Here is a 57,671-nt window from a genome sequence, read left to right on the forward strand (position 1 = left end):
TCGACGTGGTGCAGCCCGCCCTGTTCGCGGTCATGGTGTCACTGGCCGCGATGTGGCGCAGCCACGGCGTCGAGCCCGCGGCCGTCGTCGGCACGAGCCAGGGCGAGGCCGCGGCCGCGTACGTGGCCGGCGCGCTGTCGCTGGACGACGCGGCACGGGTGATCGCCTGCCGCAGCCGGGTCGTGGCCGACCGGCTGGCGCACCAGGGCGGCATCGTCTCGCTCGCGCTGCCGGTCGCGCAGGCCGAGCAGCTGCTCGCGGAATGGGACGGCAGGCTGACGCTCGCCGGGTTCAACGCGCCGTCGTTGCTCAACGTCGCGGGTGACGAACAGGCTCTGGCCGAGCTGATGCGGCGTTGCGAGTCCGATGACGTCCGCGCGCGGCGGGTCGCCGACATTCCCACTCACAGCGCCCGGGTCGACGGCCTGCGGGACGAGTTGCTCGACGTGCTCGAGCCGGTGCGCCCGGCCTCCGGGAACGTACCGATCTATTCCACGGCCCGGGGCGAGCTCGTCGACGGCGCCGAACTCGACGCGAATTACTGGTTCGACAACCTCCGGGAGCCGGTCCACTACGAGCAGGTCACGCGGACGCTGCTGGGCGAGGGACACCGGCTCTTCGTCGAGGTCAGCCCCCATCCGGTGCTGACCATGCCCACCGAGCAGACGATCGGGCACGCGGGCGCCGAGGCCGTCGTGACCGGAACGCTGCGCCGTGACGAGGGTGGCCTGCGGCGCTTCCTCACGTCGTTGGCGACCGGCCACGCGCACGGCGCGGCCGTCGACTGGCGCGCGACGCTGGCCGGGCGCGGCGCGCGCGAGGTGGAGCTGCCGACGTATGCCTTCCAGAACCGGCGGTACTGGTTGCCCGTCCCGGCCACGTCCGTCGGCGACATGGCCTCGATCGGGCTCGGCGCCACCGACCACCCCATGCTGGTCGCCGGGGTGCCGCTGGCCGACACGGACGGTTTCCTGTTCACCGGCAGGCTCTCCTCCCGGACGCAGCCGTGGCTCGCGCAGCACGGTGTCAAGGGCACGATCGTGGTCCCGGGAACGGGATTCGTCGAGATGGCGCTGCGCGCGGGCAGGCAGCTCGGTTGCGACGTGCTCGACGAACTGACCCTGGAGGCGCCGCTGACGCTGTCCGAGGGCTCGGGCGCGCAGCTGCAGCTCGTGGTCGACGCGCCGGACGAGGCCGGGCGGCGCCCGTTCACGGTGTATTCCCGGCCGGCCGACGTGGAGTACGACCAGATCTGGCTGCGGCACGCCGCCGGTGTGCTGCGGACCGCTCAGCCCACCGACCCGGCGGGCTCCGACCTCACCGTGTGGCCTCCGGCCGGAGCGGTTCCGATCGAGCTCGACGGCGCCTACGACGACGCCGCCAAGCTCGGCTTCGACTACGGGCCGCTGTTCCGGGGAATGCGGGCGGCCTGGCAGCGCGGCGAGGACGTGTTCGCGGAGGTCGCGCTGCCCGAGGACGGGCGCTCCGACGCCGGGGAGTTCGGCCTGCACCCCGCGCTGTTCGACGGCGCGTTGCAGGCGAGCGGGCTCGACGAGTTCCGCGCGGGCAAGGCGAGCGAGGACGACGACAACAAGCCCCGCATGCCGTTCGCGTGGCGCGGGGTGCGGATGCACGCGCTCGGCGCCACCGAACTGCGCGTGCGGCTCTCGCCGTCCGGTCCGGGCGGCATCGGGTTCACGATCGCCGACGCGACCGGTGCGCCCGTGGCGGACGTGGAGTCGCTCGTGCTCCGGCCCGTGGAGCCCGAGCAGCTCAGGGCGGCGGGCAACGGGCAACGCGACTCGCTGTTCCAGGTGGAGTGGACGGGGGTCGCGGTCTCGGCCGAGTCCGTGCCGGGGCAGCGCTGGGCGGTGCTCGGCGCGGACCCGGCTTCGTTCGACCAGGGCGGTACGACGATCGGCGGAGTGCGGGTCGAGGGGCACCGGAGCCTGGCGGCACTCGCGGCCGAGGTCGACGAGGGCGCCTCGCCCCCGGACGTCGTCATCGCGGCGTTCGGCGGTTCCGGCACCGAGGTCGCCGAGACCGCGCACCGGCTCACCGGCGAAGCCCTCGACCTGATGCAGGACTGGCTCGCCGACGAGCGGTTCTCCGCCACGCGCCTGGTGTTCCTCACCAGTGGTGCGCTCGCGACCAGGCTGGGTGAGGACGTCCCCGACCTCGCCGCCGCGCCGCTGTGGGGTCTCGTCCGGTCCGCGCAGTCGGAGGAACCGGGCCGGTTCCTGCTGGTCGACGTGGACGATGCCGAGTCGTCGTGGGCGGTGGTCCCCGCCGCCGTCATGTCGGCGGAGCCGCAGCTCGCCGTGCGCGGCGGCCTGGTCCTCGCGCCCCGGCTCACCGGCACCGCACCACGGGCGGACGCGCCGGCCAAGGAAGGGCTCGACCCCGAGGGAACGGTACTGATCACCGGCGGCACCGGCCTGCTCGGCGGGCTGTTCGCCAAGCACCTCGCCGCCCAGCACGGCGTCCGGAACCTGATGTTGCTGAGCAGGCAGGGTCCCGCCGCGGCCGGAGCCGAGGACCTCGTGGCCGACCTGGCCGAAGTCGGTGCCACCGCGCAGGTCCTCGCCTGCGACGCCGCCGACTACGACGCACTGGCCGCCGCGTTCGACGCGATCCCGCCCGAGCATCCGCTGACCGCCGTCGTCCACGCGGCCGGGGTGCTCGACGACGGCGTGCTGACCTCCCTGACCCGCGAGCGGGTCGACGCCCTGCTCCGGCCCAAGATCGACGCGGCGATGAACCTGCACGAGTTGACCAGGAGCCGTCCGCTGGCCGCGCTCGTCCTGTTCTCCTCGGCCACGGCCACGTTCGGCGGGTCCGCGCAGGCGGGCTACTCGGCGGCCAACGCCTTCCTCGACTCACTCGCGCAGCACCGGAAGGTCCACATGCACGCGGCCACGTCGCTCGCGTGGGGCTACTGGGAGCAGGGCAGCGCCATGACCGGGCACCTGAGCGACACCGACGTCCGGCGGATGAGCGGTGGCGGCATGCTGGGGCTCACCGAGGAGCAGGGTGTCGCGTTGTTCGACTTCGCCGCCGCGCTCGACGAGCCGGTGCTCCTGCCGATCCGGCTGGACTTCGGGGCGCTGCGGGCGCAGGCGGTGGACAGTGGCGTCGCGCCGCTGCTGCGCAAGCTCGTGCGGGTGCCCGCTCCGAGGGCCGCCGCGGCGGCGGGTGCGGCGTCGCCGAACGCGCTCGCGCAGCGCCTGGCCGGTCTGTCGGAGTCCGAACGCGACCGCGTCGTGCTCGATCTCGTGCGTTCGCTGGCCGCGTCGGTGCTCGGGCACGCCTCGACCGACGCGGTCGGCCCCCACGAGTCGTTCAAGACACTCGGGTTCGACTCGCTCATCGCCGTCGACCTGCGCAACCGGCTCAACGGTGCGACGGGGCTCCGGCTGCCGCCGACCGCGGTCTTCGACTACCCGACCCCCACGGAGCTGGCCGGGTACCTGCGCTCGGAGATCGTGCCCGAGGAGGCCGCCGAGATCACGACCCCGATCTTCACCGAGATCGACCGGCTGGAGGCGCTGCTCGCCGACGTCGGCGCCGACCACGCCGAACGCACGAAGATCACGCTGCGCCTGCACGACGTGCTCGCCAAGTGGGGCGACGGCACCGAGACGGCCACCGACACCGGGCGGGACGGCGAACTCGACGAGGCCACCGACGACGAGCTCTTCGACCTGCTGGGCAAGGAGTTCGGCATCTCATGAACGAGCGGACCAGCACGACCGGGAATAGGGGCGGCACCATGGCCGACGACGAGAAGCTGCGTTACTACCTCAAGCGGGCGACCGCGGAACTGCAAGAGACGCGGGACCGGCAGCGGGCGGCCGAGGAGCGCGCGCGGGAGCCGATCGCGATCACCGCGATGAGCTGCCGTTTCCCCGGCGGGGTCACCACGCCCGAACAGCTGTGGGACGTGGTGCTGTCCGGGGTGGACGCTCTGTCACCGTTTCCCGAGGATCGCGGGTGGCACTTCGGCAACGTGTTCTCGCGCAGCGCGAGCGACCCGGCACGGGGGTACGCGCTGGAGGGTGGGTTCGTCTACGACATCCCGCAGTTCGACCCGGAGTTCTTCGGGATCTCGCCGCGCGAGGCACTCGCGATGGACCCGCAGCAGCGGTTGCTGCTGGAAGCGTCGTGGGAGGCCGTCGAGCGGGCCGGGATCGACATGACGTCGCTGAAGGGCAGCCGTACCGGCGTGTTCGTCGGGATGTCGCCGCAGGGGTACGCCTCGGCACCGAACCCGCCGGAGGGCACCGAGATCTACGTCGGCGTCGGCACCACCCCGAGTGTCGCGTCGGGGCGCATCGCGTACACGTTCGGCCTGAACGGGCCCGCGATCACCCTCGACACCGCGTGCTCGTCGTCGCTGGTCGCGCTGCACATGGCCTGCCGGTCGCTCCGGGAGAACGAGTGCTCCATGGCGCTCGTCGGCGCCGCGACGCTGATGGCGATCCCCGGCGCGTTCACCGAGTTCAGCAGGCAGGGCGGTCTGTCCAGCAGCGGGCGCTGCAAGGCGTTCTCGGCCGACGCCGACGGCACCGGCTGGGGCGAGGGACTCGGGGTCGTGCTCGTCGAGCGGCTCAGCGACGCGCGACGCAACGGGCACCCCATCCTCGCGGTCGTGCGCGGATCGGCGGTGAACCAGGACGGTGCGTCCAACGGGCTGACCGCGCCGAGCGGGCGCGCCCAGCAACGGGTGATCTCGGACGCGCTGGCCAACGCGCGGCTCTCGCCGTCGCAGGTCGATCTCATCGAGGCGCACGGCACCGGCACGGTGCTCGGCGATCCGATCGAGGCGCAGGCGCTGGAGGCGACGTACGGGCAGAATCGGGAACGGCCCCTGTGGCTGGGTTCGGTGAAGTCGAACATCGGCCACACGCAGGCGGCGGCGGGAATGGCCGGGCTGATCAAGCTGGTGCTGGCACTGCGGCACGCGACCCTGCCGCCCACGCTGCATGTCGAGAACCCCTCCGAGTACGTCGACTGGAACGCGGGCGCGATGTCGCTGGTCACCGAGCCCGCGCCGTGGCCGGAGACGGGCGCGCCGCGTCGTGGCGGGGTGTCGTCGTTCGGGGTGAGCGGGACGAACGCGCACGTGCTGCTGGAACAGGCGCCCGACGAGGCCGAGCTGGGCGGAAGTGGCGAGGTCGGCGAGGACGGTGAGAACAGCGAGGCCGGGGACCGGGTTCCGGCGTTGTCGGCCCCCGTGGTGCCGGTGCCGGTCTCCGGAGCGTCCGCGCCGGCGTTGCGCGCGCAGGCGGGCCGGTTGCGCGCGTGGGTGGCACAGGACGCGGCACAGAATTCCGACGTCGACCTCCGGGACCTGGCGTGTTCGCTGGCGACGACGCGGGCCGCGTTCCGGCACCGCGCCGTCGCGCTGGCGGAGAACGCGGCCCAGCTCGACGAGCTCCTGGCCGCCGTCGCGAACGACCACGAGATCGCGGGTGTGGTGTCGGGTCTGTTCGAAAGTGGCGGTGCCGCTCCGGTGTTCGTGTTCCCGGGGCAGGGTGCGCAGTGGGTGGGGATGGGTCGTGGGTTGGTGGCGGAGTCTGAGGTGTTCGCGGAGTGGATGGGCCGGTGTGGTGCGGCGTTGGCGCCGTTTGTGGAGTGGGATCTGCTCGAGGTGCTGGGTGACGAGGAGTCGCTGTCCCGGGTTGATGTGGTGCAGCCGGCGTTGTGGGCGGTGATGGTGTCGTTGGCCGAGCTGTGGCGTGCGGTGGGTGTGGAGCCTGCGGGTGTGATCGGTCACTCGCAGGGTGAGATCGCCGCCGCTGTGGTGGCGGGTGGTTTGTCGTTGGAGGACGGCGCGCGGGTGGTGGCGTTGCGCAGTCGGGCGTTGCGGCGGTTGGCCGGTGCCGGGGGCATGGTGTCGGTGGCGGCGTCGGAGGCCGAGGTGGCCGCCCGGCTGCGGGATGGGTTGTCGATCGCCGCGGTCAACGGGCCCGGATCGGTGGTGGTCTCGGGTACGCCGGAGGCGCTGGACGCGCTGCTCGCGGAGTGCGAGAGCGACGGTGTCCGCGCCCGGAAAGTCGCGGTGGACTACGCCTCCCACTCCGCACAGGTCGATGGCCTTGAGGCCGAGCTCGTCGAGGCCCTGGCGCCGATCAAGTCGGTGTCGGCCGAGGTCGCGGTGTACTCGACGGTGTCGGGTGGATTGCTGGACACGGCGGAGATGGACGCCGGGTACTGGTTCCGGAACGTGCGGGAGCGGGTGCGGTTCGACGAGGCGGTGGGTGCGGTGCTGGGGGACGGGTACCGGGTGTTCGTGGAGGTGAGTCCCCATGCGGTGCTGACGATGGGGTTGCAGGAGTTTCCCGATGTGGTGGCGCTGGATACGTTGCGGCGTGACGAACAGGAGTCGCGCCGGTTCCTGACGGCGGTGGCGGCGGCTCACGTGCATGGGGTGGCGATCGATTGGCGGGCCCTGTATCCGGGGGCGCGCCGGGTGGAGCTGCCGACCTACGCCTTCCAGCACCAGCGGTACTGGATCGGCGACGAAACCCCGGAACTGCCACTGGGCCCCGTGCCCGCGGAGTCCGGGGCCGAGGCCCAGTTCTGGGCCGCCGTGGAAAGCGGTGACGCCGACGCCCTCGCCGGTGTGCTCGGCGCCGACGGCGACGCCACGGCCTCGCTCACGGCCCTGCTCCCGGTGCTGTCCGAATGGCGCAGCCGCGAGCACCGGCAGTCCCTTGTGGATGAATGGCGGTACGAGGTCGACTGGCGTGTCGTCGACGCCGCTCGCGCGACGCTGGTGGGAACCTGGCTGCTGGTCATCCCCGAGTCGTGGTCGGGCCACGACCTGACCGGGGGCTGCGCCGACGCGCTCTCCACGGCGGGAGCGCGCGTCGTGTCGCTCGTCCTCGACCGCGACGACCTCCGGCAGGGCCACGCCGCCAGGCTGATCGCCGAAGCGAAGGCCGACGGCGACGGCGGGGACGACGTCGCCGGGGTCCTGTCGCTGCTGGCCCTCGACAGCACTCCGAATCCGGACGAACCGGCCGTACCCCAGGGCTTCGCCGACACCGTCGCCCTGGTGCAGGCCCTTGGAACCTCGGGCGTGACCGCGCCGCTGTGGTGCGCGACCCGTGGCGCCGTCAGCGTCGGTGCCACCGATCCGCTCACCGCCCCGGCGCAGGCCACGGTCTGGGGCCTCGGTCGCGTGGCGGCACTGGAACACCCGGACCGCTGGGGCGGGCTCGTCGACCTGCCCGACGCGCTCGACCGGCGCGGTGCCGCACTGCTCGCCGAGGCGCTGAGCGGTGCGGGCGACGAGGACCAGCTCGCCGTCCGCGCGGGCGGTGTGTTCGCCCGCAGGCTCGAACGGCGCCCGCTCGGCGCGGCACCGGCACCGCAGAGCTGGCGCCCGCGCGGAACGGTCCTCGTGAGCGGCGGTACCGGTGCGCTCGGTGGGCAGGTCGCCCGCTGGCTCGCCCGGATGGACACCCCGCCGCACCTGCTGCTCGTCAGCAGGCGTGGCGAGGACGCGCCGGGAGCCGGCGACCTCCGTCGCGAACTCACCGACTGCGGTGCCACGGTGACGATCGCGTCCTGCGACGCGGGGGACAGGACCGCGCTCGCCGCGCTGCTCGCCGACATTCCCGAGGACCGGCCGTTGACGGCGGTCGTGCACACGGCGGCCGCGCTCGACGACGGCCTGATCGACTCCCTCGAACCGGCGCAGCTCGGCCGCGCGCTGCACGCCAAGGCCACCGCCGCCTGGAACCTGCACGAGCTCACCGAGGACCTCGATCTCGACGCGTTCGTGTTGTTCTCGTCGTTCGGCGGCATCGTCGGCACGCCAGGACAGGGAAACTACGCCCCGGCCAACGCCTACCTCGACGCGCTCGCGCTCTACCGGCGCGCACGCGGGCAGGTCGCCACCGCCGTCGCGTGGGGCGCCTGGGGCGGCGGCGGACTCGCCGAAGGGCAGTTCGGCCAGACCCTGAACCGGCACGGCCTTCGCCTGATGGAACCGGAGCTGGCCACCGCCGCGCTCGGAAGGGCGATCGAGGGAGACGACGCCTCCGTGCTGATCGCCGACATCGACTGGGAACGGTTCTACGTCGCGTTCACGGCGACCCGCAGCAGTCCGCTGCTCGCCGACCTGCCGGACGCCAAGCGGATCGCGGCCGACGGGCTCGGAGCCGCCGCGAGTTCGGGGGAGTCCGCCGAGCTCGTGCAGCAGCTCGCCGGCCTTTCCGAGTCCGAACAGCACACGCTGTTGCTTGACATGGTGCGCGAGCAGGCGGCCGCGGTGCTCGGGCTCACCGGCGCCGACGCGGTGGTGGTCAAGCGTGCGTTCCAGGAGATGGGGCTCGACTCGGTCACCGCCGTGGAACTGCGCAACCGCGTCAGCGCACGGACCGGCCTCCGGCTGCCGGTGACTCTGGCCTTCGACTACCCCCAGCCGGAACGACTCGCCGACTTCCTGCGTGAGCAGCTCACCAGCGACAGCGAGGCGGGCGCGGACACCGCACTGCGCGAACTGGACCGGCTGGAGGCCGCGCTCGCGTCGGCGGCCACGGACGATGCCAGCAGGACGCGAGTGGTGAACCGCATGCGGGCACTGCTCGCGGCGCTCACCGGCGGCCAGGAGGACGCCGAGACGGTCGACGACCGGCTCGAAACAGCCTCCGACGACGAGATGTTCGAGCTGCTGGGCAAGAAGTTCGGTATCGCCTGAGCGCGACACCCGACCCGCGACGAGATAGGGCCTACGACATGTCGAACGAGGACAAGCTCCGCTACTTCCTGAAGAAGGTCAGCGCCGAGCTCGACGCGGCGCAGGGGCGGGTGCGTGAGCTGGAGGCCATGGACGCCGAGCCGATCGCGCTGGTCGGCATCGGGTGCCGGTTCCCAGGAGGGGTGCGCTCCGCCGAGGAGCTGTGGGAACTGGTGGAGACCGGCACCGACGCGATCTCGGCGTTTCCCACCGATCGCGGCTGGGACCTCGACCAGATCTTCGGCTCGAAGCTCGGCGACGGCACCTACCGGGCCGAGGGCGGGTTCCTGTACGACGCGGGCGACTTCGACGCGGGCTTCTTCGGTATCTCACCGCGCGAGGCGCTGGCCACCGATCCGCAGCAGCGCGTGCTGCTCGAAACGGCATGGGAGGCGTTCGAGGACGCCGGGATCGTCCCGGACACCCTGCGGGGCAGCAAGACCGGCGTGTACGTCGGAACCAACGGGCAGGACTACCCCGCCGTGCTGCTCGGATCCAAGGCCGGGGGCGAGGGCCACTCCGCTACCGGCAGCGCCGCGGCCGTGGTCTCCGGCCGGATCTCCTACACCTTCGGCCTCGAAGGTCCGGCGCTGACCGTCGACACGGCGTGCTCGTCGTCGCTGGTCGCCCTGCATCTCGCGGCCGAGGCGCTCCGGCGGCGCGAGGTCTCGCTGGCGCTCGCGGGCGGCGTGACCGTGATGGCGACACCCGGCATGTTCGCCGGGTTCAGCCAGCAGCAGGGACTGCTGGCCGCGGACGGCCGGTGCAAGTCGTTCGCCGACACCGCCGACGGAACCGGTTTCGCCGAAGGCGTCGGGCTGCTCCTGGTCGAGCGGCTCTCCGACGCCCGGCGCAACGGGCACGACGTGCTCGCCGTCCTGCGCGGCTCGGCGGTGAACCAGGACGGTGCGTCCAACGGGCTGACCGCCCCGAACGGGCCGTCCCAGCAACGGGTCATCTGGCAGGCGCTCGCCGATGCCGGACTGTCTCCCGAACAGGTTCACGCGGTGGAGGCACACGGAACGGGCACCGTGCTCGGCGACCCGATCGAGGCGCAGGCGCTGCTGGCGACCTACGGCGCGCACCGGCCCGAGAACGAGCCGCTGTGGCTCGGGTCCATCAAGTCCAACATCGGTCACACGCAGGCGGCCGCCGGCGTCGCAGGCGTGATCAAGATGGTGATGGCGATGCGGCACGGCGCGTTGCCGAAGACCCTGCACGCCGAGCAGCGGACGACCAAGGTCGACTGGGAGTCGGGCGCGGTGTCGTTGCTGACCGAGAAGCGCGAGTGGGACGCGGGCGAGGCGCCGAGGCGGGCGGCGGTCTCGTCGTTCGGGGTCAGCGGAACGAACGCGCATGTGGTGCTGGAACAGGCGCCCCCGCGACCCGAGCCGGAGCCGGAGCCGGTGGGAACGCCCTCGGTGCCGTGGGTCCTGTCGGCGGCCACCGAGGAGGGGCTGCGGGCACAGGCGCGGCGGTTGCTGGAGTTCGTCGCCGCCCGCCCCGACTCCGACATGGCCGACATGGCCGACGTGGCCGACACGGCCTGGTCGTTGGTGACCTCGCGAGCGGCGATGGAACACCGCGCGGTGGTCGTGGGCGCAGACCTCGCCGCGTTGCGAGCCGGGCTGGAGGCGGTGGCCCACGGCAGGCCCGACCCGGCGGTGGTGCGGGGAGCCACGGCGGGCGAGCCGAGCGTGGTGTTCGTGTTCCCCGGCCAGGGCACGCACTGGGCTGGCATGGCCGCGGGCCTGCTGGAGCACTCGCCGGTCTTCGCGGCGCGTTTCGACGAGTGCGCCGCCGAGCTGCGACGGTGGGTGGAGTGGTCGCCTGCGGACGTGCTGCGTCAGGCGCCGGGAGCACCGGATCTCGCCAGGGTCGATGTGGTGCAGCCGCTGTTGTGGGCGGTGATGGTGTCGCTGGCTGCGGTGTGGCGCTCCTTCGGGGTGAAGCCCTCGGCGGTGGTGGGGCACTCGCAGGGCGAGATCGCCGCGGCCTGCGTGGCGGGCGGGCTCGGTCTTGGCGAGGGCGCGCGTGTGGTGGCGTTGCGCAGCAAGGCGCTGAGGGCGCTGTCCGGGCGCGGCGGGATGCTGGCCATCGTCGCGGGCGTGGACTGGGTCGCGCCACGGCTGGAGCCGTTCGAGGGACGGATCTCGGTCGCGGCGGTCAACGGCCCCTCGTCGGTGGTGGTCTCCGGCGACGAGGACGCGCTGGATGAACTGGTGGCCGTCTGCGAGGCCGACGAGGTGCGGGCACGCCGGGTCACGGTGGACTACGCCTCCCACTCCGCCCAGGTCGACGAGCTGGAAACCGAGCTGCTCGACGCGCTGGCTCCGGTGGCCCCGCAGTCGTCGGACATACCGCTGTACTCGACGCTCACCGGGCGATCGCTCGACACCGCGCGGATGGACGCGCGCTACTGGTTCGACAACCTGCGCTCGACCGTGCTCTTCGACGACGCCGCCCGCGCCGCGATCGCCGATGGGCACACCGTCTTCGTCGAGGTCAGCCCGCACCCCGTGCTGACCATGAGCATCCAGGAACACCCCGGCACCACGGCCTTCGGCACCCTGCGTCGCGACGAGGACGACCTCCCCCGCCTGCTCACCTCACTGGCGGAGGCGCACACCCACGGCCTGCCCGTCGACTGGACCGCGTTGTTCTCCGGCGCGGACCGCCGCCGCGTCCACCTGCCCACCTACGCCTTCCAGCGCAGGCGGTACTGGCCCGAGGGGCGGGGTTTCGCGGAGCCGCCCGGGCCGGGTGCCGACGCGGAGTTCTGGAACGCGGTCGAGCGCTCGGACACGGCCGCGCTCGCCGAGACGCTGGAACTGCGCGGTGGGGACGAGTCGGCGCTCGACACCGTGCTCCCCGCCCTGTCCCGGTGGCGCCGCCGGCGCGACACGCAGTCCACGATGGACGGTTGGCGCTACCACGCCCAGTGGAAGCCGATCGCCGTGCCGAGGGCCGTTCCGGTGGGACGCCACCTGGCGGTGATCCCGGCGGCGAAGACCGACCACCCGGTCGTCGACGCGGTCGTCGCCGCGTTGCCCGGTGTGGCCACGCTGGTCGTGGACGCCGAGCGGCTCGACCGTGCCGGTCTGGCCGCCGCGCTCGCGGAGCACGCCGGGACGGCGGGCGTGGTGTCGCTGCTGGCGCTCGACGAGCAGCCGATGCCGGACGCCCCGTCCGTACCGGCGGGCCTGGCCGCGACACTGGCACTGACGCAGGCGCTCGGTGACGCGGGGATCCAGGCGCCGCTGTGGGCGCTGACCGCGGGAGCCGTCGCCACCAGCGACGCCGAGGACGTACCCGCCCCCGCACAGGCCGCCGTGTGGGGCCTGGGCAGGGTGATCGCCCTCGAACACCCCGAACGCTGGGGCGGCCTCATCGACCTGCCGCCCGAGCCGGACCGCCGCGCCGCGTCCCGTGCGTGCGCGCTCGTGGCGGGCGACACCGGCGACGACGAGTTCGCCGTGCGACCCGCAGGCGTGCTGACCCGCAGGCTCGTCCACGGTGCGGGCGCGGCTGCCCGTCGCGAGTGGCGGCCCAGCGGGTCCGTGCTGGTGACCGGCGGCACCGGGGCACTCGGCACGCACGTCGCGCGGTGGCTCGCCGACAACGGCGCCGAGCACCTCGTTCTCCTCAGCAGGAGCGGGAAAGACGCCGACGGTGCCGACGATCTCGTGCGGGACCTCACCGGCCGAGGCGTCACCGTCACCGTCGCCGCGTGCGACGCCGCCGACCGCGCCGCGCTGGCCGACGTCGTCGCCGCCGTGCCTGCCCAGCACCCCCTCACCGCGGTCGTCCACACGGCGGGCGTGCTGGCCGACGGTGTGCTCGACTCGATGGGGCCGGGCGAGCTCGCGCACGTGTTCCGCCCGAAGCTCGACGCGGCGTTCGCGCTGCACGAGGCGACCCTGCACCTGGACCTGTCGGCGTTCGTGCTGTTCTCGTCCTTCGCGGGCACGCTCGGCAACGCGGGACAGGGCAACTACGCGGCGGCGAACGCGGCGCTCGACGCCGTCGCGGCGCACCGGAAGGCCCGGGGACTGCCCGCGACGTCGATCGCCTGGGGCCTCTGGGACGGCGACAGCCTCGCCGGAGAGGCACGGGTCAACGCCCGCCTTCGCCGTGGCGGCACGGGCGCGATGCCGCCCGAACTCGCCGTCGCGGCCATGCACGACGCCGTCGAGCGCGACCGCGCCGATCTCGTCGTGGCCGATCTGGACTGGACGAAGGCCGGGTCCGGTTTCCTGCTGGCCGGCCGCCACGCCGTCCTCGCCGACCTGCCCGAGATCCGGGCGCTCGCGGCGGACACACCCGGCGAGGCCGGGGCGCAGGACTCGTTCGACGCCCTCGCGGGGATGTCGCGGGCCGAGCGGCACCGGCAGGTGCTCGACCTCGTGAAGGGCACCGCCGCCGCGGTGCTGGGGCACGCCTCCGCCGACGAGGTCGCGGACGGCGTCGCCTTCCGCGACCTCGGTTTCGACTCGCTCACCGCGGTCGAACTGCGCAACGTGCTCAGCGCGCGGACCGGGCTGCGCTTGCCGGCCAGTCTCGTCTTCGACTACCCCACACCCGGCGAGCTGGCCGAGCACCTGCACGCGGAACTGACCGGGGACGCCGACACCACCCCGGCCGCCGCGCCCCCCGCCGCCTCCGAGGCTTCGAAGGTCTCCGAGGCCTCGAAGGCCTCGGAGGCCGCCGACGAGCCGATCGCGATCGTCGGCATGAGCTGCCGCTTCCCCGGTGGCGTGCGTTCGCCCGAGCAGTTCTGGGACCTGCTCGCCACGGGAACCGACGCGATCACCGAGCTGCCCACGGACCGCGGCTGGGACCTCGACGCGGTCTTCGCCACGATCCCGCCCGACGCGCAGGTCCGGGGCGGTGGCTTCCTCGACGACATCGGGGCCTTCGACCCCGCGTTCTTCGGTATCTCCCCGCGTGAGGCACTGGCGATGGACCCGCAGCAGCGGCTGCTGCTCGAAACGTCGTGGGAGGCGTTCGAGAACGCGGGCATCGATCCGTCCTCGGCCCGGGGCAGCGACACGGGCGTGTTCGTCGGCACCAACGGGCAGGACTACCTCAACCTGATGATGTTCGCGGAGCCGAACCTCCAGGGTTACGTGGCCACCGGCAGCGGCGCGAGCGTGCTCTCGGGCCGGGTGTCGTACACCTTCGGCTTCGAGGGGCCCGCGTGTACCGTCGACACCGCGTGCTCGTCGTCGCTGGTCGCGCTGCATCTCGCCGGCAGGGCCCTGCGCCACGGCGAATGCACGATGGCGCTCGCCGCCGGGGTGACCGTGATGTCGACGCCGGGCGTGTTCGTCGGTTTCAGCCAGCAGGGTGTGCAGGCCGCCGACGGCCGGTGCAAGGCGTTCTCCGACTCCGCCGACGGCGCGGGCTGGGCCGAGGGTGTCGGCGTGCTGGTGCTGGAACGGCTGTCCGACGCGCGGCGAAACGGGCACGACGTGCTCGCCGTCGTGCGCGGCTCGGCGGTGAACTCCGACGGCGCGTCCAACGGTCTCACCGCGCCGAACGGCCCCTCCCAGCAGCGAGTGATCAAGCAGGCGCTGGCGGACGCGGGGCTCGCCCCGTCCGAGATCGACGCGGTCGAGGCCCACGGAACGGGCACGGCGCTCGGCGACCCGATCGAGGCGCAGGCGCTGATGGCCACGTACGGCAGGGACCGACAGCGTCCGCTGTGGCTCGGCTCGGTGAAGTCGAACATCGGCCACACCCAGGCCGCCGCCGGAGTCGCCGGAGTGCTCAAGATGGTGCTCGCGCTGCGGCACGGAGCGCTGCCGAGGACGCTGCACGCCGACGTGCCCTCTTCGGAGATCGACTGGTCGGACGGTGCCGTCTCCCTGCTGGCCGATCCGGTCGACTGGCCGGACGACGGCACGCCGCGCAGGGCGGGCGTCTCCTCGTTCGGGATCAGCGGAACCAACGCCCACGTCGTCATCGAGGCCCCGCCCGCCGACTCGCGGCCACGGCGGGACGACCTCACCAGGCCGAGCCCGTGGGTGCTGTCCGCGCGCACGGCCGCCGCGCTCACGCGGCAGGCCGAACGGCTCGCCGCGCGGGTCGCGGACGGCGGGCAGGACCCGGTGGACGTCGCGGCGACGCTCGCGGGCCGGACGGCGTTCGAGCACCGCGCCGTCGTGCTCGACCCCGGCCGGTTCGCCGACCTGTCGTCGCCGTCGGTGGTGCGCGGCGTCACCGGCACGGGGCGGACCGCGTTCCTGTTCTCCGGTCAGGGGTCACAGCGCCCCGGCATGGGCCGCGAGCTGCACGACACGTTCGACGCCTTCGCCGACGCCTTCGACCTCGCCTGCGCGGAGCTGGCGGAGTGGCTGCCCGGGTCCGTGCGCGCCGTCGTGTTCGGCGAGAACGGCGAGGGCGGCGAGAACGGCGAGGATGGCACCGACCTGCTCCACCGCACCGACTACACCCAGGCCGGTCTGTTCGCGCTCGAGGTCGCGCTGTTCCGGTTGCTCGAGTCCTGGGGCATGGCGCCGGGCGCGGTCGCGGGCCACTCCATCGGGGAGCTGGCCGCGGCGCACGTCGCGGGCGTGCTGTCCCTGCGCGACGCGGCACGGCTGGTGGCGGCGCGAGGACGGCTGATGGACGCGCTGCCAGCCGGGGCGATGGTGGCGGTGGAGGCCACCGAGGAGGAAGCGGCGCGGCTCCTGACCGGGCAGGTCGCGCTTGCCGCCGTGAACGGGCCGCGCGCCGTGGTGCTCTCGGGTCCCGAGGACGAGGTGAGTGCTCTCGCCACGGCGTTCGCCGCCGAGGGCCGTCGCTGCAAGCGGCTGAGCGTCGGCCGTGCCTTCCATTCGCCGATGCTGGACCCGATGCTCGCCGAGTTCCGCGAGGTGGTGAAGGACCTGTCGTTCGCGCCGCCGGTGATCCCGCTCGTGTCGACCGTGACCGGTGGGTTCGTCTCGGCCGCCGAGGCGACGGACCCCGAGTACTGGGTCGGCCAGGCACGCCACACCGTGCGGTTCTCCGACGCGATCGCCACGCTGCGCGGCGACGGCGTCGCCACCTTCCTCGGCCTCGGGCCGGACGGTGCGCTCACCGCGCTCGCGAGCGACTGCGTCGCGGACCGGGACGCGGCCTTCGTGCCCGTGCTGCGGAGCAGCGCCGCCGAACCGGCCACGCTCGTGGCGGCCGTGGCCGAGGTGTGGGTTCGCGGCACGGCCGTCGGCTGGCCTTCCTACTTCGCCGGGTCGGGAGCCGCTCGGGTCGAGCTTCCCGGCTACGCCTTCGAACCCGAGGTGTACTGGCCGGAGCGGCCCTCGACCCCCGCGCGGCTCCCGCGCGGTGACGGCACCGAGGGCACGGACGGCACAGGCGGCACGGACGGTGCAGGTGGTGCGGCTGACGCGGCGTTCTGGGAAGCCGTCGAGAACGGCGACCTCTCGGCCGTCGTGGCCGGACTGGACGGCGACCGTCCGCTGCGCGAGGTGCTGCCGCGACTGTCGGCGTGGCGCCGGAAACGCACCGCCCTGTCGCGGGTGGACGACTGGCGCTACCGGGTCGCGTGGCGCCCGCTGGCCGGTGAGCAGGGCAAGAGGCTGCCCGGCACCTGGCTGCTCGCCGTCCCCTCGGGCGGTGTGTCCGGCGAGCTCGTCGCGGCGCTGCGCGACGAGCTGGCGGCCAGGGGAGCGGAGCCGGTGCGGGTCGTGGCCGAGCCCGGCGACCCGGCCGCGTTCACCGGTCTGCCCGCCTCGATCGCCGGAGTCGTGTCGCTGCTGCCGTGCGACGAGACACCGGAGCAGTCGCGGGCCGTGGTGCCCGCCGGTCTCGCGGCCACGGTGGCGCTGCTGCGGGCACTGGCCGGACGCGGCGAACCGGTGCCGGTGTGGTCGGTGACCACGGGCGCCGTCGCGGCCACCGGCACCGACACCGTCCGCCCCGCACAGGCGCTCGCGTGGGGGCTCGGCATGTCGGCCGCGCTGGAGCACCCCGAACTCGCGGGCGGCCTCGTGGACCTTCCGCCGGAGCCGGACGGACGGGCGATCGCGCGCCTGTGCGACCTGCTCGCGGGCGAGGAGGACCAGGTGGCCGTGCGGGAAGGAGCGGTGCTGGCGCGGAGGCTGGTCCGCGCGCCCGCGGGTGAGGCCGGGCCCGACACGTGGGAGCCGGGCGGCACGGCGTTGCTGACCGGTGGTGTCGGCGGGCTCGGTTCGGAGGTGGCACGCTCGCTCGCGGCCGGCGGCACCGAACACCTGGTCCTGCTGGCCCGGCGCGGTGCCGACACTCCCGGTGCGGGCGAGCTGGTCGAGGAGCTGACCGCGCTCGGTTCCCGGGTCACCGTCGCCGCGTGCGACGTCACCGACGCCGAGGCACTCGGCACACTCGTCGCCGGTCTGCGCGGGGACGGCGAGCGGATCACCACGGTGGTACACGCGGCCGGTGTCGCGGGCAGGCGCCCGCTGCTGGACTGTGACGCCGACTCGCTGGCCGACATCATCGCGGCGAAGGTGGCGGGCGCGCGCAACCTCGACGAGCTGTTCACCGACGATCCGCCGGAGGCGTTCGTGCTGTTCTCCTCGGCGGCCGGTGTCTGGGGCGGTTCGGGGCAGGCCGGATACGCGGCGGCCAACGCGTACCTGGACGCGCTCGCCACGCGCCGCAGGGCCGCTGGGCTGCCCGCCACCTCGATCGCCTGGGGCGGCTGGGCGGCCGGTGGCATGGCCGACGGCGCGGCGGAGGAACTGCTCCGGCGGCGCGGCCTGCCCGCCATGCCGCCCGGCCCGGCCATCGCGGCGCTGGCACAGTCCGTGGCACACGGAGAGACCTGCGTGACCGTCGTGGACGTCGACTGGGCGCGGTTCGCGCCCACGTTCGCCATCGCGCGGTCCCGGCCGCTCATGAGCGACATCCCGGAGGCCGCCGCCGCGATCGCGGCCACGGACCCCGGCGCGGCGGAACCCGGCGGGGCCAGAGACCTCAGGGAGGAACTCGCGGCGGCCGACGAGAACGAGCGCAACCGGGTCCTGCTCGACGCGGTGCGCACGGAGGCCGCCGTGGTGCTCGGCCATCGGGACGCCGCCGCGGTCGAACCGGCGAGAGCCTTCCGCGAACTCGGCTTCGACTCGGTCATGGCCGTCGAGTTCCGGGACCGCCTCACCGCCGCCACCGGCGTGCGGCTGGAGGCCACGGTGATCTTCGACGAGCCCTCGCCGACGGAGCTGGTCGACCGCCTGCGGCACGAGCTGTTCGGTACCGACGAGAGCGACGGCACCGACGACTCCGGCGGCCACGGAGCTGATGACGGTGGCGAGCAGCCACAGCAGGCGCGGGACGGCGACGAGAACCACGTCGACGCGATCCGCTCGATGGACGCGGCCGAACTGGTGCGGATGGCCATGAACGAGAGCGCGGAGACAACCGAACGACAGGCGGGAAGCGACTGATGTCGGCAGAGTCGGAACAGATCGTCGAGGCGCTGCGCACGTCGCTCATCGAGAACGAGCGGCTGCGCGCGCAGAATCAGAAGCTGACCGCCGCGACCGCGGAACCGGTCGCGATCGTCGGGGCGAGCTGCCGGTTCCCCGGCGGGGTCCGATCACCGGAGGACCTGTGGCGGCTGGTACACGAGGGTACGGACGCGATCACGCCGTACCCGGTCGGCCGCGGCTGGGAGATGTGGTTCGGTGCGGACGGACCGGCACCGCACGGCGGGTTCGTCCACGAGGCCGACCTCTTCGACCCCTCGGTGTTCGGGATCTCGCCGCGCGAGGCACTCGTCATGGACCCGCAGCAGCGGCTGCTGCTCGAGGCCTCCTGGGAGGCGCTCGAACGGGCGGGCATCGACCCGCGTTCCGCGCGGGACACCAGGACCGGCGTGTACGTCGGCGCCTCGCCTTCCGGTTACAGCGCGTCCTCGGTGGGCTCCGGCGACAGTGACGGGTTCGTCGTCACCGGCACGGCGAACAGCGTGCTCGCCGGGCGGATCTCCTACTCGCTCGGTCTGCTCGGGCCCGCGCTGACCATCGACACGGCGTGCTCGTCGTCGCTGGTGGCACTGCACGTCGCCGCGCAGGCGCTGCGCAGGCAGGAGTGCGCGCTCGCGCTCGCGGGTGGTGTGACCGTGATGGCCAACCCCGCGGCGTTCGTGGAGTTCGGCAGGCAGGGCGGTGTCGCCGCCGACGGGCGGTGCAAGTCGTTCTCGGAGTCCGCCGATGGCACGGGATGGGGCGAGGGCGTCGGTCTCGTCCTGCTGGAGCGGCTCTCCGACGCCCAGCGCAACGGCCACGAGGTGCTGGCCGTGATCCGTGGCTCCGCGGTGAACTCGGACGGCGCGTCCAACGGCCTGACGGCACCCAACGGGAACGCGCAGCGGCGGGTGATCCGGCAGGCGCTGGCCGACGCGCGGCTCTCGGCATCCGATGTGGACGCGGTCGAGGCACACGGGACCGGGACCACACTCGGCGATCCGATCGAGGCGCGGGCGCTGCTGGCGACCTACGGCGCCGACCGGGCCGAGCCGCTGTGGCTCGGCTCCATCAAGTCGAACATCGGCCACACCCAGGCCGCCGCGGGCATCGCGGGTGTGCTCAAGATGATCGAGGGAATCCGGCGCGGGGTGCTCCCTCGCACGCTGCACGCCGACGTCCCGTCCGCGAAGGTGGACTGGTCGGCGGGTGCGGTGCGGCTGCTCGACGTCGAGCGCGAGTGGCCGGCCACCGGGCGGCCGAGGCGCGCGGCGGTCTCCGCCTTCGGTATGAGCGGCACCAACGCGCACCTCGTGGTGGAGCAGGCGCCCGGCGAAGCCGCCGGGGAGCCGGTCGCCGCTGGGACCGGCGAGCCCGCCGTCGGCTCGGGTGCCGTGGCCTGGCTGGTCTCCGGCCGGACCAGGGCCGCCCTGCGCGCCCAGGCGGCGAAGCTCCGGTCGTGGCTCGCCGACTCCACGGAGCAGGCAGCGCCTGCGGAGCCCGCCGACGTCGGATGGTCGCTCGCGCACACGCGCGCGACGCTCGAACACCGCGCCGCCGTGACGGGTCGGGACCGGGAAACGCTGCTCGCGGGCCTGTCCGCGATCGCCGACGGCGAGCCCGCGCCCGGTGTCGTCACCGCGCAGGCGGGCGAACGCGGCAACCCGGTGTTCGTGTTCCCCGGCCAGGGTGCGCAGTGGGAGGGGATGGCGGCCGGTCTGCTGGCGTCCTCGCCCGTGTTCGCCGACCGGCTGGCCGAGTGCGAGCGTGCGCTCGCGCCGTGGGTCGATTGGTCCGTGACCGGCGTGCTGCGCCGCGCGCCGGGCTCACCCGGGCTCGACCGGGCCGACGTGGTGCAACCCGCGCTGTGGGCGGTCATGGTGGCGCTGGCGGGGTTGTGGCGGGAGTGCGGAGTCCGCCCCGCCGCGGTCATCGGGCACTCGCAGGGCGAGATCGCCGCCGCCTGCGTCGCCGGGGCGCTGTCGCTGGCCGACGGCGCGCGGGTGGTCGCGCTGCGCAGTCGCGCGCTGCTCGCGCTCGCGGGCCACGGCGGAATGGTGTCGTTACCCGAAACCGTCGCCGACGTCCGCGCGCGCCTCGCGCGGTGGGACGGGAGCATCGCGGTCGCGGCGATCAACGGACCACGGCACGTGGTCGTCTCCGGTGAGACCGGCGCACTGGACGAGCTGCTGGCCGACTGTGCGGCCGACGGCGTCAACGCGAAGCGCATCCCGGTGGACTACGCCTCCCATTCCCGCGCCGTGGAGCGCCTGCGCGACGAGATCGCCGACGCGCTGACCGGCATCAACCCCGAGTCCTCCGCCGTTCCCTTCTACTCCACGGTGACCGGAACCCGCGTCGACACGGCGGAGCTGGACGCCGACTACTGGTACCGCAACCTCCGCTCGACCGTGGACTTCGACGGCGCGGTCCGCGCGGCGCTGGCCGACCGGCACCCACGGCTGCTCGAGGTGAGCCCGCATCCCGTGCTGGCGATGAGCCTGTCCGACATCGCCGAGGACACCGGCAGCGCCGCGGCGATCCACACCACGCTGCGCCGGGACCCCGACGTCGCCGACGCGGAGCGGTTCGTCCAGTCGCTGGCCGACGTGCACGTCCACGGTGGCGACGTGGCCTGGTCCGAGCTGTTCGCCGGTGCCCGGCGCGTGGCACTGCCGACCTACGCCTTCCAGCACGAACGGTTCTGGCCCCAGCCCTCGGAACTGGTCGCGGCCGAGGTCACCCGCCCACGGGACGGCACGGGCCTCGCCGAATCGGGTGCCGCGCTCTGGGCCGCCGTCGACAGCGGCGACGCGAGCGCACTCGCCGCGGCACTCGACCTGCCCGACGGCGAGATCGCGGTGGATGAGCTCGCCGACCGGCTGGCCGCCTATCGCGAACGCGACCGCCGCAGGGCCCACGTGAACGGCCTGCGGTACCGCGTCGAATGGACGCCCTCGTTCGACGCGAGGCCGGAGGAGCTGACCGGCACGTGGCTCGTCGTGTCGCGGGACACCGGTGACGACGAACTGCCCTCGGTGCTGCGCGAGCGAGGGGCGTCGGTGGTGACGGTGCCGCCGGGCGAGGTCGCGAACGTGCTCGACCCGGCGCGCCCCCCGGCCGGAGTGCTCGTCGTGGCACGGGGCCCCGACGCCGTCGGTGACGTCGTCACGGCACTGAAACACGTGGCGGAGGCGGCGCTCGACGCGCCACTGTGGTGCCTCACCCGAGGCGCGGTCGCGGCGGCCCCCGGCGACCGCGCGCCGGACCCGGCCGCCGCCGCCGTGTGGGGCGCGGGAATCGTCGCCGCGCTGGAGTACCCGGCCGCCTGGAGCGGACTGGTCGACCTGCCCCCGAGCCGGGACCGGGAGGCGGAGAGCAGGCTCGTGGAACTGTTGGCGCGGCCCGGGGGTGAGGACCAGGTGGCCGTGCGCGCACAGGGCGTGTTCGTCCGCAGGCTGGTGCCCGCTCCCGCCGAGGCACCCGCGACGGCGACACCGTGGCGGGCTTCCGGCACCGTCCTGGTCACCGGCGCTACCGGGGTACGCAGCACCCGGCTGGCGTGGTGGCTCGCGGAGCGCGGCGCCGAGCACATCGTGCTGGCCGGTGCGGCAGCTCCCGCGCCGGCCGTCCCCGGCGACCTCGAAGCGGATCTCGCCCAGTTCGGCACCAAGGTGACCGCGGTCGACGCGATCGGCGCCGACGGACTCCGCGCGCTCGTCCAGCGGTTCGACGGTGAGGGGCAGCGCGTGTCCTGCGTCGTCCACGTGGCCGAGTCGCCCGACCAGGGCAGCCTGCTCGCCGCGACCGACGCGGAAACACTGTCGGCGACGGTGGCGGAGGAGACCGGCCTCGTCGCCGCGCTCGACGACGTGCTGGACACACCGGAGACCGCCGCGTTCGTCGTGCTCACCTCGACGGCGGCGACCTGGGGCAGCGCCGGGTTCGCCGGGCACGCGGCGACGGGTGCCTTCGCCGAGGCGATCGTCCGGCGGCGCAGGTCGCGCGGGCTGCCCGGCACGGCGATCGCGTGGCTGCCGTGGGCCGACGGCAGCGAGCGCTCCACCGGACTCGAGGAGCAACTCGGGCGCCGCGGCCTTCGCCTGCTGTCGCCCGACACGGCGGTGGACGCGCTGCAGCAGGCACTCGACAACGGCGACCGGAGTGTCGCCGTCGCGGACGCCGACTGGGGCACCTTCGCCTCGACGTTCACCGTGGCGCGGCCGAGCGCACTGCTGGCCGGACTGCCCGACGCGGTACCCGACGATTCCGGCGACGCGGAGGCTCCCGACGGCGCCGCCGAGCTGGCCGGGCAGCTGGCGGACACCAGCCCGGCCGAGCGGCGCCGCCTGCTGCTCGACCTGGTGCGCAAGCACGTGGCCGTCGTGCTCGGCCACTCCTCGGTCGACGCCGTCGACCCGGAACGGGCCTTCCTGGAGCAGGGATTCGACTCGCTGACAGCGGTCGAGCTGCGCAACGCACTGCGAGCCGCCTCGGGCGCGGAGCTGTCGGCGACGCTGCTGTTCGATCACCCCAGCCCCGCCCAACTCGCGGACCACCTCGCCGACGTGCTGACCGGGCAGGCCGGGACGGGCGCGCGGGCCGAGAGTTCCCCCGCCGAGCCCGGCGGGATTCTCGGTGCGCTGTTCGAGCACACCATGCGTCCCGGTGGCAGGCCGGACAGCTACTCGCTGCTGCTGCAGGACCTCGCGCGCTACCGGCCGAGCTACGCGGACCCGGCCGAGGCCGCGGGCCCGCAGAACCTCATGCGGCTGGCCGACGGCCCCGCGACGAGTCTCGTCTGCTGCTGCACGGTGGCGCTGGGCTCGGGGTTCCAGGAGTACGCCCGGTTCGCGGGCGGCGCCCGCGGCCGCCGTCCCGTTTACGCGCTGCGGCATCCCGGTTTCACGCCGGGCGAGCCCATGCCGGAGTCGTACGACGTGCTGATCGCCACGCACGTGCGGACCCTGCTCGACACCTTCGGAGACGAGCCGTTCGTCCTCACGGGGCACTCGGCGGGAGCGATGTTCGCCAACTCCATCGCGGCGGCACTGGCGGACGAGGGCAGACCACCGGCGGCGCTCGTCCTGCTCGACAGCTACCCGGTCGGAAGCACGGTGCTGGCCAAGTGGCTGCCGGAGATGTTCAGCGGCATGGCGGAGGTCGACGGCGCGTTCACGCCGATGGACGACACCCGCATCACCGCGTGGGCGGGTTACGTCCCGCTGGTCGAGAACTGGCAGGCGCAGCAGGTGGCCGTGCCGACGTTGCTCGCACGGGCTGACAGCCCACTCGGCGAAGTGGACGACGAGCACGGGTGGCGCTCGACGTGGCCGTTCCCGCACGACGAGATCGACGCGCGGGGCGATCACTTCAGCATGCTCGGCGAGAACGGGCCCGCGCTGGCCGCCGGAATCGGGGAATGGCTTTCCGAGCGGGGTTTGTGAGTAATCGTGGTGAATTCGCCAGGGCGCGGTACACGTGCTGCTACCGAACGTAATAGACGACGTGTGGTGCGATAGCATGCCGGTCGATCGCACACGATTGGGGCCAATGTTGTGATGTATCCGAGCTCTGGGCAGGACGATGTGGACAAAGACTCCGCCGTTCCCGCACTGAGAATCACTGGACTGCGCAAGAGTTTCGGCGCGAAGGCAGCGGTCGACGACGTGTCGCTTCGCGTTCCGGCTGGCAGTTTCTACGGGCTCGTCGGCCCCAACGGCGCCGGCAAGACCACCATGCTGTCGATGGCCGTCGGGCTGCTGCGCCCCGACGCGGGCACCGTCGAACTGCTCGGCACCGATGTGTGGGCGGATCCCGTGCAGGCCAAGCAACTCCTCGGCGTGCTCCCCGACGGGCTCGCGCTCCCGGAACGGCTCACCGGGCCCGAGCTGCTGGCCTTCGCGGGCAGCATCCGCGGAATGGCACCGGACGTGGTGGCCACGCGGTCGGCCGAGTTGCTGTCGGTGCTCGAACTCGACGGCGACACCGGCACCCTGGTGATCGACTACTCGACGGGGATGCGGAAGAAGATCGGCCTCGCCGTCGCGCTGCTGCACCGGCCGCGCCTGCTGGTGCTCGACGAGCCGCTGGAAGCGGTCGACCCGGTGTCGGCGGCCACCATCAAGTCGATCCTGCGGGCCTTCGTCGACGCGGGCGGGGCCGTGGTGTTCTCCAGTCACGTCATGGCCGTCGTCGAGCAGCTGTGCGACCACGTCGCGGTGCTCGCGGGGGGCAGGGTGCTCGCCGAGGGACCGATGGACGAGGTCGGGGCCGGTGGACTCGAACAGCGGTTCATGAGCCTCGTCGGCGGCGAGGACAACGGGTTGGAGGGCCTGCGTTGGTTGGCGAGCTGATCCGGCTGAAGCTGACGCTGCTGCGCCGGTCCATGTCCGGCCAGCGGGCCGCGCAACTCGTGCTGGGCGCGCTCGTCGGATTGTTCTTCGCCACCGGCACCATCTGGCTCACCGGGATCGAGACCCCGGCGGCGTCGGTGACCGGCGACCTGATCGCCGTGGCGCTCGCCGGGTGGATGCTCGGCTGGTTCTTCGGGCCCATCCTGTTCGGCAGCGGTGGAGCCGACCTCAAACCCGAACAGTTCGCACTGTTTCCCATCCGGCCGCGCACGCTGACCGCGGGGCTGGTGGGCGCGGGGCTGATCGGCGTGGGTCCGCTCGTCACGCTGGTCGCGCTCGTGGTGCTGGTCGTGCACGGTGTCGGCGTCGGAGGGCTGGCGCCGCTGGTCGCGCCCGTGGGCATCGTCCTGACGCTGGTTCTCGTGGTGCTGCTGTCGAAGGTGATCGTCACCGCGCGAGCGCAGGTGGTGCGCTCGCAGCTCGGGGCGGCACTGTCGGGCCTGCTCACCGGCGCGCTGATGGCGGCGGCCGCCACGGTGTGGGCCATCGTGCCCGCCGTCCAGCTCGCGCTCGACGAGGGCTTTCCCTCCGCGTTCTCGCTGGTGGTGCGCGCGTTACCCTCCGGATGGGCACTCACGGCCGTCGAGGCGGCCGGCCGGTCGGAGTGGGCGCTCGTGGCGGCCGGGCTCGGCGGACTGCTCGTCGCCGACCTTGTGCTCGCGGCCGGGCTGGCGCGGTTGCTGACCCGCCAGGTCACCTCCGGCAAGAGCGGCGGCAGGGGCGCGAAGCAGGTGCGGCGGACGCCCGGTGGACTGCTGGTGAAGTGGACCGACGACGTTCGCGGCGTGGCGGCCAAGGAGCTGCGCGCGTGGTTCCGTGACGTCACGAGGACCAACTTCCTGTACTTCGCGCTGTTCTATGGGCTGTTGCAGACTGTGACGCCCATGCTCATCGGCGCCAACGCGATGCTGCCGTGGACCGGGATCGTGGTCGTCGTCTGGCTCGCGGCGGTGAGCGCGAACCTCTACGCCTCGGACGGCACGGCACTCTGGCTGACGCTGGTGACGCCGAACGGTGAACGGGCGGACGTGCGCGGCAGGCAGCTGGCGTGGCTGCTGGTGGCGGGACCGATCGCGGCCGTGCTGACGGTCGTGTTCACCGCCGTGTCCGGGCTGGGCTGGGCGTGGCCGTGGGCGTTGGCGCTGTCGGCCTCCGTGCTCGGCGCCGGAGCCGGTGCGGTGGTGCTGGTCGCGGTGCTGCTGCCCGTGCCGATGGCTGATCCCCGGCAGCGGGGCAGTGGAGCCTGGGACAACCGGATCGACTTCGTGCAGGTGGTCGTCGTTCTCGCGCTCATGGCGCTGGCGACACTGCCGACCTTCGCCGTGCTCTGGCTCAGCGCGTCGACCGGATCGCAGGCGGTCAGCTGGCTCGCGGTACCCGTCGGCGTGCTCACCGGCGCGGGCAGCGCGTGGTGGTTCGGACGGCTGGCGTACCGGCGGCTCGGCGCCGGGGGCGCGGGTCTGCTGCAGCAGCTGCGCACCGGGCGCAGGCAGCCCGGCTCGCGAGCCGAAGCCGACGACTCCGAATACTCCGAAGACCACGCAGCCGCGGCGGTTCAGGGCGGCCCTGCCCGTCCCGCGATGGGCTGGCCGACCGTGGTGGTCTTCGCCTGTTTCACCGTGTGCTGGGTTCCCTTGCTGGCACAGGGTGTGCTGCCCATGATCCTCGAACTCACGGGCTCCGACGTGAAGTCGTGGTTCCTCGCTCTCTGGCTGCCCGAGGCCGTGCGCTGGCCGACGATGATCGGTATGGTCCTGCTCGGTCTCGTGGTGATCGGTGTCGGCGTGTTCGTCGCACGGCGCTACGACGTCCGTCCGTCGGGCGGGCCCGGCGGACGGGGAACGGGGCGTTCGCTCGGACAGCAGGTCCGGGACGACGTGAAGCAGAAGGAACAACAACGGAACCGGGTCGGGACAGGAAGCTGACGGCGCATCGCGAGGGCCGTCCGTCGTGGACGGTCCTCGCGTACGCCCGTGACCTGTCGGACACCCGCTAGCGTGGGGATGACGTGTGGCCACTCAACTGGATTTGACGGCGGGACTGTCCGACTACGTTCGGGACGTGTCACTGCGCGAGGACGCGGTGCTGCGTGAGCTGCGCGCGGAGACCACCGAATACCCCGGTGGGACGACGATGCAGCTGCTGCCGGAGGAAGGGCAGCTCCTCGCGTTGCTCGTCGGCCTCTGCGGGGCGCGGACCGTGCTGGAGGTCGGCACCTTCACCGGATACAGCACGCTGTGCATGGCACGGGCGCTGCCCGACGACGGCAGGGTGATCACCTGCGACATCTCGAAGAAGTGGCCCTCGATCGGAGCGCCCTACTGGCGCAGGGCGGGCGTGGCCGACCGCATCGACCTCCGCGTGGGTGACGCCGCGGACACCCTCGCCGCGCTGCGCACCGAACTCGGAGCAGGCACCGTGGATCTGGTGTTCGTCGACGCCGACAAGACCGGCTATCTGGGCTACTACGAGCAGGCACTGGAGCTGCTGCGGCCCGGCGGCCTGGTCGTCGTCGACAACACCCTGCTGTCGGGCACGGTGGTCGACGAGTCGGTCACGACCCCGGAGACCACGGCGATCCGGGAGTTCAACGAGTTCGTGCGCGACGACGACAGGGTCGACGTGTCCGTGCTCGTGATGGCGGACGGGATCACGCTGGCACGGAAGCGGTAGGCCCGCGGCTCAGAGCTCCGGTGCGGTGAGCCGCATCGTGTCCGGCGCGGGCCTGCGTGACGGCAGCAGGTGCAGCCGAGTGATGTCGTCCTCGGGTGCGATCGCGGCACCGCACTGACAGTCCTGCTCCTCGAAGCCGGCGAACCGGTAGGCGATGTCCATCATCCGGTTCCGCCGGGTGGCCCGGAAGTCCGCGGCGAGGTGGACCCCGGCGCGCGCGGCCTGGTCGATCAGCCAGTTGAGGATCACGGTGCCGATGCCGTAGGTCACGACCCGGCAGGACGTCGCGAGCAGCTTCAACTGCCAGACCTTCTCGTGGCGCTCCAGCAGCAGCACGCCGACGGCCCCGTGCGGTCCGAACCGGTCGCTCACGGTGGTGACGAGCACCTCGTGGTCGGGGGAGTCGAGCAGTCCCCGCAGAGTCGCGTCCGAGTAGTGGACGCCGGTCGCGTTCATCTGACTCGTGCGCAGCGTCAGCTCCTCCACCCGCGACAGGTCCGCGTCCGTCGCCCGGCCGATGCGGACCTCCATCTCCAGCGAACGGAGGAAGTCCTCGTCGGGTCCGTCGTACGACGCCTGGGTGGACTTGCGCCGCAGCCCCGCCTGGTACATCTCCCTGCGGCGCCGCGCGTCCACCGTGACGGTGGCGGGGGAGAACTCGGGGAGGTCGACGAGCGCGGTGGCCTGGTCCGCGGAGTAGCACCGCACCTCGGGCAGGTGGAACGCCACCTCGGCCCGCTCCGCGGGCTGGTCGTCGATGAACGCGATGGTGTTGTGCGCGAACGACAGCTCGTCGGCGATGGTGCGAACGGAACCCGACTTGGCCGACCACCCGATCTGGGGATGCACGAAGTACTCGGCGATGCCGAGGGCCTCGAGCCGTTGCCAGGCGTCGTCGTGCTCGTTCTTGCTCGCGACCGACTGCAGGATGCCCCTCTGGTCCAGTGTGGTCACCACCGCACGCAGCTCGTCGGCGAGGTGGACCTCGCCGTCCTCCAGCAGCGTGCCCTGCCACAACGTGTTGTCCAGATCCCAGACCAGGCACTTGACCAGGGGTTCCGGCTCCTGCGACATGTCTCTCCCCGCGTGTGTGGGCTCGAACGCCTCAGCTCACCGTGGCCACGGCGTGTTCGGCGAGGAGCAGCCTGCAGATCTCGTTGCTGCCCTCGATGATCTCCATCAACTTCGCGTCGCGGTACGCCCTGGCGACGGCGGTCCCGTCGGAGGCGCCCGCCGAGGCGAGCACCTGCACCGCCGTGGCGGCACCGCGCGCGGCGTTGCCCGCGCTGACGTGCTTCGCGAGCACGGTCGCCGTCACGAGTTCGGGCGAGCGCCGCTGCCACAGCTCGCTGGCGTGCTCACAGGCCCTCGCCGCGTTCTGCTCGGCCACCAGCAGATCGGCCAGGTGCCCGGCGACCAGCTGGTGCTGTGCGAGCGGCTTGCCGAACTGCTCGCGGGTCTTCGCGTGCGCGACCGCGGCGCGCAGGCACGCGCGCAGGATCCCGACACAGCCCCACGCCACGGAGATCCGGCCGTACGACAGCGCGGTCGTGACGAGCAGCGACAGGCCCGTACCGCTGAGGACGGCCGACGACGGCAGGCGAACACCGTCGAAGCGGAGGTTCGCGTGTCCCGCCGCGCGGCAGCCGAGCGGCTCGGCGACCCGCTCGATCGTGACACCCGCGCTCTTCGCCGGAACGACGACCGCGACGACGTCGTCGGCGTCGTCGGTGGCTCCGCTTGCTCCGGCGTCCTCGGTGTTCCTGCCGTCGCGCGCGAACACGATCAGGAGGTCGGCGTAGTACGCGCCGGTCACCCAGACCTTCTCGCCGTCCAGCACGATCGACTCGCCGTCGCCGCGAACGCGGGTGGCGATCGCCGAGAGGTCGCTGCCCGCGCCGGGCTCGCTGAATCCCACGGCGGCCAGTTCCCCGCCGGTCAGTCGAGGGAGGTACGCCGACCGCTGGTCGCCGTCGCCGAGGCGTTGCAGTGTCCACGCCGCCATGCCCTGCGAGGTCATGATGCTGCGCAACGAGCTGCAGAGGCCGCCGACGTGCGCGGTGAACTCGCCGTTGTCCCGGCTGCTCGCTCCCCGTCCGCCGTAGGACGCGGGCACCTCGGCGCACAGCAACCCGCGCGTGCCGAGGTCCCGAAGGAGATCCAGTGGCAGCCGCCCCGAGGCGTCCCACGCGCCGGCCTGATCGCCGACCATGTCGCCGACGAGAGCGTGCGCGCCGGCGAGCTCGTCAGGCACCGCCGGTCACGTCCTGTTCCGCGCGCAGGCGCAGCACGAGTGCGGCCATGAGCTCGACCGTGCGGAAGTTCGCGAGCTTGAGGTCGGGGCCGACGATGGCGATGCCGTACGTCTCCTCCAGATGCACCACCAGCTGCATGGCCAGCATCGAGGACACCGTGCCGGAGGCGAACAGGTCCTCGTCGGCGGTGACCTGCTTGCCGGTCCCCTTCTCGAGGTATTCGATGAGCGCGGGGACCAGGGTCTCTCCGGTCACCTCGGCCTGGTCAGCTGTCATGACAGCAGCCCTTCGTAGTCGTAGAATCCGCGTCCGGTCTTGCGGCCGAGATTGCCCTCGCGCACCTTGTCCAGCAGTACCTCGCACGGACGAGCGCTCTCGTCGCCGGTTCGCTCGTGCAGTACCACGAGCGAGTCCACGAGGTTGTCGATGCCGATCAGATCGGCCGTGCGCAGCGGTCCGACGGAGTGCCCGATGCCCTTGCGCATCAGTTCGTCGATGTCCTCGACGCTCGCCGTACCCTCGCCGACGAGCCGGGCCGCGTTATTGATCATGGGGTGCAGCAGCCTGCTCGTGACGAAGCCCGGCGAGTCCCTGACCACGACCACGTGCCGGTTCAGGTGATCGAACAGTGTGGTGACGAGCTCCAGCGTGGAGTCGGCTGTGCGGTCGCCGCGAATGACCTCGACCGTGTTGATGAGGTAGGTCGGGTTCATGAAGTGGGCGCCGATCAGCTCGCCGGGGCGCGGAACCCAGTTCGCCATCTCGTCGATGGGAATCCCGGAGGTCGTCGAGATCAACGGCGTGCCGTCCGGCACGGTGGCCGCTGCCTCGCCCAGCGCCTTCGCCTTGACGTCGGCGTTCTCCAGGGTCGCTTCGATCACCGCGGTCGCGTCCGCACCGTCGCTCACCGACGTGGACGTCACCAGTTCGCCCTCGCGGCGATCACCCGGCAGCACACCCATGAGCCGGGCGTGGCGCACCTTGCCCCGGATCTCCGCGCGTGCGCGGGCGAGCACGTCGGCGTCGACATCCACCAGAACAACGGGAACACCGTGTGCCACCGTCATCGCGGCGATACCGGTGCCCATCACGCCTGCACCGAGCACGGTGACCCGATGCGACTCGTCTGCGGTCGTCACCGATGTCCTCCTCAAGTGCCCGTCGCGCGCCCGTGCGGGTGCGGGCGCATCCGACGAGGCGAACGTAAGTGGCCGCCACGCCACGGACAACCCCTGCCCGGCGTCCTCGCCCCCTAGTGATCAAGGAGTATGGGCGGAAAGCGCGCGCAGGGGTGTTGTGCCGCCGCCCTCGCCCCGAGAATGTGCCGCATGGGCGACGCGGTCGTGGTGAACGAACTCGTCAAGCGGTACCTGCCTGGTGCGCCGGCCGCGGTGGACGGACTGGGCTTCTCGGTGCGCCAGGGCGAGGTGTTCGGCCTGCTCGGGCCGAACGGCGCCGGGAAGACGACGACCATCGGTGTACTCACCACACGAATCCTGCCGACATCGGGCTATGCCACCGTGGCGGGCATGGACGTGACCGCGCGCCCGAAGAGCGCGCGCAGGGCGCTCGCCGTCGTGCCGCAGCACAACAACCTCGATCGCTCGCTCAACGTCCGGCAGAACCTGCTCTACCACGCCGCCTATCACGGAGTGGCCCGCTCGGTGCGCCGGGCGCGCGCTGCGGAGATCATCTCGCGCATCGGCCTCGACGACCACGCCGACGCCAAGGTCGACCGGCTCTCCGGTGGTCTGGCTCAGCGCGTGATGATCGCGCGGGCGCTGATGCACCGGCCTGAGGTGCTGTTCCTCGACGAGCCCAGCAGTGGTCTCGATCCGCAGTCCCGGCTGTTCGTCCACGACGAGATCCGCGCCCTCCGCGAGGACGGTGTGACCGTCGTCGTCACGACACACGACATGGAAGAGGCCGCGAAGCTGTGTGACCGGGTCGGCATCATCGACCACGGCAAGATGCTCAAACTCGACAGCCCGGCCACCATGACCAACGCTCTGCCGGGCAGCTCGGCCCTGACCGTGACCGTCGACGCGGACGACGCGAAGTCCGACTCCGTGGTGCAGATTCTGTCCGAGATGGACAACGTCGAGCGAGTCGAGAAGATCGGTGCCGGTGCGCCCGCGCCACCGCCGGGCATGCCCGGCATGCCGATGCCGCCCTGGATGGCACCGCCACCACAACAACCCGTCAGCGACGGAGTCCGGTTCCGGCTCTACACCTCCGTCGAGCCCGCCGCCGTCCTGCCGATCATGCTGAAGGTCCTCGGCGGTATCGGTTGCGACATCACGGATCTCTCCGTCAGCAAGCCGAGCCTGGAAGACGTCTTCCTTCACCTGACAGGACGGAACCTGCGATGACCGCCACCACCGCCCCCGAGCACGCGCCCCAGCGCGAGACCTCCGATCTGCGCACCGCGACCAGGGTCTTCGGCTCGTTGCTCAGCAGGGACTTCTACGTCATCGGCCAGGACTTCTCCACGTTCCTCGTCAAGACGTTGCTGCAGCCGTTCGCGATGCTGTTCATCTTCGGCGTGGTGCTCGTCGAGCTCGGTTTCGTCGCACCCGAGTTCGCGCAGCTGTTGTTTCCCGGCGTGATCGCGCTGAACACCTTCATCGGCGCTCTGCAGTCGACCGCCATGCCCATGGTCATGGACTTCTCGTTCACCAAGGAGATCGAGGACCGGCTGCTGGCGCCCGTGTCCGGCAACGTCGTCGCGCTGGAGAAGGTGGTCTTCGGCGCTTTCCGGGGCCTGCTGTCCGGCCTGGCGATGGTCCCGATCGGCTTCCTCATCATGGACGGCGTGTCCTGGGAGGTCTCGGGGCTGCTTCCCGGCCTCATGGTGCTCGTCCTGTGTGCGCTGTCGGCGTCGGGCGTCGGCATGATCATCGGCACGTTCGTGCCACCGCAGAAGATCGACATCGTGTTCACGTCGACCATCACGCCGCTCATGTTCACGGGTGCGACGTGGTTCCCGTGGCACGGGCTCGACAACCTGCTCTGGTTCCAGATCGTGTGCGGCTTCAACCCGCTGACCTATGCCAGCGAGGGGCTGCGCGACGTCCTGCTGGACAGCCCGATTCAGTCGATCCCGCTGTGGGTGGACGTACTCGCCATCGTCGGCATGACCACGGCCCTCATCGTGGCGGGCCTGGTCGGCTTCCGTAAGCGCGCGGTTTCCTGAGCGCTCCGCACCCGGTGGCCTGTTCCGCCACCGGGTGGGTGCGGAGCTGCCGAACTACTCGTTGGCGATCAGGCCGGCGATCTTGGTGAGCCGCTGCTTCAGTGCCGGGTCGATCGTGTCGCGCCGGGGCGGCCTGCGAATCTCGGGAACCGTCCTGCCGAGCCAGTCGTCGAGCCCGGAGAGCCCCAGGAACCGGCCGAGTCGTTCGAGTTCCTTCGCCGGGTCGGCGACGAGGTCCTCGTAGCGCAGGCGCATGAGCCGTTCCGGGGGAGTGGCCAGCAGCGAGCTGGTGGTCTCGTACTGCATCGACGCGACCATGTAGGTGAGCCTGGTCAGCGTCTCGGGAGAACGCGACCGGGCGTCGAGCGTCTCGGCGGTGAGGTTCTCGGGCAACAGCGGGTGCAGACGCTCCGGGATCGTCTTCGGGTCGTACTCGGCTCCCGTGGCGAACGGGTCGAACCCGCAGTTCTGCAGGAACTCCACGCCGATCTCGCTGAGCTGGAAGACGGGATGCCTGCTCATCGAGATCGCGACGTCGACCGAGTCGCGCGTGAGGTAGACGAACGGAGCGCGGGGGAACATCGCCAGCAGCGACTGGACGTACATGCTGGACGCGCCCGAGCGTTCGATCCACATCGACTTGCCGAACATGTCGGTCAGCTCGGCGAACAGAGTGCGGTAGTGATCCGGCAGCGGCTGCGTCGGGAACGTGCCGACCAGATCCTCGATCCGCCGGAACAGCGCCTCGGGCTCGTCGGACAGTGACGGCAGCGTGTTCGACAGGATCGCGGGGAACTCGGCCCATTCGGGGCCTTCGCCCGTCTTCTCCGGGTACCGGTACTCCGGCGGGAGCCTGCCGATGCGCGAGAGCACACTGAGTGATCTGTTCGGGCGCGTCAGGATCGACCAGAAACGGTCCGTCGGCTCCGCGTCGAGTCGCATGCCGTCGGGGAACTGCGTGATGAAGAACTCCTGTAGAGACAGGGTCTCCGGGTGCATTGCCAGCAGGTCCGACAGCACGGTGGAACCGCACCGCCCGCTCCCGACCACGAACGCGCCCTCGTGTGAGGACGCGCTGCTCCGCTCGCGCGACATCTGTCTCCTCGGTCCCGACGGTGATGCTGGTTCAGGACACTAGGGCAGCGGGCTCGGGCGCGGGCACCCCTGCCGGGCGCGCCGAACCCCTAGGCGGCAAGGCGGCCAAGCGGTGCGGGCCGTGGCGCCGGGCGTGCACGACGATCACGCCGGGCGAGGGGTGTCCTCGGTGTTCGCCACGAGCGCGAGCAGATCGCCCTCCGCGACGGACTGGCCCTCGGTGACCGAGACGCGCACGAGCGTGCCGCCCTGCTCGGTGATCACGGGGATCTCCATCTTCATGGACTCGAGCAGGACGATCTCGTCCCCCTCGGCCAGTACGTCGCCCTCGGCCGCGAACACGCTCAGCACACTCGCGACGATCTCGGCCTTGATCTCCTCGTGCATGTCCGATCCTTCCGAGGCGTTCGTACGCCGTCCTGGAAGGTGTCTATCGCGTGGTGCGGCCGGTGTTACACCCCGGAGCCCTCGGTTCGTACCCCTGTCTTGTCGCGCGGTAGCGGACCTGTTCACACGATGTCGCTGACAGTATTAATTAATAATTAATCTTGACCCGGCCGCCGTCGGCGATCCAGACTGTGCGCACGGTCCCGCTCCGCGGCGGCCGGGAAGTGACGATCGAGGAGAGGCTGATGGTCGCAACGGGGCGTCGGAGCCGGGCGGGACTGGCGCTGATGGCGGTGGTGCTGTTCGGCGTCGTGGCCGCCTGCGGTGGCAGGGTCGGTGAGAACGGCCGGTTCGGCGTCGTCTACATGGACGCGCAGGGCTTCTACGCCGGGGTCAGGGTCGGCATGCAGCAGGAGGCCGAAGTGCTCGGCCGGAGCCCGCAACTGCTCCAGCTCAACGCGCAGGGCGATGCCTCGAAGGAGAGCACGTTCATCGACCAGGTCAGTGCCGCGAAGGTCGATGCGCTGATCCTCTCGCCAGCCTCGGCCACCGCGTCGGTGCCCGCGCTGAAGCTCGCGCACGAGAGCGGCATTCCCATCATCTGCTACAACACCTGCGTCGCCGAGGAGAGCGCCCGCGAGTACGTCTCGGCCTACGTGCTGGGCGACCCGACGCGCTTCGGTGAGCTGCTCGGCGAACGGGCCGCGGAGTACTTCCTCGCCGAGGGCAACACCGAGCCGGAGATCGCGGTGGTCAACTGCGAGTTCGTCGAGGTGTGCATCGAGCGCAGGAAGGGCTTCGAGCAGGCGCTGCACGCCGAGCTGCCCGGAGCGAGGATCGTGGCCAACCAGGAGGGCGCCACGATCGACGAGGCGGTGGACGTCGCCGAGCGCATCCTCACCGCCAACCCGGACCTCGACGCCTTCTACGGCGAGGCGGGCGGCGCCACGATGGGCGCGGTGCGCGCCGTGCAGGCCAGGAACAAGGTCGGGCAGACCGTGGTCTTCGGCAGTGACATGTCCACCGAGGCGGGCCAGGCGCTGGCCGCCGAGGACATCCTCAAGGGCGTGGTCGACATCTCCGGCATCACCGTCGGCGAACTGGCGGCCCGCGCCGCCGACGACGTCCGCCGCGGAGAGATCACCGACTACACCGTCGTGCCCGCACCGGTCGAGCTCTACGCCACCCCGGAGGACGGCTCCGACTGGCTGCGGGCGCACCCGGACGGTGTGCCGTGACGGCGCGCGTGACCGAGCGGGACCGGAACCGAACCAGCGAAGGAGAAGCCGTGGCCGCCGATGTCGCCAGTGGCTCGACCGTCATCGAGGTCGACGGCGTCACCAAGCACTACCCGGGTGTGCGGGCGCTGACCGACGCGCACCTGTCCATCCGCGCGGGCGAGGTCAGGGCACTGCTCGGCCGCAACGGCGCGGGCAAGTCCACGTTGATCCGCGTGTTGTCCGGAGTGGAGCGTCCCGACGCGGGAACGGTCACGGTCGCGGGGCGCAGCGCCGGTGACGGCGGCGTGCGTGAAGCCGCCGAGCTCGGCATCAACACGGTGCACCAGGAGCTGAGCCTGGTCTCCGAGCTCAGCGTCGCCGAGAACCTCTACCTCGGCCGCTGGCCCCGCCGGGGTGGCGCCGTCGACTACGCCACGATGCGGGCGGGGGCCGCCGAGGTGTTCGAGCGGCTCGGACTCGACATCGACCCCGACGCGCCGGTCGGTTCGCTCTCGCTGGCCAGCAGGCAGCTCGTGGAGATCTGCCGCGCGGTGCGCGAGCAGCCCCGGCTGCTGATCCTCGACGAGCCCACCAGCGCGCTCGCCGCCGCCGAGGTGGACGTGGTGCTGGAGACCGTGACCCGCATCGCCTCAGCGGGCGTGGCCGTGCTCTACGTCAGCCACCGGCTTGAGGAGATCCGCCGCATCGCCCACAGCGCCACCGTGATGCGCGACGGGCGCATCGTCGAGACCGTGGACGTCGGCGAGGCGGACACGGGCCGGATCGTCTCCCTCATGCTCGGCGACACCGCACGGGTCACGGAGCGCCCGCCCGAGCGGCACGTCGACCGCGACGGCACGCCGCTGCTGTCGGTGCGCGGGCTCGCGGTGCCGCCCAAGGTGCTCGACGTGTCCTTCGATCTCCACGCGGGCGAGGTGCTCGGCATCGCCGGGCTCATGGGCTCTGGCCGCACCGAGCTGTTGCGCGCGATCGCCGGGTTCGATCCGGCCACCGCGGGCGTCGTCAGCATCGACGGCACCGGGACCGCCCACCCCACGCCCGCCGCGATGAAGCGCCTCGGAATCGGCATGACCCCGGAGGACCGCAAGGACGAGGGCGTCGTGCCGCTGCTCGGGGTGGACGAGAACCTCGTGCTGTCCGGGTTCTCCGCCGTGAGCTCGGGGCCGACCGTGCGGCCGGGCCTGGTGCGCCGAGCCGCCGAACGGCTCATCGAGCGGCTCTCGATCGCCACAGCCTCGGCCCGCACACCCATCGTGAACCTCAGCGGCGGCAACCAGCAGAAGGCCGTGATCGGGCGCTGGCTGCACGCGGGCAGCCGGATCCTGCTGCTCGACGAACCGACCCGGGGTGTCGACGTGCAGGCCAAGGCCGAGATCTACCGCCTCGTGCGCGAGCTGGCCGACGGCGGTGCCGCGATCGTGTTCGTCTCGGGCGAGCTGGAGGAGCTGCCCCTGGTGTGCGACCGGGTGCTGAGCCTGCGGGACGGCAGCGTCGCCGCGGAGCTCACCGGAGCCGAACTCACCACCGATTCCGTGCTGTCCGCCGCGATGGCGGCCTGACACCCTCGACAAGGAACGACACATGACAGCTACTCAGACCTTGCCGCCGCAGCGTCGTGGCGGTGTGAGCCGGTCCATCGCGGGCCGCTCGCTCAACGAGATCGGCCTGATCGCCGCGATCGTCGTGCTCTACGTCGTCCTCGGCAGCACCGCCGCGGGCTTTCTGAGCCTGGACAACCAGCTCGGCATGCTGCGCGACGCCGCGACCGTCGGGATCGCCGCGTGGGGCGTGACGCTGGTGATCATCGCGGGTGAGATCGACATCAGCATCGGCCCCGCCGTGGCGTTCTCGTCGGTGCTCGTCGCCAAGAGCGCCGCCGAGTGGGGACTCGGTATCGCGCCCGCGATTCTGCTCACGCTCGCGGCGGGAGCGGCGTGGGGCGGGCTCGCCGGCTGGCTGCGAGCTCGATTCGAGGTGCCCTCGTTCATCGCCACGCTCGGCATCTGGAGCGCGCTCGGCGGCCTGGGTCTCTACCTCACCGACGCGCTGCCCGTCGTGCTTCCCGAGAGCGGTCTGATGGACGTGCTCGGCGGTTCGATCCTCGGCGTCCCGACGCCCGCGATCGTCATGGTGGTGCTGTTCTTCGTCTTCGCCTACGTCGCCCGCTACACCGCCTACGGCCGCTCCGTCTACGCGGTCGGCGGCAACGCGCCCGCCGCGCGGATGGCGGGCATCGACCTCGCCCGAGTCCGGGTGCTGCTGTTCGCGACCACCGGCCTGCTCTCCGCCATCACCGGGGTGCTGCTGGCGGCGCGGCTCGGCTCGGGCAACGGGGGTGCGGCCTCGGGCCTCGAATTCGACGTGATCGCGGCGGTGGTCATCGGCGGCACCGCGCTGGCGGGCGGGCGCGGCACGATGCTGGGCACGCTGCTCGGCGTCGGCTTCATCACCGTGATCGCCAACGGACTCGTGCTCCTCGGGGTGAACTCGTTCCTGCAGAACGTGGTGCGCGGTGTGATCATCGTCGCCGCCGTGCTGGTGAACGTCGTGATCACCAGGCGGGCGCGCGCGACGAGGGAGAGCTGATGAGCGCGGCCGGGAAGCGGACTGAGACGACGGTGGGCACCGACGTCATGACCGGGGTGTACCTGCCGGGGGACTCGACCGCGGTCCTGCGGGAGTTGCCGGTGCCGAGCCCGGGGCCGGGGCAGGTGCTGATCGAGGTGGGCGCCTCGGGCATCTGCGGCTCCGACATCGGCTACATCTACCACGAGCACAAGGGCCACCGTGGCGTCGACGGACCCGCCTATCGCGGCGTGGTCGCCGGGCACGAGCCCTCCGGCCGGATCGTCGCGACCGGGCCCGGCTGCCGTCGTTTCGGCAGCGGCGATCGCGTGCTCGTCTACCACATCGCCGGGTGCGGGCTGTGCGACAACTGCCGTCGCGGCTACTACATCAGCTGCACGTCTGTCGAACGGACGTCCTACGGCTGGCAGCGGGACGGCGGGCACGCCCACTACGTGCTCGCCGAGGAGTCCACCTGCGTGCCGCTTCCCGACGAGTTGTCCTACGTGGACGGTGCGTTGATCGCGTGTGGCTTCGGCACCGCCTACGAGGGGCTGCGCCGCGTCGGCGTCAACGGCGACGGTGACCTGCTGGTCGTCGGGCTGGGGCCGGTGGGACTCGCGGCCGGCATGATCGGCAGGGGGATGGGCGCGCGCCGCGTGGTGGGCGTCGAGGTGTCGCCGCAGCGGCGCGCGTGGGCCGACGGGCTGGGCGTGTTCGACGCGACGCTGGCTCCCGAGTCCGATGCCGAGGCGACGGCGGCACTCGTCGGCGACGCGCTCGGAGCCCCGGGCGCACTGACCACCATCGACTGTTCCGGCTCCCGTGCCGGGCGCTCCACGGCACTCGCGGGCGCCGCCGAGTGGGGCCGCGTGTCGCTGGTCGGCGAGGGCGGCACCCTGGAGACCGAGGTCTCGGACGCGCTGCTGCACAAGCAGCTCACCCTCTACGCCTCCTGGGTGACGTCGCTGCCCGCGATGGCCGAACTCGCCGTGAACCTCGCCCGGTGGGGCCTGCGGCCCGAGAGCGTCGTCAGTGACCGGTTCCCGCTCGCGCGCGCCGACGAGGCGTACCGGCTCGCCGCCGGAGCCAGCCGGGGCAAAGTGGTCCTGGTGCCCTCGGAGGAGGACGTGTCGTGATCGAACTGCGGGACGGCGCGCCGACCGTGGTGTGGCTGTCCAACGACCGGCTCCGGCTCGGGATCGTGCCCGAGCTCGGTGGCAGGCTGCTGTCGCTGTCGCGACAGGACGGCCGGGAACTGCTGTGGCGGGACGAGAACCTGCTCACCGACGAGCTGCGGTTCCGGGACGGGCATGTCCACCGGCCGGTGGCGGGCAGCCTCGGTGACTGGGTGAACTACGGCGGCGACAAGACCTGGCCCGCCCCGCAGGGCTGGGAGAGCCGGGACCAGTGGGCGGGCCCGCCCGACCCGGTACTCGACTCGGGCGCCTACGCCGTGACCACCGACGTGCGCGACGGTCTCGCGACCGTGACGCTGACCAGCGGCGACGATCCGCGCACGGGGCTGCGGCTGCGCCGCCGGTTCGAGCTGCGCGACGGCGGCGACGGCTACCGGCTGACGCTGTCGGCGCTCAACACCTCCGGTCGGAGCGTGCGCTGGGCGCTGTGGAACGTCACGCAGCTCGCCGCCGACGGCGAGGGCGGAACCCTCGTGGGCGGTCCCGAGCGCGTGACACGGCTGCTGGCGGGCACCGGCTACCCCCGCTGGGAACAGCGCGGCGACGCCACGTACGTCCCGCACCAGGAGGTGGTCGGCAAACTCGGCTTCCCCGCCGCGACCGGGTGGCTTTCGCACACCGGCGACGACACCACGCTCACGCAACGGTTCGCCGTCGACCCCGGTGCCGAGTATCCGGACCGGGGCTCCCGCGTCGAGGTGTGGCTGGAGTGCCCGCTGCCCGAGCCGCTCGCCGAGCTGGGCGGGCTGAACCCGCCGGCCCGCATCGTGGAGTGCGAGGTCCTCGGCCCGCTCACCACGCTGCGGCCCGGTGAGGAGACCACGCTGAGCATCGACGTGGAGGTGCGCCCATGCGCGGACTGAACGGCAAGGTCGCGATCGTCACCGGCGGCGCGCGGGGCATCGGCGCCGCGGCGGCCGAACGGCTCGCCGCCGAGGGCGCCGCGGTGGCCGTGCTCGACATCGGCGACCCCGGTGAGACCGTCGAGCGGATCACCAGCGCTGGCGGCCGGGCGAGGGGTGTGTGCTGCGACGTCAGCTCCGAGCAGGAGTGGGCCCGCGCGGTCGCGCTCTGCCGGACGGAGCTCGGGCCGGTCGACGTGCTCGTCAGCAACGCCTACACCGTCGACGTCCGGCCCGCCCACGAGACGAGCCCGGCGTCGTGGGAGCGGCAGCTGTCGGTGAACCTCACCGGCACGTTCCTCGGGTTCACCGCGTGCCTGGAGGATCTGTCCCGCGACGGCACCGGATCGGTCGTGCTGACCTCGTCGGTCCACGCGCTCGTCGGGCTCCCGGGGCGCCCCGCCTACGCGGCGAGCAAGGCCGGTCTCACCGGGCTCGCGCGCCAGCTGGCCGTGGAGTACGGGACGGTGCTGCGCGTCAACTCGGTGCTGCCCGGACCGGTTCTCACCGCGGCGTGGGACGGCATCGGCGAGCCCGAGCGGCGGCTGTCCGCGGAGCAGACCGCCGTGAAAAGGTTGGGACAACCGGCCGAGGTCGCGGCGGCCATCGCCTTTCTGGCCAGCGACGACGCGTCGTTCATCACCGGTTCCGCGCTGACTGTGGACGGTGGCTGGAGCGTGTACAAGTCCTCGTCGTGACGGGGAAGACCAAGGGGAGGAACGGCGGATGAGCGGCTACAGCGGCCGTGGAGTACACGGGCAGGTGGTGGCCGAACTCGGCGCGCGCATCGTGTCGGGGGAACTGGGCAGCGGCGACGTCATCGACCTCGCCGCGCTCGGCCGGGACCTCGATGTGAGCATGACCGCGTTGCGGGAGGCGATGAAGGTACTCGCCGCGAAGGGGCTCGTGGAGGCGCGGCAGAAGCGCGGCACCTACGTGCGCGACCGCGCGCACTGGAACCTGCTCGACAGCGACGTGATCCACTGGCGCAGCCAGGCCGGCGACACCGTCGCGGTGCTGCGCGACCTCGCCGAGGTGCGCGCGGTGGTCGAACCGGCCGTGGCGTCGATGGCCGCGCTGCGCCGGGACGACCGGGATCTCGCCGAGCTGGACGCCGCGCTCGCGGAGATGGCGGACGCGGTGGGCACGGGTGCGGCGGCCGAGGTCGCGGCCGACCTGCGCTGGCACCGGGCCATGCTGCGGGCGACGCACAACGAGATGCTCGCGAGGATGGACGTGTTCATCGAGCCCTCCCTGCGCCTGCGCGACGCACTCGTGCACGAGACCGCCGCCGACGATCCCGTGCCGAGCCACGCCGTCGTCGTGGAGGCGGTGCGCAGGCAGGATGCCGAGGCCGCCGCGGCGGCGGTCACCTCGTTGCTGGACAAGGCCGCCCAGGACGCCGCGAGCGTGCTCGGCAACGGGCACGCCGGAAAGAAAGCGACAGTCACCGAGTGAAGATCACTTCCGTAGAGACGTTCCTGGTGCCGCCGAGGTGGCTGTTCTGCCGGGTGGCCACCGACGAGGGCATCGTCGGCTGGGGCGAGCCCGTGGTGGAGGGCAGGGCCGACACCGTGCGCGCCGCCGTCGACGAGCTGTCCGATCTGCTCGTGGGGCAGGACCCCCGCCGCGTCGAGGACCTGTGGCAGCTCATGACCAAGGCCGCCTTCTACCGGGGCGGCCCGGTGCTCTCCAGCGCCGTGGCCGGGCTCGACCAGGCGCTGTGGGACATCCTCGGCAAGTCGCTCGGCGCGCCCGTGCACCAGCTGCTCGGCGGTGCCGTGCGCGACGAGGTGCGCGTCTACGGCTGGATCGGCGGTGACGAACCCTCGGCGGTCGCCGAGGCCGCCGCGAAGCAGGTCGATGCCGGCCTCACCGCGGTGAAGATGAACGCCTCGGGCCGCATCGGTCGCATGCCGACCCGCGAGGACGTGGACGGCGTCGTCGCGCGGCTGGCCGCCGTGCGCGAGGTGCTCGGGGACGCCCGCGACGTGGCCGTGGACTTCCACGGCCGGTTCGGCGTCGCCGCCGCACGCAGGGTGATTGGCGAACTCGCGCCGCTGCACCCGCTGTTCGTGGAGGAGCCGGTGCTGCCCGAGTACGCGCACCGGCTCGGTGACGTGGTCGCCACCAGCGGGGTTCCCCTCGCCTGCGGCGAGCGCCTCTACTCGCGCACCGACTTCCTGCCCGCGTTGCAGGCGGGCATCGCCGTGGCTCAGCCGGATCTCTCGCACGCGGGCGGGATCTCGGAGGTCCGCCGCATCGCCGCGCTCGCCGAGACCTTCGACGCGCTGCTCGCTCCCCACTGTCCACTCGGGCCGATCGCGCTCGCCGCGAGCCTGCAGGTGGCCTTCGCCACCCCGAACTTCCTGATCCAGGAGCAGAGCATCGGCATTCACTACAACACCGGTGCGGAGCTGCTCGACTACGTGCTCGACCGCGCGCCGTTCGCCTTTCCCGACGGCGCCATCCGGCGCTGGGAGGCACCCGGGCTCGGGGTGGACATCGACGAGGACGCCGTGCGGGCCGCGGGCACGCGCGGGCACCGGTGGCGTCCTCCGGTGTGGCGGCACGACGACGGATCGTTCGCCGAGTGGTGAGGCGAGAGGAGAATTCATGGACCTGACCGAACTGCTGGCCACGCACCGGTTGATGGCGATCATCCGCGGTACCGACCCGGGAGCGTGCGAGCACACCGCCGAGGTGCTCGTGGAATCCGGTGTGCGGGTGCTGGAGGTCTCGCTGACCTCCGCTGACGCCGTCGGGGTACTGGCCCGGATCTGCGCGACCGTGGGCACGGCGGCTCACGTCGGGGCGGGCACGGTGCTGACCGCCGAGGACGCGAAAAACACCCGGGACGCGGGCGCGACCTTCGCCGTCACCCCCGCGCTCGGCGAGGGCGTGGACGCGGCGCTGGAACTGGGCCTGCCGGTCCTGGCCGGCGCGATGACGCCCACCGAGGTGCTCGCCGCGCACCGTGCCGGTGCCACGGCGGTGAAACTCTTCCCCGCGAGTGCACTCGGCCCCGGCTACGTGAAAGCGCTCGGCGACCCGTTTCCGGGGCTCGGTCTGGTGCCGGTCGGCGGCGTCGGGCTGACCGACGTGCCCGAGTACCTGAGCTCGGGCGCGCTCGCGGTCGGCGTCGGCAGCCCGCTGAGCGGTGACGCGCCCCACGGCGGGGACATGGCGGCGCTGCGCGACCGCGCCGCCCGGTTCGTGGAGGTCGCCGGTGCCTGAGATCGTGACCCTCGGCGAGACGATGCTGTCGCTGCGAGCCGAGGGGCTGGTGCGGCTGGGAACCACGTTCCGCTCGTCGATCGCCGGTGCCGAGTCCACCGTCGCGATCGGGCTGAGCCGCCTCGGCCGGCACGTGCGCTGGCTCGGCCGCCTCGGCGACGACGAGCCGGGCGATCTGGTGCTGCGCACCCTGCGCGCCGAGGGCGTCGACGTGTCCACCGTGGAGCGGGACGGGGCCGCGCCCACCGGGCTGATCCTGTTCGAGCAGCGGCTGCCCGGTGTCACCAGCGTGCGCTACCACCGGGCGGGCTCGGCCGGTTCGCGCGTGCGGGCCGACGCCGTCGACCTGGGCGACGACGTGCGCCTGGTCCACCTCACCGGCATCACCCCCGCCCTGGGTGACGGCCCGCGTCAGGCCGTCGACGCGGCGCTGGCCCAGGCGCGCGAGCGCGGCGCCACCGTGTCGTTCGACGTCAACCACCGCGCCAGGTTGTGGTCGGCGGGGCGGGCTCGTTCGGTGCTCACCCCGCTCGCCCGGAGTGCCGATGTGGTGATCGGCTCGGCCGACGAACTCGACCTCGTCGGTGGCATCCCGGCGCTGCTGGACGCGGGCGTGCGCGAGGTGGTCACCAAGCTCGGCGCCGACGGTGCCTCCCTCACCACCGCCGACGGTGACTGGCACGCACCCGGGTATCGCGTGCCGGTGGTGGACTCGGTCGGCGCGGGTGACGCTTTCACGGCGGGCTACCTCTCGGCACTGCGGGACGGGCTCGGCCCGGTCGCGCGGCTGGACCGGGGCAACCGGGCAGGCGCGTTCGCCGTCGCCACCTCGGGCGACTGGGAGGGACTGCCGACGCGCGCCGAGCTGGACCTGCTGGCATTGGACGAGGGAGTGACGCTGCGATGACCGGCGACTGGACGGCGTGGCCGGGCGAACGGTTCTCGCTGGGGGAGGGACTGCGCCGGGTCGGCGAGCGGCTGATCATGGTCGACATCCTCACCGGACGGCTGCTCGCGTTACCCGCCGACGGCGAACACGAGGTGTTGCTCCAGCTCGCCGAGCCGCTCGGCGCCGTGGCGCCACGGCCCGGTGGCGGCTGGCTCGCCGCGGCAGGCACCGGCATCGCGGTGCTCGGCGACTCCGGAGTCGAGCGCTGGCTCGCCCGCCCCGAGAACGGCGCCCGGACCGCGATGCGCATGAACGACGCCGTCGCCGATCCCCACGGCCGGTTCTGGGCCGGGTCGATGGCCTACGACACCACTCCGGGCGCCGGATCGCTGTACCGCGCCGACCCGGACGGGACGGTGACCCGCGTGCTCGGCGACCTCACCGTGCCCAACGGTCCCGCGTTCGACGCCGACGGCACCACGATGTATCTCGCCGACAGCGCGAAGGGGGTGATCCATCGCTTCGCCGTCGATCCCGGCACCGGGCGCCTGGCGGAGCGCGCCGAGTTCGCGACCGTCGAGAGCGGCAGCCCGGACGGCATGACGGTCGACGCCGAGGGCTTCCTCTGGTCGGCGATCTGGGGCGCGGGTCAGGTTCGCCGGTACGCGCCCGACGGCTCGCTGGATCGCGTTGTCGCGGTCCCGGCCGAGCAACCGACGAGCGTCCACGTCGATGGGGAGCGGCTCGTGGTCACCTCGGCGACCGTGGGTCTGGCCGAGCCGGGTGAGTTCGACGGCGCGGTGCTGTCGATCGCGCTCTGACGGCCCCAGCGGTCAGGTGGCTGTGGTGTGGTCCACGCGGAAAACCACTCGTCCCGCTCGGCGTGGGGCCCCCGCCTCGATCCAGGCCGGAAGCTCCGTCCACGGCTGCACGTCCATCGCGCCGACCTCCAGCGTCCGGTCCTCGGCGAGGTAGCCCATCTCGGCGGCCAGGCCCGGTTCGTTGCCGAGAAAGAAGCTCGTAATGGAGCGGTCCGCCGTCGTGGGATCCGCGACGAAGGCACCGTACGGGAAGCGCTCGTCGGTACCGGCCGCGTGTCCCAGCGCGATCACCGTCCCACCGGCTTCGAGCAGCGCGTAGGCGTCAACGAGGTGCTGTCCGCCGATCATGTCGATCGCGCCGTGGACGCGACGGTCGACGGAGGCCAGGGCGGTGTGCGTCTCGTGTGCGCCGAGCCGCCGGAGGGTGTCGTGCTGGCCCGCGTCTCGCGCGACCGCGACGACCGAGGCCCCGGAGCGAGCCGCGAGTTGGACGGCGAAGCCGCCGACGGCGCTGCCCGCGCCCACGATGAGCACGCGCCGCCCCAGGATCGAGCCGAGCCTGCGGATCGCGCGCAAGGCGCTGGTGGCGGGAACGGGAAGGGTCGCGAGGTGCTCCCACGCGGCATCGGCAGGGGCCGCCGCGATCATCGCGTTCGAGACGGCGCGCCGCTGCGCCCAGCCGCCCGCGAGACCGAGGAACAGGACGCGCTCGCCTTGGCCCGGCCCGCTCCCGTCCGCGGCGGCTTCGAGCACGACACCGCTTCCGTCCCATCCCGGTACCGATCCCGGTGGCAGGCCCGGCAACGCGGCGAGGTCGCCGGGGTTGGGGGCGAAGGCCTCGACCCGCACCAGCGTCTCGTGGGGCAGCGGAGTGGGGTCGAAAGTCTCACGCAGGGTCAGCCCACTGGGTGTGTCAGGGGCGGTCGTCCATGCCAGCATGTGTTCTTTCCTCGCCTTGAACCGTGGAAGTGGTGGGATCGAGGGCAGCGGATGCCGCCTCGCGCACGGCCGCGCCGGTGGGGCCGTGCGCCATCGTAGTCCACGTTCCCGGCACCGAGCCGGACCGTAAAACCGAGCAAAGGAACACGGTCGACTGGTCCGTGATACCCGAATAATAGTTTTATTTCGGTAGCGAAAGCAGAAGGTTGAACTTGACTGGGCGCCGACCCTCGTCGGCCACGCCGAAGAAGGACACATTACCCTCTGTCTGCTACCCTCCTGCTGTGGTGTGATTTCACTGAGGGGCGACCGGAGGGGCGAATGTCATCATTTGGCGGCTGGTTGAATTCGATTGCTGAATTCCCATTGCCCGCCCTGCTGGGGGTGGCCGCCCTGTTCGGCTTCGCCGAGTCCGGACTCGGGGTCGGGATGTTCGTGCCTGGTGAGACGGTGGTGCTGGTGCTCGCCGCGAGTCTTCAGGAGAATCACGCGCTCGTGGCGCTGTTCATGATCGCGGGTGTCAGCAACTCGATGGGTGACCATGTCGGGTACCTGTTGGGGCGCCGGTACGGCGAGCGTATGCGCGGTACGGGGGTGGTGCGACGATTGGGTGTCGAAAAATGGGACCGAGCCACCGTCGCATTACGGAAACACGGGGCCGCCGCTGTCTTTTTGACGAGGGTAATCCCGATCGTGCGGACATTTACTCCGGCCGCCGCAGGTGTGTCGGCGGTACGATACCGCTATTTTCTGCCCGCGTCATTGTGTGGCGCGTACACGTGGGCAGTCGTGTACGTGACCGCCGGTGCGCTGGCCGGTGCGTCGATCGCCCAGGTGGAGAAGACCATCGGCGACTGGGGTCTGATCGCGCTCGGGCTCTTGACGGTGTCCGTGGCCGGTGTGGTGCTCTGGCGGCGACGCCGACGTGCCGCGTCAGCCCTCACCCCGGGCAGCGGCGAACTTGCGCACGGCGATGGTCATGGCCCGGGCGAGTAACGCGGCCAGCGACAGCACGCACGACCAGCTGCATGAACACTTTGGTCAGGTCAGCCAGGGAACGAGAGAGTCGAAGCACTGCCGAGGCCGGGCGGTGGCGAGCTTTCAGCGAGGTGAGTGAGTCGATGGCTGCGGCGGTGTTCCGGTCGTACGACCAACATGAGCTCGACATCCAGTACTCACCGAGTTCGTGTGTCGACGATGTCGACTCCTACCTTCGCGAGTACGCACGGCTCAGCGCGCGGGCGCGAACCGAGATCGACGGGTTCGTCGAGATCCGCTACGGCGACACTCCCGAGCAGGTGGTCGACTACTTCCCGGCCGGCACATCCGGGGGGTCGCTGCTGGTGTTCGTTCACGGTGGCTACTGGCAGGAACTCAGTCGCCGCGAATCCGCGTTCATGGCCGCGGACCTGACCGAACGGGGCGTGTCGGTCGCCGTGCTCGGTTACGGTCTGGCCCCGCGGTACACGGTGCCGGAGATCGTGACGATGGTGTCGGAAGGTGTGCGCTGGCTCTGCCGCAACGCCGCCGGACTTCCCGGTTCACCACGCAGGGTGGTCCTGAGCGGCTCCTCCGCGGGCGCGCATCTGACCGCCATGTCGCTGCTCGATGAGGCCGGATGGCACAGGGACGGACGGCGGCCGACCGAGGCGGTCTCCGGCGCGGTGTTGCTCAGCGGTGTCTACGATCTCGACCCGGTTCGCCGGACCTACGTGAACGCCCCACTCGGTCTCGACGCGGACACCGCGCTCGCCTGTAGCCCGCAGCGCCGCCCGCTGGCTGGTCTCCCACCGCTGGTCGTCGCGCGTGGGGACAACGAGACCGCGGAGTTCGCCAGGCAGCACACGGAGTTCGTGGCCGCGGTGCGGCGTGGGGGCGGGTCCGTGAACGATCTCGTCGTGCGGGGGCGCAATCACTTCGATCTGGTCTTCGATGTCGGTGACCCCGGAACGTCGCTGGGCGCGGCGGTTGCCCGCCTTGTCGAGTGAGCAACGTTCTCCGGCAGCGGCGCGATGCCCACAACGGACTGGCCTCGCGGGTCGGCCGAAGGGAGGCAGCAGTGAACGACACGTGGTTGCGGGGCAGGCAACAGGCCATGCCGGGATGGTCGAGTTGGTGTGCTTCCCGCACGCAGGCGGTTCCGCGAGCTATTTCCACCATTTCCAGCAAGCACCTCGCACCGGCCATCGCGGTGACGGCGGTCCAGTACCCGGGACGCCAGGATCGGATCAACGAGGACGGTTTCGCCGACGTCGTCGACGCCGCCGATGCGGTCGCAGGGGAACTCTGAGGGCGGGCACGTTCACACGGTGAGCAGGCTCGGAGTACGGGTACACGCCTCTGTGTCCAGCGGCGGCGATTAAGTGTGATGAATGTTTCGTGACAACGCACTAGGCTCGAGCGGACCTGACGACACACGGCCACTGGGAGCGTCGTGCGAGTGGCGGTCCTGGGACAGCTGCGGTTGCAGGCCGATGATCACGCGGAAGTCGCGATACCCCGCGGCAAGGCGGCGACGCTGCTGTTGCTGCTGGTGGGCCACCACGGCCGCCTGGTGAGCACCGAGCGGCTGGTGCTGGCGCTGTGGGGAGAGCACCCGCCGCGTACGGCGATGGCCAGCCTGCACAACCACGTGTGGGCGCTGCGTTCGGCGCTCGGCAAGGCGAGGCCCGGCGCCGGAGCCAGGCTGCGCCGCAACGCCGACGGGTACCAGCTCGATCTCGAGCAGGCCGAATGCGACCTGATCGAGTTCGAGCAGCTGGTCGCCGAAGGCAAGGCCGCCGCGCGGATCGGGGACACCCCACGCGTGGTGCGGGTTCTCCGGCAGGCCGTCGGGCTGTGGCGGGGTGAGACCTCGCACCTGACCGCGTTGGCGTCCTCCCCGGTCAGCGAGATGGTCCGGGCGTGGGAGCACGCGCGGGTGAGCGCGCACGAGGACTGCCTCGCCGCGGAGCTCGAACTCGGCCACCACGACGATGTGGTCCCCGAACTGCACACACTGGTCGCCGAGCACCCGCTGCGGGAACGGCTCGCCGGGCTACTCATGCGGGCGCTCTGGTCGGGCGGGGACCGGGCCGGTGCGCTGGAGGTCTACCGGACGACGAGACTCGGCCTGATCGACGCGCTCGGCGTCGAACCAGGGGCCGAACTCCGGGACCTGCAGGGTCGAATACTGCGGGGCGAGCCCGCGTGGGGCGGACCCGTGGTATCGGCACCGCCACCACTGGCCGACACTCCCCGGCAACTGCCCGCGGATACCGCGGACTTCATCGGCCGTGAGCGGATTCTGGAGGGAATCGCCAACTCGCTCGACCCCGCCCGCGGCGACGAGACCGTCCGGGTCGTGGTGATCAGCGGGCAACCCGGCGCGGGCAAGACCGCGGTAGCCGTCCGAGCGGGGCACCGGTTGGCGGAGAGGTATTCCGACGGGCAACTCTACGCCGATCTCGGGGGTGGGTCGGCCGGGCCACGGCCGCCGGAGGACGTGCTCGCCGATCTGTTGCGCGCCCTCGGCGTGCCCGACGCCGCCATGCCCGCCGGTGCCGAGCAGCGCGCGGCGGTCTACCGCAGCAGGCTCGCCGGACGACGGGTGCTGGTGGTTCTCGACGACGCCGCGGACCTGACACAGGTCCGTCCGCTGCTACCGGGGACCGCGGGCGCGGCGGCGTTGGTGACCAGCCGCCGACGGGTCGCCGCCCTGCCCGGCGTGACCTCGTTCGCGCTGGGACCGCTGACTCGCCGCGAGGGGGTGCTGCTGCTCACCAAGGTGCTCGGCACCGAGCGGGTGGGCGCCGAGCCGACCGCGGCCGCGGAACTGGTCGGCCTGTGCGGGCGACTGCCCCTGGCGATCCGGGTGGCGGCGGCCAGACTGGTGACCAGACCCGCGTGGTCACTGGCGTCCCTGCTGGCGAAGCTGCGCGACCGGCGACTGCTCCTCGACGAGCTGACGGTGGCCGAACTCGACGTGCGCGCGGGTTTCGCTGTCTCGCACGACGCGCTCGGGGACCTGGAGCGGCTGGTGTTCCGCCGGTTCGGGCTGGTGAGCACGCCCGATCTGGCGCCGTGGGCGCTGGGCGCGCTGGTCGACGACGATCCCGGTCTTGACCAGGCGCTGCACACCCTGCTGGCGAGCCATCTGCTCGAACCGGCGGCGGCTGCCGCCGAGCGCTACACGATGCACGAGCTGGTTCGGGTCTTCGCCGCGGAGAACGCCCACGCGAGTGAGGGCAGCCCCGAGGTCGAAGGCACCACGGCGCGAGCGGTCCTGCGCGCCCTGTTCGACCGGTGCCGACTGCTGATCGAGGTGGCGCATCGCACCATGCCGCCCCCGGCGGGCTGGCTGAAACCGGTCGGACCACCCCCGTCGGCGGCGCTCCCTCCGCCGCCATCCGACCTGATCGCCCTGGTGTCGCGGAACCCGACCGCGTGGTGCGCGGCGGAATGCGAAACCCTGCTGGAGATCCTGATTCGGGGCGCGCAACTGGGTTGGTACCGCGAAGCGCTCGACGCGGCGGAACGGCTCAGCAGCTTCCTCGCGATGAAACACCGAAGGCGGGAGATCGAGCGGCTGTACTCCGCCGTGGCACGAGCGGCGGCGGGGGACGCGCGGATGTCCGCGCGAGCTGACTTCGGCCGGGCGCACGCCGTCGCCATGGGCGGGTTGCTCGTCGACGCCGCGGCCATCCTGTCCTCGTGCGCTGAGGTGTTCGACCGCTTCGACCAGCACTCTGCCTTGATGAACACCCTGGTACTGCTCAGCTTCTGCCGGATGAAACTCGGGAACCTGCAACGGGCCGAGCAGCTCGTACGCGAGGCGCTGGACCTGCGATCGCGCGCCGGGGACCGGCAGTGTGAGGTACGGGCGTTGCGCCAGTTGGGCAGCGTGCTGATCAGCGCCGGTGATCCCGAGAGCGCCGTAGGCCCGCTGCGGCATGCCCTCGCCACGGCCGAGCAGATCGGGGAGGCGGATCTGGAGGCGGTGGTGTTGAGCAGCCTGGCCAAGGCGCTCATCGCGCTGGGTGAGCTGGAGCGGGCCGACGAACCCTGCCGCCGCGCGCTCACGTTGCTCGACGAGCTGGACCAGCCGGTGGGCCGCGCCTACGTGACGCTGTCGCACAGCCGGATCGCCGAACACCGCGGGCAGCACCGCGAGGCGATCACGACCATCGAGAACGCGTTACGGGTGTTCGGCGAGTTCGCCGAGCACCGTGGTGAGATCGAAGCACGGCACCGGCTCGCGGTGAACCGGCTCGCACTGGGCGAGACCGGTGAGGCCGTCTCCCTGCTGCGTTCCGCACTCGCGCAGGCCAGGGAGCTGTGCATGCACCGCACGGCGTGGGAGCTGGATCGCGCACTCGCGGCCGCGCTGTGGAGGAAGCCATGAAGCCTCAACAGTTCGAGGCCGGCGTCCGCTGGTGCGGTGAGTTGACCGGACCGTGCGCGCATGCTCGCTCGCTCGGGACGCCCGTCGGGACCGGACGCAGTGGCAGGCCCGTGGGTAGCTCGGCGCGGCTCTGCACGTTGAGCTTGCGGTAGACACGGGTGAGGTGCTGTTCCACGGTGCTCACAGTGATGCCGAGTTTGCGGCTGATCGTGCGATTGGTGTGGCCCAGCCCGGCCAGTGACGCGACCCGGCGCTCGGCCCTGCTCAGGGACGCGAGGCCGTCGCTCTCGCGCGGCACGCTGTCGTGTCCGCCCGCGTGGCGAGCACTGGACACCAGCTGTTGCTGCAACACCGCCGCGTGGCAGCCGCGCGCGAGTTCCATGGCCTGTTCCAGTGCCGCGCCGGCCCGCGTGAATGCGCCCCGCGCGCGACTGGCTTCGGCGAGCGCGCCGAGGGTGACGGCGAGTTCCAGGCGGTCGCCGGCTTCCGACAGCATTTCCGTGGCTTCCTCCAGGCGTGGCACCCGACGCTCTGGAGACGAGGACTCGGCGAGCAGCCGGAGCGAGACGCCCCGGGTGCGCAGCCCGGCGCCCGGCAGAGCCAGCTGGTCCTCGGCCGACTTCCTGGCCTCGTCGGCGCGCCCCAACAGCAACTGGGCCTGGGCCACGCCGCTACGCCACGGCGCGATCGACGGGTGGTCGATGGCCCACCCGCTCATCAAAGCGCCGCACTGGTGGAAATCGCGGAGCGCGGTGGCCGTCCGGCCCGCGGCCAGGAAGTACTGGCCCCGAGCGTAGAGGTAAGCCGGGCCGAACCAGGTCCGGAACAGATCCTCGGGCACCGGGCGCTTCAGCAGCGCGGCCGCCTCGCCGAGGTCGCCCATCGCCGTGGTCGCCAGAATCGCCGTGGACAGCGGGGTGGCGATGCCGATGCCACAATTCGTCGCGCTGAGCGCATCGAGCGCCGCCCTCGCGTGCTCGGCGGCGAGCAACGGATCGCCGAGCCGCATCGCGATGTCGGATCGCAAGGTCCGGAACTGAGTGCGCCAGACCGTCGCCCGCCTGCCGCCCGCCTCCTCCAGTAGTGAGTCGCAGAGCAGGGCCGCCCGGTGCGAGTGGTCGGCGTACATCAGCGCGAGCAGGGCGCTGAGCAGCGTCTCCAGAGTCCGGTCGGTCATCGCGCAGGTCTGCAGGATGTGCTCGGCCGCCCCGACCGCGGAGTCCACCGGCCCCCGCGTCAGCACCACCCCCAGCGCGGCGGCGGCTCGTCGCCACGGTTCCTCCGCCGGGTGTAACGCGCCGTCACCGACCACATCGGAGGGAACGTCGGGATGGCTGGGAAAGTGCGGCGGGTGCGAGAAGGAGAGCAGGAGGTAGGCCAGTTGCAGGTCGGTCCGGTCGCTCCGGGTCCCCTGACTGCTCAGCTGGGTGCGCAGGACGTCGGCGGCCTCGCCTGCCCGGCTGTGCCACAGCAGGTACTTGACCAGGGTCAGCGAGTCGTGTGCGCTCAGGTGCCCGTCCCGTAACGCCGTCCTGAGGCCGTTGATCCGCAGGTCGGCGTTGGCCGGACCGGATCGCCATTCCGCGCGAGCTAGAAGTTCGGTGATCACGGCGCGGTCCCGCTCGTCGGTGCACTCGCGCTGGGCGAGTTCGAGACAGGCCGCCGCCAGCGGCTCCTCGTCGTCCTCCAGCGCGATTTCTGCCGCGCCTCGCAGCACGTTCACCGCCCATCGGTCGTCCGCGCGATCGGCGGCGATGAGATGGCCTGCGACTGTGGTCGGTGATTCGCCGTCCTGGTAGAGCAGTTCGGCGGCGCGCACGTGCAGTGCCGACCGTTCGGAGGGCGGCAGGGCGCGGAGCACCGCAGCTCGGGCTCGCGGGTGCCGGAATGTCCCGCTCTCCGCCAGCCCGGCCGTCGTGAGGACGTCGAGCACCTGCGTGGCCGAGTCGGCCGTCATGCCGAGCAGCCGGCCGAGCCGGTGTGGCGAGGCGGCGTCGCCGAGCAGCGCCAGGCCGCGTGCGACCCGGCACAGGGCGAACTCCCACCGGTGCAGGCACGCCAGGACGGCCTGGCCGAACGACTCGCCGACCACCGGCGCCGCCCTGGCTCCCGGTGACGCCGGGTGCTCGATGCTCAGGTAGTCCTCGATCAGAGCGTGTACGAGCAGCGGATTGCCCCCGCTGGTCTGGTAGTAGGCGGGAGTCAGCTGGCGGACCGTGGGCGGGTCGAAGTGCTGGGCGAGCAGTTCGGCGACGCCGTCGGGGGACAGTGGTGCCAACCGGAGTCTGCTGAAGTAGGGCAGGCGGGCGACCTCGGTGTGGAACGGCAGCTGCCCTGGCCGGGCCTGGGACCACTCGGTCAGGATCATGAGCACGGGCGCCGAGCGCATCCGGCGTTGAATGTAGAGCAGTGTCTGCAGGGACTGGCTGTCGGCGAACTGCACGTCGTCCACACCGAGCACGACCGGCCGGTCAGCGGCGATTCCGAGGACTGCACCGGACAGCGCGCGCATGACCTGCGGATCAGGCGGCGGGATCGGTTCCCCGTCGGTTTCCGGTTGGCCGGCAGTGTCCGGTTCCTCGAGTAACCGCTGAACATTTCGGGGCGCCTCGGCCGTCGATGTGACCTGCCGCAGCAACTGGTCCATCACACCCAACTGGAGTGGCTGTTCGGCGCGGGAGGCGGTGGCGGTGAGCACGACCGCTCCGTTCGCGGAAGCCGTATCGGCGAAAGTGTTCAGTAACTCCGTTTTTCCGCTGGCGACACTGCCCGTGAGCAAGGCGATCTGGCCGTGGCCACGTCGGCACCGGGCGAACAATTCCTGGAGCGTGTCCAATTCCCGGTGCCGTTCCACCAGATCCATGCTCGCCCGCCCTCCCGGTTCGGCCCGACACTGCCGACGTAACGCGCTGTGACTCAGTGTGATCGGTCGGTGCCTTTGGGTCTAACTTCACGGGTATGAAGCTACAGCCGGGAGATCGCTTTCGTAAAGATAATCACCGAGTGTGTCCACAGTGCGGGTGTCTTTCACCGCCGCCTGCGACGCTATCCGGCCTGCCGGCAACGGGCGCGATCTACCCCCCGAATTCCTTATCGTGAATACGCTGACCGGATTGACGGCATTCGACCGATCGTACGAAGCGGTTCGCGATCGGCCAGGCGATGACTCTGGCGTCAGGTAATCACGGCCGCGAGGACTTTGTCAGGTCCGGCTTCCGGGGTGAGGAATTCAAACGGGTTCCCGGCCATTGCTCGCTCTGGGCGCTCGATGGGCCCTATCTTGGGTCCATGGCGAATCAGATCGACTGTTCCCCCGAAGTGCTCGACTACGTTCGGGAAGTGTCCCTGCGGGACGACGAGATCCTGCGCGAGCTGCGGCACGAGACCGCTGCCCTGCCGATGGGCGAGGCCATGCAGGTGATGGCCGAGGAGGGGCAGTTCCTGGCCCTGCTGGTGGGTCTCGTGGGAGCGCGCAGCGTCGTCGAGGTGGGGACGTTCACCGGGTACAGCACCTTGTGCATGGCGCGTGCCCTCCCCGCTGACGGCAGCCTGGTGACCTGCGACATCAGTGCGAAGTGGCCGGACATCGCGCGTCCGTACTGGGAGCGGGCGGGAGTCGCGGACCGCATCCAGGTGCGGATCGGCGAGGCCGCGGCGACACTGGACGCACTGCTGACCGAACGCGGCCCCGGCGGTGTCGATCTCGTGTTCATCGACGCCGACAAGGCCGGCTACCGCGAGTACTACGAGTCGGCGCTGTCGTTGCTGCGCGAGGGCGGGCTGATCGTGCTCGACAACACCCTCTACTTCGGACGCGTCGTGGACCCGGAATTCCAGGATGCCGACACGGCCGCCCTACGGGAGCTGAACAGCCACATTCGAGACGACGACCGGGTCGACATGTCGCTGCTCGCCAGCGCGGACGGGATCACGCTGGCGCGCAAGAGGACAGGCTGAGCCGCGGCGCTTCGTCAGTGCCGCGTACCGGACGCCACGGCGTGGTCGGCGGCCAGATCAGGGGCGCTGAGTCGCATCGTGGTGGGCGCGTCTCGCGGCCCGGGGACCAGGTGGAGCCGCTGCACGGTGTTCCCCGCGGTGTCCAGCGTGTCGACGCAGGAGCAGGACTGCTCCTCGTAGCCGGCGAACCGGTAGGCGATCTCCATCATGCGGTTGCGGTCGGTGCGCCGGAAGTCGGCGACCAGATGCACCCCGGCGCGCGCCGCCTGGTCGGTGAGCCAGTTGAGGATCACCGTCCCGGCGCCGAAGGACACCACTCGGCACGATGTGGCCAGTAACTTCAGGTGCCAGACCGTGGGATGGGTGCGCAGCAACAGGACGCCGACGGCGCCGTGCGGGCCGAAGCGGTCGCACAGGGTGGTCACCAGCACCTCGTGGTGGGCATCGCCGAGATACCCGCGCAGTGTTTCGTCCGAGTAGTGCACGCCGGTCGCGTTCATCTGGCTGGTACGCAGCGTGAGTTCCTCCACCCTGCTCAGTTCCTCGGTCCCTGCCCGGCCGATCTCCATCGTCAGTTCCAGCGAACGGAGGAAGTCCTCGTCCGGCCCGGTGAACGCCTGCTGCTCGGCCTCACGCCGGAAGCCCGCCTGGTACATCTGCCTGCGCCTGCGCGAATCCGTGGTCACCGTCGCGGGACTGAACTCAGGGCGTCCCGGCAGCCCGAGCACGTCGTCGGCGCGGTAACAACGCACGTCGGGCAGGTGGTAGAGCACCTCGGCCCGTTCCGCGGGCTGGTCGTCGACGAAGGCCATCGTGTTCTGTTTGAATCTCAGCTGCTCCGCGATCTCGCGCACGGCGTCGGACTTGCGGCCCCAGCCGATCTTGGGCAGGACGAAGTACTCGGCGATACCGAGCTGCTCCAGGCGTGCCAGCGCGAGGTCCTGGTCGTTCTTGCTGGAGACCGACTGCAGGATGCCGCGCGAATCCAGCGTGGTGACGACCTCGCGTATCGCGTCGCTGAGCCGGACCTCGTGATCCTCCAGCAGGGTTCCCCGCCACAGCGTGTTGTCGAGATCCCAGACCAGGCATTTCACCAGGCTTGGCTGGTCGGGCATGGTTCCTCCTCGGATGGCTCAGCTCGCGGCGTTCGCGACAGCATGCTCGGCGAGCAGCAACTGGCAGATCTCGTTGCTTCCTTCGATGATCTCCATGAGTTTCGCGTCCCGGTACGCGCGCGCGACGACATGGCCGTCCTGCGCACCGGCGGAGGCGAGGACCTGGACCGCGCTCGCCGCGCCGCGGGCCGCGTTGCGCGCGCTGACGTGCTTGGCGAGGACCGTCTCGATGACCAGGTCGGGTGAACCCCTGTCCCAGCAACGGCTCGCACGTTCACAGGCCAGCGCGGCGGTTCGCTCGTCGACGAGGAGTTCCGCGAGGTGACGGCCGACGAGTTGGTGCCGTGCCAGCGGAATGCCCGACTGCGTGCGGTGGGCGGCGTGGGTGGCCGTGGCGGCCAGGCAGGCGCGCAGGATTCCGACACAACCCCAGGCGACCGAGAACCGCCCGTAGGCCAGTGCGGTGGTGAGCAACAGTGGCAGTGACTGGCCGACGCCACCGAGCACGCTGGACACCGGGAGCCGGACGCGCTCGAAGGTGACGTCCGCGTGTCCCGCCGCGCGGCAACCGAGTGGGTCGGCGACCTTGCTCACCTGGACGCCCGGCGCCGAGGCGGGGACCACGACGGCAGCGGCACCTCCGTCGAAACGGCCGATGACGACCAGCAGGTCGGCGTAGCAGGCGGCGGTCATCCACACCTTGTGCCCGTCGACGACGACGGTGTCGTCGCCCTCCCGGCGGATCTCGGTGCGCATACCGGAGAGGTCGCTTCCGGCGTCCGGCTCGCTGAAACCGACGGCGGCAAGGCGCCCGGAGGTGAGTTCGGCGAGCAGGCTCTCCCGCTGGTGCCGGTCGCCGAGGCGTTGCACGGTCCACGCGGCCATGCCCTGTGAGGTCATCACACTGCGCAGCGAGCTGCACCGGCTGCCGACATGGGCGGTGAACTCGCCGTTCTCCGCGCTGGTGAACCCGAGGCCACCGAAGGCGGCCGGTACCTGCGCGCACAGCAGCCCGGCGGCACCGAGTTCGCGCGGCACCCCGACCGGAATCCGGCCGGCGAGGTCCCACACCTCGGCGTGATCCGCGACCAACGAGTCCACCAGCGCACGCTCGCCACCGAGGCGGTCAGGCACCGGAGTGCACCGTCGAGTCGTCCCGCAGCCGCAGCACCAGGGCGGTCATCTTCGCGACGGTGC

Annotated in this window: 35 protein-coding genes and 1 pseudogene (2 of these 36 only partly in view); 25 read left to right on the top strand and 11 right to left on the bottom strand. The window is 71.9% G+C overall.

Going from position 1 to position 57,671, the window contains the following annotated elements; genetic code table 11:
- The 7 genes and pseudogenes from FFT09_RS19245 to FFT09_RS19310 form a co-directional block, all read left to right on the top strand.
- Window positions 1-3,734: the final stretch of a type I polyketide synthase gene (locus FFT09_RS19245; RefSeq protein WP_138383533.1), read on the top strand. It extends 7,072 nt beyond the left edge of the window; the window shows 3,734 of its 10,806 coding nt (coding positions 7,073-10,806); the start codon falls outside the window, past its left edge; its stop codon occupies window positions 3,732-3,734.
- 38 nt (window positions 3,735-3,772) lie between these two features.
- A complete protein-coding gene (locus tag FFT09_RS19250) occupies window positions 3,773-8,713 on the top strand; it encodes a type I polyketide synthase (RefSeq protein WP_138383589.1) in 4,941 nt (1,646 codons plus the stop codon).
- On the top strand, window positions 8,710-18,183 hold the full coding sequence (locus tag FFT09_RS23000; RefSeq protein ID WP_482822431.1) for a type I polyketide synthase: 9,474 nt from the start codon (window positions 8,710-8,712) through the stop codon (window positions 18,181-18,183). The genes FFT09_RS19250 and FFT09_RS23000 overlap by 4 nt, the downstream gene beginning before the upstream one ends.
- Window positions 18,184-18,203: 20 nt before the next feature.
- A pseudogene (locus FFT09_RS19295) lies at window positions 18,204-23,651 on the top strand (type I polyketide synthase); the annotation flags it as partial.
- A 141-nt stretch (window positions 23,652-23,792) separates the two neighbouring features.
- A complete protein-coding gene (locus FFT09_RS19300) occupies window positions 23,793-24,560 on the top strand; it encodes an ABC transporter ATP-binding protein (protein WP_024877534.1) in 768 nt (255 codons plus the stop codon).
- The gene (locus tag FFT09_RS19305; protein WP_138383535.1) at window positions 24,545-26,545 is read left to right on the top strand and encodes a hypothetical protein; all 2,001 of its coding nucleotides are present in this window, start codon (window positions 24,545-24,547) and stop codon (window positions 26,543-26,545) included. The genes FFT09_RS19300 and FFT09_RS19305 overlap by 16 nt, the downstream gene beginning before the upstream one ends.
- Window positions 26,546-26,630: 85 nt before the next feature.
- Entirely contained in the window at window positions 26,631-27,293 is a 663-nt protein-coding gene (locus FFT09_RS19310; RefSeq protein ID WP_138383536.1) for an O-methyltransferase, read from the top strand.
- A gap of 9 nt (window positions 27,294-27,302) precedes the next feature.
- On the opposite strand, the gene FFT09_RS19315 is transcribed toward FFT09_RS19310, so the two are convergent.
- From FFT09_RS19315 to FFT09_RS19330, 4 genes are read right to left on the bottom strand one after another with little or no spacing between them, the layout of a single operon-like run.
- Window positions 27,303-28,367 (bottom strand): HAD-IIIC family phosphatase, encoded by a 1,065-nt coding sequence (locus tag FFT09_RS19315; protein WP_037335944.1) that lies wholly within the window; start codon window positions 28,365-28,367, stop codon window positions 27,303-27,305.
- A 31-nt stretch (window positions 28,368-28,398) separates the two neighbouring features.
- Window positions 28,399-29,547, bottom strand: coding sequence for an acyl-CoA dehydrogenase family protein (locus FFT09_RS19320; RefSeq protein ID WP_138383537.1), 1,149 nt, complete (start codon window positions 29,545-29,547; stop codon window positions 28,399-28,401).
- The gene (locus FFT09_RS19325) at window positions 29,540-29,824 is read right to left on the bottom strand and encodes an acyl carrier protein (protein ID WP_024877531.1); all 285 of its coding nucleotides are present in this window, start codon (window positions 29,822-29,824) and stop codon (window positions 29,540-29,542) included. Before FFT09_RS19325 ends, FFT09_RS19320 begins: the two co-directional genes overlap by 8 nt.
- Window positions 29,821-30,687 (bottom strand): 3-hydroxyacyl-CoA dehydrogenase family protein, encoded by an 867-nt coding sequence (locus FFT09_RS19330; RefSeq protein ID WP_081195330.1) that lies wholly within the window; start codon window positions 30,685-30,687, stop codon window positions 29,821-29,823. Before FFT09_RS19330 ends, FFT09_RS19325 begins: the two co-directional genes overlap by 4 nt.
- Window positions 30,688-30,876: 189 nt before the next feature.
- Here FFT09_RS19330 and FFT09_RS19335 point away from each other — a divergent pair, with 189 nt between their 5' ends.
- Together FFT09_RS19335 and FFT09_RS19340 are read left to right on the top strand one after the other, a co-directional pair.
- Window positions 30,877-31,920 carry an ABC transporter ATP-binding protein gene (locus FFT09_RS19335; protein WP_024877529.1) on the top strand — a complete coding sequence of 348 codons (1,044 nt, stop codon included), beginning with the start codon at window positions 30,877-30,879 and terminating at the stop codon, window positions 31,918-31,920.
- Window positions 31,917-32,744 (top strand): ABC transporter permease, encoded by an 828-nt coding sequence (locus FFT09_RS19340; protein WP_138383538.1) that lies wholly within the window; start codon window positions 31,917-31,919, stop codon window positions 32,742-32,744. The genes FFT09_RS19335 and FFT09_RS19340 overlap by 4 nt, the downstream gene beginning before the upstream one ends.
- Before the next feature lie 54 nt (window positions 32,745-32,798).
- Here FFT09_RS19340 and FFT09_RS19345 read toward each other — a convergent pair whose 3' ends face one another.
- Together FFT09_RS19345 and FFT09_RS19350 are read right to left on the bottom strand one after the other, a co-directional pair.
- Window positions 32,799-33,839, bottom strand: coding sequence for a sulfotransferase family protein (locus FFT09_RS19345; protein ID WP_081195334.1), 1,041 nt, complete (start codon window positions 33,837-33,839; stop codon window positions 32,799-32,801).
- Between the two features lie 144 nt (window positions 33,840-33,983).
- On the bottom strand, window positions 33,984-34,226 hold the full coding sequence (locus tag FFT09_RS19350; protein WP_024877526.1) for a biotin/lipoyl-binding carrier protein: 243 nt from the start codon (window positions 34,224-34,226) through the stop codon (window positions 33,984-33,986).
- A gap of 245 nt (window positions 34,227-34,471) precedes the next feature.
- Between FFT09_RS19350 and FFT09_RS19355 the strand changes: the two genes are divergently transcribed.
- From FFT09_RS19355 to FFT09_RS19405, 11 genes are read left to right on the top strand one after another with little or no spacing between them, the layout of a single operon-like run.
- Complete coding sequence (locus FFT09_RS19355) at window positions 34,472-35,464, top strand: substrate-binding domain-containing protein (RefSeq protein WP_081195489.1); 993 nt, start codon at window positions 34,472-34,474, stop codon at window positions 35,462-35,464.
- Between the two features lie 50 nt (window positions 35,465-35,514).
- Complete coding sequence (locus FFT09_RS19360) at window positions 35,515-37,026, top strand: sugar ABC transporter ATP-binding protein (protein WP_138383539.1); 1,512 nt, start codon at window positions 35,515-35,517, stop codon at window positions 37,024-37,026.
- A gap of 22 nt (window positions 37,027-37,048) precedes the next feature.
- Entirely contained in the window at window positions 37,049-38,053 is a 1,005-nt protein-coding gene (locus FFT09_RS19365) for an ABC transporter permease (protein ID WP_081195336.1), read from the top strand.
- Entirely contained in the window at window positions 38,053-39,171 is a 1,119-nt protein-coding gene (locus FFT09_RS19370; RefSeq protein WP_081195338.1) for a zinc-dependent alcohol dehydrogenase family protein, read from the top strand. Before FFT09_RS19365 ends, FFT09_RS19370 begins: the two co-directional genes overlap by 1 nt.
- Window positions 39,168-40,094, top strand: a complete 927-nt coding sequence (locus FFT09_RS19375) for a DUF4380 domain-containing protein (protein WP_081195340.1) — start codon at window positions 39,168-39,170, stop codon at window positions 40,092-40,094. Before FFT09_RS19370 ends, FFT09_RS19375 begins: the two co-directional genes overlap by 4 nt.
- Complete coding sequence (locus FFT09_RS19380) at window positions 40,082-40,831, top strand: SDR family NAD(P)-dependent oxidoreductase (protein ID WP_081195342.1); 750 nt, start codon at window positions 40,082-40,084, stop codon at window positions 40,829-40,831. The genes FFT09_RS19375 and FFT09_RS19380 overlap by 13 nt, the downstream gene beginning before the upstream one ends.
- Before the next feature lie 28 nt (window positions 40,832-40,859).
- On the top strand, window positions 40,860-41,591 hold the full coding sequence (locus tag FFT09_RS19385; protein WP_024877519.1) for a FadR/GntR family transcriptional regulator: 732 nt from the start codon (window positions 40,860-40,862) through the stop codon (window positions 41,589-41,591).
- The gene (dgoD, locus tag FFT09_RS19390; RefSeq protein WP_138383540.1) at window positions 41,588-42,733 is read left to right on the top strand and encodes a galactonate dehydratase; all 1,146 of its coding nucleotides are present in this window, start codon (window positions 41,588-41,590) and stop codon (window positions 42,731-42,733) included. Before FFT09_RS19385 ends, dgoD begins: the two co-directional genes overlap by 4 nt.
- Before the next feature lie 16 nt (window positions 42,734-42,749).
- Window positions 42,750-43,370 (top strand): bifunctional 4-hydroxy-2-oxoglutarate aldolase/2-dehydro-3-deoxy-phosphogluconate aldolase, encoded by a 621-nt coding sequence (locus tag FFT09_RS19395; RefSeq protein ID WP_081195346.1) that lies wholly within the window; start codon window positions 42,750-42,752, stop codon window positions 43,368-43,370.
- Window positions 43,363-44,277 (top strand): sugar kinase, encoded by a 915-nt coding sequence (locus tag FFT09_RS19400; RefSeq protein WP_081195348.1) that lies wholly within the window; start codon window positions 43,363-43,365, stop codon window positions 44,275-44,277. Before FFT09_RS19395 ends, FFT09_RS19400 begins: the two co-directional genes overlap by 8 nt.
- Entirely contained in the window at window positions 44,274-45,080 is an 807-nt protein-coding gene (locus FFT09_RS19405) for an SMP-30/gluconolactonase/LRE family protein (protein WP_138383541.1), read from the top strand. Before FFT09_RS19400 ends, FFT09_RS19405 begins: the two co-directional genes overlap by 4 nt.
- A gap of 12 nt (window positions 45,081-45,092) precedes the next feature.
- On the opposite strand, the gene FFT09_RS19410 is transcribed toward FFT09_RS19405, so the two are convergent.
- Window positions 45,093-46,019, bottom strand: coding sequence for a zinc-binding dehydrogenase (locus FFT09_RS19410; RefSeq protein WP_167305402.1), 927 nt, complete (start codon window positions 46,017-46,019; stop codon window positions 45,093-45,095).
- A gap of 321 nt (window positions 46,020-46,340) precedes the next feature.
- Between FFT09_RS19410 and FFT09_RS19415 the strand changes: the two genes are divergently transcribed.
- From FFT09_RS19415 to FFT09_RS19430, 4 genes are all read left to right on the top strand, one after another.
- A complete protein-coding gene (locus tag FFT09_RS19415; RefSeq protein WP_138383543.1) occupies window positions 46,341-47,015 on the top strand; it encodes a DedA family protein in 675 nt (224 codons plus the stop codon).
- Window positions 47,016-47,140: 125 nt separating this feature from the next.
- A complete protein-coding gene (locus FFT09_RS19420; protein WP_138383544.1) occupies window positions 47,141-48,007 on the top strand; it encodes an alpha/beta hydrolase in 867 nt (288 codons plus the stop codon).
- 71 nt (window positions 48,008-48,078) lie between these two features.
- Window positions 48,079-48,309 (top strand): hypothetical protein, encoded by a 231-nt coding sequence (locus FFT09_RS23485; protein WP_341869017.1) that lies wholly within the window; start codon window positions 48,079-48,081, stop codon window positions 48,307-48,309.
- Window positions 48,310-48,453: 144 nt separating this feature from the next.
- Entirely contained in the window at window positions 48,454-51,402 is a 2,949-nt protein-coding gene (locus FFT09_RS19430) for an AfsR/SARP family transcriptional regulator (protein WP_138383545.1), read from the top strand.
- 4 nt (window positions 51,403-51,406) lie between these two features.
- On the opposite strand, the gene FFT09_RS19435 is transcribed toward FFT09_RS19430, so the two are convergent.
- The gene (locus FFT09_RS19435) at window positions 51,407-54,265 is read right to left on the bottom strand and encodes a helix-turn-helix transcriptional regulator (protein WP_138383546.1); all 2,859 of its coding nucleotides are present in this window, start codon (window positions 54,263-54,265) and stop codon (window positions 51,407-51,409) included.
- A 425-nt stretch (window positions 54,266-54,690) separates the two neighbouring features.
- On the opposite strand from FFT09_RS19435, the gene FFT09_RS19440 reads away from it, so the two are divergent.
- Window positions 54,691-55,359, top strand: a complete 669-nt coding sequence (locus tag FFT09_RS19440; protein ID WP_138383547.1) for an O-methyltransferase — start codon at window positions 54,691-54,693, stop codon at window positions 55,357-55,359.
- Window positions 55,360-55,373: 14 nt separating this feature from the next.
- Here FFT09_RS19440 and FFT09_RS19445 read toward each other — a convergent pair whose 3' ends face one another.
- The 3 genes in view from FFT09_RS19445 to FFT09_RS19455 are tightly spaced (at most 18 nt apart) and all read right to left on the bottom strand, a layout consistent with a single transcriptional unit that may run on beyond the window.
- On the bottom strand, window positions 55,374-56,474 hold the full coding sequence (locus FFT09_RS19445) for an HAD-IIIC family phosphatase (RefSeq protein WP_138383548.1): 1,101 nt from the start codon (window positions 56,472-56,474) through the stop codon (window positions 55,374-55,376).
- An 18-nt stretch (window positions 56,475-56,492) separates the two neighbouring features.
- Window positions 56,493-57,608 carry an acyl-CoA dehydrogenase family protein gene (locus FFT09_RS19450; RefSeq protein WP_138383549.1) on the bottom strand — a complete coding sequence of 372 codons (1,116 nt, stop codon included), beginning with the start codon at window positions 57,606-57,608 and terminating at the stop codon, window positions 56,493-56,495.
- On the bottom strand, window positions 57,601-57,671 hold the 3' portion of the coding sequence (locus tag FFT09_RS19455; protein ID WP_024877496.1) for an acyl carrier protein. Its footprint extends 214 nt past the window's final position; 71 of the gene's 285 nt are visible here — the last part of the coding sequence; its start codon lies beyond the right edge, outside the window; its stop codon occupies window positions 57,601-57,603. The genes FFT09_RS19450 and FFT09_RS19455 overlap by 8 nt, the downstream gene beginning before the upstream one ends.

It is taken from the genome of Saccharomonospora piscinae (genome assembly GCF_005862235.1).
GTDB lineage: Bacteria > Actinomycetota > Actinomycetes > Mycobacteriales > Pseudonocardiaceae > Saccharomonospora > Saccharomonospora piscinae.

Bases quoted from the DNA above. Each gene is read 5' to 3' on its own strand.
- FFT09_RS19440 (WP_138383547.1), top strand. From the start codon at position 54,691: ATGGCGAATCAGATCGACTGTTCCCCCGAAGTGCTCGACTACGTTCGG.
- FFT09_RS19335 (WP_024877529.1), top strand. From the start codon at position 30,877: ATGGGCGACGCGGTCGTGGTGAACGAACTCGTCAAGCGGTACCTGCCT.
- FFT09_RS19445 (WP_138383548.1), bottom strand. From the start codon at position 56,474: ATGCCCGACCAGCCAAGCCTGGTGAAATGCCTGGTCTGGGATCTCGAC.
- FFT09_RS19405 (WP_138383541.1), top strand. From the start codon at position 44,274: ATGACCGGCGACTGGACGGCGTGGCCGGGCGAACGGTTCTCGCTGGGG.
- FFT09_RS19250 (WP_138383589.1), top strand. From the start codon at position 3,773: ATGGCCGACGACGAGAAGCTGCGTTACTACCTCAAGCGGGCGACCGCG.
- FFT09_RS19385 (WP_024877519.1), top strand. From the start codon at position 40,860: ATGAGCGGCTACAGCGGCCGTGGAGTACACGGGCAGGTGGTGGCCGAA.
- FFT09_RS19340 (WP_138383538.1), top strand. From the start codon at position 31,917: ATGACCGCCACCACCGCCCCCGAGCACGCGCCCCAGCGCGAGACCTCC.
- FFT09_RS19365 (WP_081195336.1), top strand. From the start codon at position 37,049: ATGACAGCTACTCAGACCTTGCCGCCGCAGCGTCGTGGCGGTGTGAGC.
- FFT09_RS19355 (WP_081195489.1), top strand. From the start codon at position 34,472: ATGGTCGCAACGGGGCGTCGGAGCCGGGCGGGACTGGCGCTGATGGCG.
- FFT09_RS19420 (WP_138383544.1), top strand. From the start codon at position 47,141: ATGGCTGCGGCGGTGTTCCGGTCGTACGACCAACATGAGCTCGACATC.
- FFT09_RS19410 (WP_167305402.1), bottom strand. From the start codon at position 46,019: ATGCTGGCATGGACGACCGCCCCTGACACACCCAGTGGGCTGACCCTG.
- FFT09_RS19315 (WP_037335944.1), bottom strand. From the start codon at position 28,367: ATGTCGCAGGAGCCGGAACCCCTGGTCAAGTGCCTGGTCTGGGATCTG.
- FFT09_RS19350 (WP_024877526.1), bottom strand. From the start codon at position 34,226: ATGCACGAGGAGATCAAGGCCGAGATCGTCGCGAGTGTGCTGAGCGTG.
- FFT09_RS19325 (WP_024877531.1), bottom strand. From the start codon at position 29,824: ATGACAGCTGACCAGGCCGAGGTGACCGGAGAGACCCTGGTCCCCGCG.
- FFT09_RS19395 (WP_081195346.1), top strand. From the start codon at position 42,750: ATGGACCTGACCGAACTGCTGGCCACGCACCGGTTGATGGCGATCATC.
- FFT09_RS19380 (WP_081195342.1), top strand. From the start codon at position 40,082: ATGCGCGGACTGAACGGCAAGGTCGCGATCGTCACCGGCGGCGCGCGG.
- FFT09_RS19415 (WP_138383543.1), top strand. From the start codon at position 46,341: ATGTCATCATTTGGCGGCTGGTTGAATTCGATTGCTGAATTCCCATTG.
- FFT09_RS19435 (WP_138383546.1), bottom strand. From the start codon at position 54,265: ATGGATCTGGTGGAACGGCACCGGGAATTGGACACGCTCCAGGAATTG.
- FFT09_RS19345 (WP_081195334.1), bottom strand. From the start codon at position 33,839: ATGTCGCGCGAGCGGAGCAGCGCGTCCTCACACGAGGGCGCGTTCGTG.
- FFT09_RS19370 (WP_081195338.1), top strand. From the start codon at position 38,053: ATGAGCGCGGCCGGGAAGCGGACTGAGACGACGGTGGGCACCGACGTC.